A 48,678-nucleotide genomic window follows, 5' to 3' on the forward strand; every position below is an offset into this window, starting at 1 on the left:
GGCGAGGTCGCGGACGCGATCCGCGCCGTCTGAACGCGCACCGGCCCGGTGCCGGCGCGCGCTTCCGGCACTACATCTGCTGGGTCTGGGCGCCGCTGTCGGGCCGGGCCGGCCCGAGATTCGGCTCCTCGCCCATCGGCTCGTTCTGGACGACGGTGAAGGTGCCCTTGCCGTCGAGGGAGGGGCCGCTGGTCCAGCGCCCGGCCGGCGGGGCGGAGCCGTCGCGGGTGGTGGCGAAGAAGTTGTAGTTGAACTTCTCGTGCTCCGCGCTCTGCGGGAAGCTGTTGGGGATCGGCAGGTTGCCCTCGTTGCCGCCGAGTTCCTCCACAACCGCCAGCCATTGCTGCTGGTGCATGGTGTCGCGCGCGATGAGGAAGTGCAGCATGTCCTTCATGCCGGCGTCGTGCGCGGCGTTGAACAGGCGCACCGCCAGCACCCGGCCCGTCGCCTCGGCCGCGACGTTGCAGTACATGTCCGCCGCGAGATTCCCGCTGGCATAGACGTGGCTCATGTCGAAGGGCACCCCGTCGCAATTGACGGGCAGGGCGGCCATGCCGGTGGAGAGCACGTGCCGGTGCAGCATGCCCTCGATGGCGTGGCGCGGGTTTCCGCCGCCCATGACGGCCCCGACGACGCCGTCGGCGGCCCCTTCCTCCTGCAGCTTCGTCGGGGCGTTCTCGAGGTTCAGCGCCACGGCGGTGGCCAGCATCTCGATATGACCGACCTCTTCGGTGGCGGTGTTCAGCAGCATGTCGCGGTACTTCGTCGTCGGCCCGCGCGCGCCCCAGCCCTGGAAGAAGTACTGCATGCAGACGCGGATCTCGCCCTCGATGCCGCCGATCGCCTGCTGCAGCATGCGCGCGAAGATCGGGTCCGGGCTGTCGACCTTGACCGGATATTGGAGGCGCTTATCATAGTATAACATGCGTTAATCTCGCTATGCTCGAACGAAAAGAGCCCACACGTCATGGAGACGTTGGTGCGAATGGCCTTGGATCGGACGGTGTTGCCTCCGAATATCAGGGGAACGGAGAAATTCACCTGTTGTTCATTTTCTCGAAGGTGGCAATTTATCGCCGAGGCCCGACCTCTAGCCTCGCAGAACTCAACCGCACGATCCGGGTTGACCGACACCGCCGGAGCCCCGGCGGACGCGTTCGGGGAGGCGAGGTGTGGGTGAGTGGCGTGCGTATCCCGGGGCGCTGGGTGAAACCTGCCTGCACCTGTGTGTCGACATGCAGCGCCTGTTCCGGGAGGAGACGGACTGGCACACGCCCTGGCTGGCGCGGGTGCTGCCGCGGGTGGAGCGCCTCGTGGCGGCGCACCCCGCCCGGACGATCCTCACCCGCTTCATCCCGGCGCAGCATCCCGGCGAGGGGCGGGGCACGTGGAGCGGCTATTCCCGGCGCTGGGCCTCGATGACGCTCGACCGGCTGGAACCGGGTCTGCTCGATCCCGTGCCCGAACTCGCGCGCTTCGTGCCGCCGGCCGAGACCTTCGACAAGGCGGTCTATTCGCCGTGGCTCGGCACCGACCTCGATGAACGTCTGCGGGCGCGCGGGATCGACACCCTGGTGGTGACGGGGGGGCGAGACCGAGGTCTGCGTGCTGGCGACCGTGCTCGGCGCCGTCGATCTCGGCTACCGGGTCTTTCTCGTCACCGACGCCCTGTGCAGTTCCTGCGACGCGGCCCACGACGCGCTGCTGACCATGTATCGCCGCCGCTACGGCCAGGAGGGCCACACGGTGACCGCCGAGGAGGTGCTCCTCGCCTGGACCTGATCAGGCGGACCGCGCCAGCAGGCGGCCGCCGGCGAGGCCGTTGGCCACGATGACGAGACCCACCACGACGAGGTGCAGGAGGAGATCGCTCGCCGTGGCGTCATGCGGGTGGAACGGCACCAGAAGCGCGGCGGCGGCGGCCGCCGCCGAGAGGCCCGCGAGCGCCGCCGTGAGGTTGGGGCGCAACGGACAGGCCCGTCGCAGCATCAGCACGAGCCCAAGGGAGAGGGGCATCGAGACCGCGAGCAGGAACACGAGGCATCCGCCGGCTTCGGCCCGTTCGGTGCCCGGCGCCACCCAGTCGCGCAGGCAGCCCATGCCGCTCGCCCCGATCCAGAGGGCGGCCGGCCCCAGGGGCAGCAGCGCCCAGCTCGGCGAGCGCCCGGGTACGCTGGTCTGGAAGGCGGCGAGCGCCGCCGTGAGGGCGGTGAGCACGGCGCCGAGGGCGGCGTAGCGCAGGTCGGGGATCGCCATGCGGATGCGCAGGGCGTCGAGGTCGGCGAACGGCAGCAGCGCGAGACCGAGGCCCATGGCCGCCGCGCACCAAGCGAGCGCCCGGAGGGAAGGCGCGCGCAGGCGTCGAACCGGCCGCAGGCCGCCCGAAAGGCTCTCGACCAGCCGGTCGTGCGGGGAGGTGTGGGCACCGTCAGACATCGCGTGTTCCTCCGTCGCGCCGACCGGGCCCGGCCTCCGAACCGCCCCCTGCTTCGGGTTCCGATCCGAGCGTCCGGCGCAGGGCCTTCAACGCCCGGTGCAGGTTCACCTTGAGGGCGCCCTTGCTGCGCCCCGTGAGGTGCGCGGTCTCGTCGAGGCTCCGCTCGCGCAGGGCCAGATGCTCCACCGCCTGGCGCTGCCCCTCGGGCAGGGCCGCCACGGCCCGCGCGAGGATGCGTGCCCGGTCGCGGGCCTCGAGGCCCTGGCCGGGCGCCGGCCCGTCGTCGGCCCGGGCCTCGTAGGCGATGGGGTCGTGAACCTCGCGGGGACGCCGGCCGGCCCGGCGCATCCCGTCGATGGCCCGACGCTGGGTGATGGCGCGCAGCCAGGGCAGGAAGGGCCGCGCCGGATCGTAGGTCGCCCGCGCCCGGTGGATCGTCAGCAGCACGTCCTGCACCACGTCGTCCACCGCCTCGGGCCGCACGCCCTGTGCCCGCGCCATCCCGGCCACCACCGGCAGGCAGGCGCGCAGCAGGCGGCGATAGGCTTGCGCGTCGCCCGCCTGCGCCGCCGCCATGGCGTCCGAGAGCGACCGGTCGAGGGTCATCCGACCCTCCGTCGAGGGGCGGATCGCGCCGCGCCACCCGGGCTCGCTCCCCGAGCGCGGCGCGATGGGGCCGTGTCCGGCCGAGAGCACAAAGGCCACCGTGCGGGCTCCCTGGTGCGAGGGGGCGGACCCCTCGTTCCAGGAGCATTCGTCCGGTCGGCCGCCAGGGTTACGGTGCGTGCGTGCGGGCCCTTCGGAAAGCCCCGTCTCATCCGGCGAGGCTGAAGCGGTCGACGTCGCGCAGGAGTTCGAGGAATGCGCGGGCGCCGTGATCGAGGGCGATGGCGCCGGCCTCCGCCGTGCCGAGGCGGGCATCGCCGATGGCCCCCGCTGGGTTGAGGTCTTCCGCCTTCCAGGCGAAGGCGGCGGGCCGGCCGGCCCGCAGATGCGTGAAGGTCCGGGTCATCGCCGCCGTGCGGGGGGTGAAATCCGCGATTTGCCCGAGCCGGACGAGGTCGGGACGCAGGGCCAGCATCAGGGCGGTCTCGATACCGCCGCCATGGATGCCGTGCCGGATCTCGTCCTCCGGAAACAGGCCATCGGGATAGCCGAAGCGGCTCCAGGCGGTGGTCACCGCCACCATGGCGTGGCGCCCGCGCAAATCGCCCGCGACGAGGTCGATGAGACCGCTGTTGCCGCCATGCGACGTGACGAGGACGAGCTTCCCGCAGCCCGCCCGATGGACGGCGTCGCCGAGGCCGGTCCAGGCCGCCAGAGCGGTCGCGGTGGAGAGCGTCAGGGTGCCGGGGAAACCGTCGTGCTCGTCGGACTTGCCGACCGCTTGGACGGGCAGGAGCAGGACGTCGAGGTCGTCGGCGGGGAGTGCGGCGAGGCGGGCGAGGTAGCCCTCGGCGATGAGGGTGTCGGTGGCGAGCGGCAGGTGCGGCCCGTGCTGCTCGATGGCCGCGACGGGCAGCACCGCGATGGCGCGCCGCATGTCGCGGGTCCGGAACGCATCCGTCGTCAACTCGGCCCAGTGGTGGATCGGCATCCCGGCGCTCCTGCGGCGGTCGCCCCGCCAGCGTCACCCTGGGTGCCACGGAAACCGTCCCCGATCCACATGGCCCCAGAGAAACCGGCCGGCGGGAGGGGGCCTCGAAACGCGAATGGCTGGAGCGCATCGACGCCCCGGCCATCCGTTGGAAACGAGGGAACGTCGCTCAGCCCGCGCGGCGCAGCAGCCAGCCGGCGCCGAAGGCAGCCACGGCCACCAGCAACAGGGTGGTTCCCTTGTTCTCGTCGGCCCGGTTGGCGACGGCGCGCCCCCGCCGCACGGCCTCGTCCTGGTAGGCCCGGCCCCGCTCCTGCAGGTCTCCCGCGAAGGCACGGCCCCGGTGGCGCGCCTCGTCCACGAGGTGCTCGCCGTCGCGCTGCAGGTCGTCGGCGGCATCGCGCGCCCGGCCGTAGGCATATTGCACGGCGCCGGCGGCCTGCTCGAAGGCACCCTCCGCCTGCGGTCGCACCCGTCCGGTCACGGCACCGAGGGCGGATTGCCCACGGCCCTTGATGTTGCGAAGCCCGCCCTCGATCTGGTCCCTGTTCATTGTCGTCATTCCTTGGGTTGCGCGCCCGCGTCGTGGAATCCGGTTCCATTGCCCTGGATCCGCGCCGTCTCGGGACGCTCGGTTCTGGCGGCGGGTCGGACCCGCCGTCGCGTCATGATCCGCGCCGCGCGATCCGTGAGATCGCGGGCGCATCGGTCGAACGGTCAGATCTTCTTGCGATCAGATCTTCTTGCGATCAGATCTTCTTGACGGCGTCGGCCGCGCTCTGGGCCGCGCCCTTGATGCCGTCCTTGGCGTCGCCGACGGTCTTCTGGGCTTCGCCCTTCAGCTCCTGGGCCTTGCCCTCGGCCTGCAGCTTCTCGTTGCCGGTGGCCGAACCGATGCCCTGCTTGATGTTGCCGACAGCCTCGTTGGCCAGACCCTTGATCTTGTCCGTCGTGCTGCTCATCAAACTCTCCGTGAAGCTGGTATCCCGCCCAAGGTCCGGTCGCGGAATGCAACCGGGCGTCGTCGGCCAAGCTGAACGGTGCAGCCGGCCGATTGTTCCATTTCCGACATTGCGGCCACCGGACCGAAGCGCATGTCCCATCCGAGGCGGCGTATTGCAGGCCGAGCTTTGCTGCGCTGCAAGAAGAGCGTCAGCGACGTCAGGTCGAAGACCAGCATTTCAAATTTTTTAGACCGACAACCCAAAAATTTTGCAGCTATCGCCAAGGCTTAGGCGAGTCCCTGCGGCTTGAATTCAAAATAATTGCCGATAGAACCGGAGGCCATAAACAAGACTTGAGCCGAGGAAGACGCCCATGACTGCGCGCATCGCTGCGCCTGCCGCCCCCGGGACGACGGCGCTCGCGTCCGCCGGGGTGGATTCGCCCCCGCTCGGTCGCTGGGGACAGCTCTTTCTCGGCGTCCTCTGCATGTCGATGATCGCCAACCTGCAATATGGCTGGACGCTGTTCGTCGATCCAATCCAGCAGAAGTTCGGCTGGGAGCGCACCGCGATCCAGTGGGCGTTCACGATCTTCGTGGTGATGGAAACCTGGCTCGTGCCGATCGAGGGCTGGTTCGTGGACCGGTACGGCCCGCGCCTGGTCACGATCTTCGGCGGCGCCCTCTGCGCGCTGGGCTGGGTCCTGAACTCCTACGCCGACAGCCTGACGGCGCTCTACGTGGCCGCCGCGATCAGCGGCATCGGCGCGGGCGCGGTCTACGGCACCTGCGTCGGCAACGCCCTGAAGTGGTTCCCCGACCGGCGCGGCTTCGCGGCCGGCCTCACCGCCGCCGGCTTCGGCGCCGGCTCGGCCCTGACCGTGATCCCGATCGCCAACATGATCCGGGATTCCGGCTACCAGCACACCTTCCTCGTCTTCGGCCTCGGCCAGGGCCTGATCGTCATGCTGGCCGCCCTGCTCCTCGTCTCGCCGAGCGCCGCCTTCAAGGACCGCATGCTGGCGGGTCGCACGGCCCTCGTGAACATCGTCACGCGCCGCCAGTATTCCACCGCCGAGATGGTGCGCACGCCCGTCTTCTGGCTGCTCTACCTCATGTTCGTGATGATGGCGGCCGGCGGCCTGATGGCGGCGGCCTCCCTCGCCCCCATCGCCAAGGACTTCAAGGTCGCGGGCGTGGACGTTTCGCTCATGGGCATCACCCTGCCGGCGCTGACCTTCGCGCTGACCATCGACCGGGTGCTCAACGGCGTGACGCGGCCCTTCTTCGGCTGGGTCTCGGACAAGATCGGCCGCGAGAACACCATGGTCATCGCCTTCATGATCGAGGGGGCCGGCATCCTGGCGCTCGGCATGTTCGCCCACATCCCGATGGCCTTCGTGCTGCTCACGGGCCTCGTGTTCTTCGCCTGGGGCGAGATCTACTCGCTGTTCCCCGCCACCTGCAGCGACACCTACGGTGACAAGAACGCGGCCGCCAACGCGGGCCTCCTCTACACCGCCAAGGGCACGGCCGCCCTGCTGCTGCCGATCCTCCTCACCATCCAGGCCAAGACCGGCACCTGGCAGACGGTGTTCTACGCCGCCTCCGGGATGGCCTTCCTGGCGGGCTTCCTCGCGCTCTTCGTTCTGAAGCCGATGCGCGCCCGGTTCATCGCCCGGAGCTGACCGACATGGCCCGCTGGCTTCGCTACATCCACGACGGCCGGGACGGCTTCGGCCGCCTCGACGGAGAGACCATCGCCGTCCACGCGGGCGACCTCTTCGCCGATCCGGTGCCCACGGGCGAGACGTTGCCCCTCTCAGAGGTCACCCTCGACCTGCCGTGCCGGCCCTCGAAGTACATCGCCCTGTGGAACAACTTCCATGCGGCGGCGGAGAAGCAGGGCCTGACCCGGCCCGAGACGCCCCTGTACTTCGTGAAGCCCGCGAGCTGCTATCTGCCGAGCGGGCAGACCGTCACGGCGCCCGAGGGCGTCGGTCGGCTCCTGTTCGAGGGGGAACTCGGGATCGTGATCGGAAAGCGCGGCCGCGACCTCACCCCCGAGGCGGCGGGCGCGCACATCTTCGGCTACACCTGCGTCAACGACGTCACGGCTCTCGAGGCGCTCAAGGCCGATCCGAGCTTCGTCCACTGGACCCGGTCCAAGGGCTTCGACGGTTTCGGGCCCTTCGGTCCGGTGATCGCCACCGACATCGATCCCGAGGCACTGGACGTGGCCGTGCGCGTCAACGGGCGCGAGCGCCAGCGCTATCCGCTCGCCGACATGATGCTGAAGCCCGCCGAACTCGTGGCCCTGCTCTCCCGGGGCATGACGTTGGAGCCCGGCGACCTCATCGCCTGCGGAACCTCCGTGGGGGCGGGCCCGATCCCCAAGGGGGCGACGGTCGAGGTGGAAATCGCCGGCATCGGCGTCTTGTCGAACGGATTTTCGTGAGCCCTCCGCCCGTCAACGAACCGGACGCGACCCGAACCGCTTCAGGGACACCAGCAAGGACACCAGTATGAGCATCGCGATCGTCGGCGCCGGCGCCATCGGAGGATTTCTCGGCGTGCGCCTCGCCCATGCGGGCGAGGACGTCACCTTCATCGCCCGCGGCGCCAACCTCGACGCCATCCAGCGGAACGGCATGCGCCTGATCGAGGAGAACGGCTCCGAGATCCACGTGACCAACCTCAAGGCCACCAAGTCGATGGCCGAGGCGGGGCCGCACGACATCGTGCTCCTCACCGTGAAGGCGCACCAGGTCGGGCCGATCGCGGCCGACCTCCACCACCTCGTCGGCCCCGAGACCATCGTGGTGACGATGCAGAACGGCATTCCGTGGTGGTACTTTTCCGGTGGCCACGGCGGTGATCTCACCGGCACGCATCTCGAGACCGCCGATCCGGGCGGGCTCATCGCCAAGCACCTCGACCCGAAGCACGTCATCGGCTCGGTGGTCTACCCGGCCGCCGTCCTCACCGAGCCCGGAATCGTCCAGGTGGTGGAAGGCCATCGCTTCGGTCTCGGCGAACTCGACGGTTCGATGTCCCCGCGCGTCCAGGCCCTGGCCCAGACCCTGATCAAGGCGGGCTTCCGCGCGCCGGTGACCAGCGACATCCGGGCGGAGATCTGGCTCAAGCTCTGGGGCAACCTCAGCTTCAACCCGATCTCGGCGCTCAGCCACGCGACACTGGTGGACATCTGCCAGTTCCCCGAGACCCGGACGCTCGCCGCCGACATGATGCGGGAGGCGCAAGACATCGCGAACCGCCTCGGCGTCACCTTCAAGCTCGGCATCGAGCGGCGCATCGCGGGCGCCGAGAAGGTCGGCGCGCACAAGACCTCGATGCTGCAGGACGTGGAGGCCGGGCGGCCCATCGAACTCGAGGCCCTGGTCGGCTCGATCATCGAGCTCGGGCGCCTCACCGACACCCCGACCCCGCATATCGGCACCGTCTACGCCCTGATGCGCCTCCTCTCCCAGAGCCTGGAGCGGGCGCAGGGGCGCCTCTCCATCACGCCGGCCTGAGCCCCAACATTCGAGGACGATGACCATGGCCGAGACTTCACCGCCCATTCCCGCCGCCACCACCCTCCACGCCCTGATCCAGGCCGGCGCCGACGACGCCACCGCCCTGTCGAGCCCCGGCGGCGTGCCGCTGACCTTCGGCCAGCTCCGCGCGCTCACCGAACGGACCATCGCGGACCTGAACGCGCAGGGCATCGGCCGGGGCGACCGGGTCGCCATCGTCCTCGACAACGGGCCGGAAATGGCGGCGGCCTTCATCGCTATCGCGGCGGGCACCACCTCGGCGCCGCTGAACCCGAGCTACAAGGCCGACGAGTTCACGTTCTACCTCACCGACCTCAACGCCAAGCTGCTCGTGGTCGCGGAAGGCTCGGAGAGCCCGGCGGTCGCGGTCGCCGAACGCCTCGGCGTGCCGGTGGTGCGCCTGGTGCCGACCCCGGAGGCGGGGGCCGGCAGCTTCACCCTGTCCTTCAACGGGGCCGGTGCGGCGCCCGCCCGGAACGGCGGCCCGGCGCACGCCGACGACATCGGCCTCGTGCTGCACACCTCGGGCACCACCTCGCGCCCCAAGATCGTGCCCCTGAAGCAGTCGAATGTCTGCGCCTCGGCGCGCAACATCCGCAACACCCTGGCCTTCACGGCGCAGGATCGCGGCCTCAACATCATGCCGCTGTTTCACATCCACGGGCTCATCGCCGGCATCCTGGCCCCGCTCTCTGGGGGCGGTCAGGTCTCCTGCACGCCGGGCTTCAACGCCCTGAAGTTCTTCGGCTGGATGAGCGAAGTCCGCCCGACCTGGTACACGGCGGTGCCGACCATGCATCAGGCGATCCTGGGGCGGGCCACCCGCAACCGGGAGATCATCGAGGCCAACCCCTTGCGCTTCATCCGCTCCTCGTCCTCCTCCATGCCCCCGCAGGTAATGAAGGAGATCGAGGCGGCGTTCGGAGCGCCCTTGATCGAGGCCTACGGCATGACGGAGGCCTCCCACCAGATGGCCTCCAACCCGCTGCCGCCGCGCCCGCACTACGCTGGCTCGGTCGGTCTGGCGGCGGGCCCCGAGATCGCCATCGTGGACGAGGACGGCGAACCCCTGCCCGCCGGCGAGACTGGCGAGATCGTCATCCGCGGCGACAACGTGATGTCGGGCTACGAGAACAACGACAAGGCCAATGCCGAGGCCTTCACCCGGCAGGGCTGGTTCCGCACCGGCGACCAGGGCACGCTCTCGCCCGAGGGCTACCTCGCGATCACCGGGCGCCTCAAGGAGATCATCAACCGGGGGGGCGAGAAGATCTCGCCGCGCGAGGTCGACGAGATCCTCATGGACCACCCGGCGGTGTCGCAATGCGTCACCTTCGCGATGCCGCACGACAAGCTCGGCGAGGACGTCTGCGCGGCCATCGTCCTGCGCGAGGGTCAGCACCTGGCCGAGAAAGAGCTGCGCAGCTTCGCCTCGGAGCGGCTCGCCGCCTTCAAGGTGCCGGCCAAGATCATGATCCTCGACGAGATCCCCAAGGGCGCCACCGGCAAGCTCCAGCGGATCGGCCTGGCGCAGAAGCTCGGGCTGGTGTGATCGGGTAAACTGCCGCGACAGGCCCCCTTTCCATCCACGAAAGAGGGCCTGTCGCGCGCGATCATGCCGGCGCGATCCGCGAAGCCCTCACGCCTGCGGCGGGATCACCAGCGAGAAATGCGCGCCCTGGACGTCCGGGGCGACGCGCAGGCTCCCGCCGAGCTGGCGGGCGAGGCTGTTGATGATGCGCATGCCGAGGCTGGCGCTGCGGGCGGCGGTGGGATCGAACCCCTCCGGCAGTCCGGCGCCGTCATCCGCGACACCGACGACGAGGCCGCCCGCGTCGTCGGGCCGGGCCTCGACGCGGATCTCGCCCTCACCCTCGCCGTAGGCGTACTTGATGGCGTTGGTGACGAGTTCGTTGACGAAGAGCCCGAGCGGGATCGCGAGGTCGGCGGGGATGTCCATCCGGGTTGCCCGACAGACGAGGCGATGGCGCGGGGCGCTCTCCCGCAGCTTGGCGCAGAGCGCCTCGAGAAAGCCCGCGACGTCGATCGCCTCCAGGCTCGGCTGGCGCCAGAGCTGGTCGTGGACCTGGGCCACCGCTTCGACCCGCGTGCGGGCATCCGCAAGGGCATTCTTCACGTCGGCGTTGTCCGAGCCCCGGGCCTGGAGCCCGAGGAAGCCCGCCACCACCGCCAGGCTGTTCTTCACCCGGTGGCTCATCTCGCGCGACAGCAATTCCTGTCGCTCCAAGGCCGCCTTCAGCCGCGCCTCGGCCCGCTGACGCTCGATGGCGCCGCCGACGAGGTTGGCAAAGCCCTGCATGAAAGCGATGTCGGCCTCCTCGAACTGGCCCTCGCGGGTGTCGTCCACCTCCAGCACGCCGTAATTGCCGTCGCGGTTGGCGATCAGCACGTTGATCGCCCGGCGGATGCCGTGGTCGGCCATGAGCTTCGGGGTGCGAAAGCGCGTCTCGTTCTCGAGGTGGTTCGAGATCACGGGGCGGCCGGTCTTGAGGGCGTAGCCAGCGGGTGAGGCGAGGTCGGCGCCGATGATCGTGGTGCCCACCGTATCCGCCGCCCAGCCGATTCCCGCGCAGACGAGGAGGCAATCCTGGTGCGGCTTGTATTCGAGCGCCTTGCAGAACTCGGCCTCCATGCCCTCGGCACAGAGTTCGGTGGCGCGCTGGAGCAGGGGCAGCAACTCGGTGGCGCGCAGGGCCTCCACCCCGAAATCGGAGAGGATCGCCTGCTGCCGGAGGCGGATCGCCAGGGCCTTCGGCGCGAGGTCGGTCATCGCAACGCTACGCTTCTCGGGTTCGGCGGCGGCCCGTTCGCCCGCCGCACTCGCCCCTTTTGCGACAGCCCACGCGCCGGTCGCAAGTCCCTGCGGCCAGGGTTGAGCGAGGTTTGATGCGCCCGCCCCGCGCTCAGATCTCGATCTCGGTGCCGACTTCCACGAGCTGGCGCGTCGGCACGCAGAAATGGGCGCCCGTGCGCTCGGCGTTGCGCAGCAGGAAGGCGTAGATCTCCTCCCGCCAGGTGGCCATGCCGCGATGGTCGCTCTTCGGAATGATGGTCTCGTGGCCGATGAAGATCGTGAGATCGTCCAGGCATTCCGGCGGCAGGCGCTGGGACTCCACCGCGCAGCGCAGGCCGTCCGGCACAGAGGCGTCCTCCATGAAGCCGTAGCGCAGGATCACCCGGGTGATGTCCGGCGTGATCGTGATGACCTCGGCGCGCCGCTCGCGCGGCACCGTGGGTTCCTCCTCGTAGCGTGCGGTGACGATGAGGATGCGCTTGTGCAGCGCGTGGCTGCGGGCGACGAAGCGCGACAGGTGCAGCGGAACGGCACTGGTGGCCGAGGACAGGAAGGCGGCGTTGCCCGGCAGGACGATCGGCGGATCGCGCCGGAGCTGGGCCAGGAATTCATCCTCCGGCTGGCGCAGGGAGACCCGCGCCGCTTCCACGAGTTCGTTGCCCTTGCGCCAGGTCAGCATCAGGAACGCGACGAGACCGGCGAGCAGCAGCGGAAACCAGCCGCCCTCCAGCAGCTTCACGCTGTTGGCGCCGAGGAACACCAGGTCGATGGCCAGGAAGAAGCCGTTGACCGCCAGGACCGCCACCGGGTTGTAGCCCCATTTCAGCGCCACCAGGGCGGCGAGGAGGGTGGTGATCGCCATCAGTGAGGCCACCGCGATGCCGTAGGCGCCGGCCAGGGCATCCGACGAGCCGAAGATCACCACCGCGCTCAAGGTGGCGGCGGCGAGCAGCCAGTTCACCATCGGCACGTAGATCTGCCCGCGCTCGTGCCGGGCGGTGTGGACCACCCGCATCGGCGGCAGGAAGCCGAGCTGGATCGATTGCTGGGTCAGCGAGAAGGCGCCCGAGATGATCGATTGCGAGGCGATGACGGTGGCGAGCGTCGCCAACCCGATCAGCGGGTAATGCGCCCAGTCGGGGCTTAGGCGGTAGAACGGGTTCTCGATGGCGTCGGGCTCGACCAGCAGCAGCGCGCCCTGTCCGAAGTAATGGATCACCAGGGCGGGCAGCACGAGGCCGAACCATGAGGCGCGGATCGGCCCAGCCCCGAAATGCCCCAGATCGGCATACATCGCTTCGCCGCCGGTGACCGCGAGGAAGGCGGCACCCAGCATGGCGAAGCTGACGTGCCAGCCCGCATGGGTCAGGAATTCGACGGCCCTCAGCGGGTTGAGCGCGGCCAGGATCTGCGGCGCGTGCCAGATGCCACCGAGACCCAGCAGCGCCAGCACGACGAACCAGACGAGCATCACCGGCCCGAAGATGCGTCCGATGAAGGCGACGCCTCGGCTCTGGACGAGGAACAGCCCGACCAGGATCGCGATGGTGATCGGCACCACGAAGCGCGACAGGGCGGGCGCCTCGACCTTCAGGCCCTCCACGGCGCTGAGCACCGAGATAGCCGGCGTGATGGCGCCGTCGCCGTAGAGGAGTGCCGCGCCGATCAGGCCGACCACGAGGAGTACGCCGGTCCAGGAGCCGGGCTTGGCATGGCGGGCGCCGAGCAGCGCCAGCATCGCCACGATGCCGCCCTCGCCGCGATTGTCGGCGCGCAGGATCAGGACCGCGTACTTGATCGACACGATGAGGATCAGCGACCACAGGATCAGCGACACAGCCCCCGTGACCGCGATGGAGGTCGGGGGCGCACCCGCGCTGGCGGCGCGCACGGCTTCCTTGAAAGCGTAGAGCGGGGAGGTGCCGATATCGCCGTAGACGATGCCGAGCGCCCCCAGCATCACCGCGGGGCGCAAGGCCCCATGCTGGGTTTGGGATTCCTCGTCGGCCACGTGCGCGCTCTCCGGCAACGGCGATGATTCGCTTCTCTCGCAGGCGAGGTAGGCCGCGCGACCTTGACCGTCCAGGGGTGGGCCGCGCATCCCGTCCGAAGGACGAGCCGATCCGTCAAAGAAGGTCCGCGAGGGTCTCCGGGCACGCGCCGTCCCGTGCGATCACGTGGGCCGGTGTCCCCCCGTGCCGGACGATCGCGGCGGCGACGGTCTCGGGCGGCGTCGGGGCCTTCGGGCTCTCGCAGACGACGATGCCGAGGAGCGGAACGCCATGCGCCCGCAGGGTCTCGATCGCGGTGAGCGCGTGACTGATCGCGCCGAGATAGGAGCCCGAGACGAGGAGAGCCGGCAGGCCGAGCGCCTCGAGCCAGTCGAGGCCGGTGGCCTCCGGGGTGACCGGGCTCATCAGGCCGCCGACGCCCTCGATCAGCAGCGTGGCGCCGGGGGGCGTCGCGGCGATCTCCGCGCGGCACCAGCCGACGAGATCGCACAGGGCCAGGGATCGCCCCTCGCGCGCCGCGGCGAGATCGGGACTCAAGGGAGCGGCGAAGCGCCAGGGCGAGCAGGCCGCGACCGTGGCGGACGTCACCGGCAGGCCCTGTGCGGCGAGGAGCCGGGCGGTGTCGCTCTCGGCGAATCCGGGGTCGCCGAGGGCGGGCACGCCGCTCGCCAGGGGCTTCAGGGTGCGCACGGCCCGACCCGCGTCCCGCAGGCGCCGCGTCAGGGCGGCGGTGACGTAGGTCTTGCCGATCTCGGTGCCCGCCCCGGCGACGAAGATGGCGCTGGAGCGGCTCACGTCGCGACGCGGCTCACTTCTCCACAAACGCCTTCTCGATGACGTAGTGGCCGGCCTCGCCGTGATTGCCCTCCTCGTAGCCGCCCTCGGTGAGGAGCTGGCGCGTGTCGCGGATCATGTCCGGCGAGCCGCAGAGCATGAAGCGGTCGTTCTCGATGGACATCGGCGGCAGACCGATATCCTCGAACAGCTTGCCCGAGGTCATGAGGTCGGTGATGCGGCCGCGGTTGCGGAAGGGCTCGCGGGTGACGGTGGGGTAATAGATCAGGCCGGCGCTGATGACCTCGCCGAGGAACTCGTGGTTGGGCAGGTCCTGCGTGATGGTCTCGCCATAGGCGAGTTCCTGTACCTGCCGGCAGCCATGGACGAGCACGACCTTCTCGAAGCGATCGTAGGTCTCCGGATCCTTGATGATCGACATGAACGGCGCGAGCCCCGTGCCGGTACCGAGCAGGTAGAGGTGCTTGCCCGCCATCAGGTTGTCGAGCACCAGGGTGCCGGTGGGCTTCTTGCCGATGATGATCGGGTCACCGACCTTGAGGTGCTGCAGCTTCGAGGTGAGGGGCCCGTTCGGCACCTTGATCGAGAAGAACTCCAGTTCCTCCTCGTAATTGGCGGAGACGACGCTGTAGGCGCGCAGCAGCGGACGGCCCTCGACCTCGAGGCCCATCATCACGAACTCGCCGTTGCGGAAGCGGAAGGCGGGGTCACGGGTGGTGCGAAAGGAGAACAGCGTGTCCGTCCAGTGATGGACGCTGAGCACACGCTCCTCGTTGAACTTACTCATCGACGCAGGCTTCCCCGAATCCGGATCATTTTGCCGCCTTTTCGCAGGTGCAGCACCCCGGTTCAAGCCACGCTGATGTCCCAGCGGCCGTGTCGTCCGCGCAGGGCAAAGAAGCCTGCGCGCCCTGCGCTGTCCCAGCGAGATCACCCGAAATCAGACCTAGGTTCGAGAAACCGCCATTTTTCAACCTGAGGATGATTTTTGGCTGGAAAAACCAATATATCTAAGCTTACGGTAGCGTCCGGTGGCGCCGCAGACGTGGATCCTGCGGAACTGCAAATCATCATTCATCGAACGACCTGGAGGGGATCATGGCGATCAACCTGTCGATTCCGCTTGCGTGGACGAAGGCCGGTGCGGACGAACTGAACATGCTTCAGTGCCTCCAGGGCAACATCCTCAAAGGGCATGGCCGGCGTTTCACCGCGAACCTGTTCTTCCGGTTGGACCCCGCCAAAACCCTGCGCTCCCGCCGGATGCTGCGCGATCTCGCCAACTTCCACATCTCCAGCGCCTATCGCCAACTCCTCGACGCGCAACGCTTCAAGGAAACCGGGCAAGGGGCCGGTCCGTTCGTGCATCTGGCCCTCGCGGCCAAGGGCTATCAGGCGCTCGGGCTCGCCTCCTCCGCCCCGACCGACCCGGATTTCCGGGCCGGCATGAAGGCACCGGCCAGCCTCGCCGCGCTCCACGACCCCGCCGTCTCGGATTGGGAGCCCCCGTTCCAGCAGGAGATCCACGGCGTCGTCCTCGCCGCCGAGGAGACCGCGAGCCTTCTCGGCGCCCTTGCCCTGTCGTTGCGGGAACTGGTCGAGGATGGCGGCGGCACGGTGGCCTTCGTTCAGCACGGCGCGAGCCTGTTCAACGCCGCAGGCGAGGGCATCGAGCATTTCGGCTATGTCGACGGGCGCAGCCAGCCGTTGCTCCTGCAGGAGGATATCGACACGGAGACGGCCGAGGCCGGTTCCTCGCGCTGGAACCCCGCCTTCCCCCCTGGCGACCGCCCTGGTGAAGGATCCGGGCACGACCGATGCGGTGAGCTTTGGAAGCTACTTCGTGTTCCGAAAGCTCGAACAGGCGGTCAGGGCCTTCAAGACCCGCGAGCAGGCGATCGCGGATCGCCTCGGGCTGGCCGGGCCGGAGCGTGAACGCGCGGGCGCGATGATCGTCGGGCGCTTCGAGGACGGAACGCCCGTGACCCTGTCGCGCACGGCGCGCAGCGCCGCCCCGCCGAACAACTTCAACTACACGAACGATCCGGGTACGCGCTGTCCCCTGCACGGGCACATCCGCAAGACCAACCCGCGCGGCAGCGGCGGCGCCGAGCCGGAAATGGCCGAGCGCGCCCACCTGATGGTGCGTCGGGGCATTCCCTTCGAGGACGTCAAGCGCGCCGTCCTGCCCTCCGAACTGCCGGATGCCGACACCATGGCGGCGTTCCTGGAGAAGGTCGCGCCCCTCCTGCCGGAGCGCGGCGTCGGCCTGCTGTTCATGGCGTACAACCACTCGATCGGAGAACAATTCCGGTTCACCCAGCAGATCTGGGCCAACAACACGAACTTCCCGACCAAACCCGTCGGCGCGCACGGCCTCGATCCGGTCATCGGACAGGGCGCGAACAGGCCGGGCGAGCAGAAGCTCCCCAAGGCCTGGGACGATGCCACGGCGGGGACGCTCGACACCGAGCCGTTCGGCGGGTTCGTGGCGATGAAGGGCGGCGAGTACTTCTTCTCGCCGAGCCTGACCTTCCTGCTGAACCTGTAGCGGCCCCGACCGATCCGGCCGGGGGCCGCTCAGAGCGGCTTCAAGCCGGCCTCGATCTCGGCGCGACGGCCCTCCAGGAACGGCGGCAGGGCGAGGCGCTCGCCCAGCGTCTCCATCGGCTCGTCCGTGGCGAAGCCGGGCCCGTCGGTGGCGATCTCGAACAGGATGCCGTTGGGCTCGCGGAAGTAGAGGCTCTGGAAGTAGTAGCGGTCCACCGGCCCGCTCGTGGGCATGCGGCGCTGCTTCAGGCGATCGGCCCAGGCCTCGTAATCCGCATCCGGGATGCGGAAGGCGACATGGTGCACGCCGCCCGCGCCCTGGCGCGCGGGGGCGGCGTTCGGGTCGGCCAGGAGGTGGAGTTCGGCGGCGGGACCACCCGCGCCCATGCGGTAGACGCGGATTTCGCCTTCGGGCAGCGCGTAATTCCGGTCGTGGCTCATGCCGAGCACCTGCGTGAGCACGGCCTCCGTGCGGCCGATCTCGGCGACGCTGAGCCGGATCGGGCCGAGGCCGCGGATCTGGTGCTCGACCGGGACCGGGCTCTGCGCCCATGGGTGGGCCTCGCCGATTCCGCCGTCGTCGACCAGCATCAGGCGCTGGCCCTCGCCATCTTCGAAATCGAGGGTCAGGCGCCCGTCGCACTCCGCCGGCACGGCGTGGGTCACGCCCTGGCGTGCGAAGTGTTCGCGCCACCACGCGATGGCCGCGAGGCCGGACACCCGCAGGCCCGTGCGGCTGATGCTGTTGGTGCCGCGCCGCTCGCGCGGCGCCGGCCAGTCGAAGAAGGTCATGTCCGTGCCGGGGGAGGCGAGGCCGTCGGCATAGAACAAGTGGTAGGCGGACACGTCGTCCTGGTTCACCGTCTTCTTCACCAGCCGCAGGCCGAGGATGCGCGTGTAGAAGGCCAGATTGTCGGCGGCCTGCGCGGTGATGGCGGTGAGGTGGTGAATTCCGGTGAGCTGCATCGCGGATGTCCCTGGTGTCGTTGGCCCCCGAGCCTCAGATGAGGTCGCGGCTCGGAATGACAAAGCGGTGCGCGCCCCTGGCCTCCCATCGCCTCCGCGATAGCTGGTGCTCCGACGCGACCTCGGGACTGGAACCCGCCCGATGCCGCACGTCCTCTACATGGAAGCGTCCCCGCGCAAGCCGCGTTCCGCCTCGATCGAGGTGGCGAAGGCCTTCCTCGACGCCTGATGTTCGACGAACCCTGGGGGCAGCGTCGACACTCTCGATGTCTGCAGCACGCCGCTGCCTGACTTCGACGGCGAGGTCATGGTGGGTAAGTACGCGACGCTGGCCGGTGAAGCCTTGAGCCCGGAGCAGGAGGAGGCTTGGCGCACGATCCAGGCACTGGCCGACCGCTTCCTCAAGGCCGACCTGCTGCGGTTCGCGGTGCCGCTATGGAACAACACCGTTCTCGACGGGCTCAAGCACCTGTTCGATCTGGTGTCGCGGAGGGACGCGCGCAGGCGTCGTCCCTCTGATCGGACGAGTGGATCTGAGATCGGGCCGAGCCCGCAGCCGCGCGCCGCTCTCCACACCCCTCAGAAGGCGCCGGCGAGCAGCCCCAGGCCGGCGGCGGCGAAGGCGGCCCCCGCTACCCGGAGGGCCGGCCGGTCGGCGGTGCGGTTCGAACGTCCCGCAATGAGCCCCAGACCGAGGCCGGCGGCGTGCAGCAGGGCGGTGGCGGCGACGAAGCCGAGGCCGTAAGCCAGACCGTACGCCGCATCCGGCATCTCGGCGCCGTGGGCATGTCCGTGGAACACCGCGAAGGCGCCGACGAGGAGCATGGCGCCCGCGACGGGCAGCGGCGTGCGGAGGGCCAGGACGGCACCGAGCACCATCACGGAGAGCGCGATCCCGACCTCGACGAAGGGCAGGGCGATCCCGGCCGTGCCGAGCGCACCGCCCACGATCATCATGGACAGGAAGGAAAACGGTACGAGAACCCGGGCCCGACCGCCGATGCGAGCCGCGACGAGACCGACGGCCACCATGGCGAGCACGTGGTCGAGGCCGCTGAAGGGATGCAGGAAGCCTTGCGAGAACCCGCCCGCCGCCTCGTGGCCGGGATGCGCCAGGGCCGGCGTCGCGGTGAGTCCCAGTGTCGCCACGAGGGCAAGGCGGGCTGGCAGGGAGGCGAGGCGTATCGTCATGCGGACAAATCCCGACAGGTCACGTGAGCGGCGCGGTATCGTCGGCGCCCCGAGGCTAACTAGCAACCGCCATGCCCGCGCACAGTCCTGAAATCCGCCGCGACCCGCGGCGGTTCGCCGGTCGGTGTCAGAAATCCGTCGGGCGCCCGGCGGCCACCACCAGCATCCGGCCGTCCGCGAAGGTGCGGGCGCCGGCGCGGCGGATGTCGGCCTGGGTCACCTCGGCGACGAAGTCGTTGCGCCGCGCGATGTAGTCCATGCCGAGGCCCTCGAAGGCGATCTGTACGAGCTGGTGCGCGATCTTGGTCGAGGTGTCGAAGCCGAGGGCATAGGAACCGGTGAGATAGTCCTTGGCCTTCTGCAGCTCCTCGTCCGAGGGCCCCTCGGTGATGAGGCGGCCGATCTCCTCGCCGATCACCGATAGAGCCTCGCCCACGCGCTCGTTCTTGGTGGCGGTGTAGCCCCAAGTCATCGAGGCGGCACGGTGGCTGACCAGGGAGGTCCCCACCGAGTAGGCGAGGCCGCGCTTCTCGCGCACTTCCTGGAACAGTCGGGAGGTGAAGGAGCCGCCGCCGAGGATGTGGTTGAGCACGTAGGCCGGGATGAAGTCGGGGTCGCGCCAGGCCACGCCGTTCATGCCGAAGCGGATCACCGATTGCGGCACGTCGAGATCGACCACGTGGCGTTGGCCGAGGTTCTGCACCCGGGTCTGGGGCACGGCCTTGAGTGGCGCGGCCAAGTCGAGGCGGCCGAAGGCCCGGTCGAGGGCATCGGCGAGGCGGGCGGCGTCGATGGCGCCCACCGCCGCGACCTTCACAGCCCCGCGCCCGATGATCCGGCGGTGCATCGCCACGAGGTCGTCCCGGGTGATCGCCGCGATGCTCTCCGGCGTGCCCGAGGACGGGCGGGCATAGGGATGGCCCGCATAGGCCTCGGCGAAGAAGCGGCGCGAGGCCATCACGCCGGGATCGTTCTGCTGGTAGCGCAGCCCGGCGAGCGTCTGAGCCCGCACGCGCTCGATGGCGTCGGGGTCGAGCCGGGGCTTGGCCAGGGCCAGGGCCAGGAGGTCGATGGCCTCGTCGGCGTGCTTGACCAGCATCTTGAGCGAGCCGCCAAGCGCATCGGCGCCGGCATGGAAGGAGAGCTCGATGGCGCGGGCCGCGAGGCGCTCCTGGAAGGCGTCGGAGGGGAGGTCGCCGGCGCCCTCGTCGAGGAGGCGGGCGAGCATCTGGGCGACACCGGCCTTGCCCTCCGGGTCCTGCGCCGCGCCGCCTTCGAACGTGAAGGCGAGCGCGATCAGCGGCACCACCGGGGATTCGACGTGCCACGCCTCGATGCCGGCGGCGGTCGCGACGGGCACGGCCTGGGTGGGCGATGTCGCGGAGCGGGTGGCGGTATCGACCAGATGGGTGGTGGCCACGGTCATGGAAACCTCATGCTGTGCGGGGCGCGGCGGCGAGCGCCGCAGCCTCCGGGAAGGGGGGTCGGCCGAGGCCCCGAAGGGTCTCAGGCCGCGTCGGCCTCGCGGGCCTTGGTCAGGTAGCCGGTGACGGACCGGGACGGCGTCAGGTAGCGCTCGGCCACCGCCGCGAGGCGCGCCTTGGTCACGCCCTCGATGTCGGAGGGCCAGCGGCGAACCTCCTCGATCGATTCGCCGATGGCCAGGGCCGAGCCGTAGATGCGGGCGAGCGAGGACTGGCTGTCGGAGGAATAGACCGTCTCGGCCACGAGCCGGGTCTTGGCGCGCTCGATTGCCTCCGGCTCCAGGGCCTCGGAGGGGACGCGGCGCAGGACGCGGTCGACCTCCTCCTCCAGCTTCTCCAGGCTCACACCCTCGGCCGGGATCGCGTAGACCGAGAAGCGGGTGTCGTCGATGGCCGAGCCCATGTACCAGGCGCCGGCATTCACCGCGACGCCGAGCTCCATCACCAGCTTGCGGTAGAGGTAGGAGGTCGAGCCGCCACCCATCACCTCGGCGAGCAGTTCGAGGGCGTGGCACTCGCCGTCGCGCGCGGTGATGCAGGACGGGGTCAGGTAGAGCCGCTGCAGGGTGGGCTGCTCGACCTTCGGGTCGGCGACCGCGAGGCGGCGCAGCGCCTTCGGCTCCGGCTCCTTGGCACGTAGGCGCACGGGCCGGGTGCCCTGCGGGGTGACGCGGCCATAGGTGTCGTCGGCCATACGGCGGACGTCGTCGGGCGTCACGTCGCCGGCCACCACCAGGATGGCGTTCTCGGGCGTGTAGAAGCGCTTGTAGTAGTCGAGGGCGTGGGTGCGGTTCAGCTCCTCGATCTCGTGCATCCAGCCGATGATCGGCGTGCCATAGGGATGATGCACGAAGAGCGAGGCGGCCATCGCCTCGGAGAGCTGCGCCGAAGGGTCGGTCTCGACCCGCATGCGGCGCTCTTCCAGCACTACGTCGCGCTCGGGCGCCACCACCGCGTCGTCGAGGACGAGGCCGGTCATGCGATCGGCCTCGAATTCCATCATGGTCTTGAGGTGGTCGCGGGCCACGCGCTGGAAATAGGCGGTGTAGTCGTAGGAGGTGAACGCGTTCTCCTGGCCGCCGAGGCCCGAGACGGCCTTGGAGAAGGCGCCGATCGGATGCTGCTCCGTGCCCTTGAACATCAGGTGCTCGAGGAAGTGGGCAATGCCCGACTGGCCGAGCGGATCATCGGCCGAGCCGTTGCGGTACCAGACCATATGGGTGACGACGGGCGCACGGTGATCGGGAACGACGACGACGTCGAGGCCATTGTCGAGCGCGAAGGCACTGACCTCGGGGCCACCCGCCTCGGAGCGACCGAAGGGCGCGGCTTCCGCCCGGCCCGCGCTGGCAAAGCCGCGCGACGGTCCAAAGAGTGGGACGTCCTTCCTGAACAGGTGCATCAAAGCTGATCCTTCCGCGTCCGGCTCGTCGCGAAGCCGTCCGTCATGTTGGCATTGCGCCTCTCCCGCGCCACCGGGTGGCATCTCAAGGGAGCTAGGGCGCCGGTCCTCGATGGCGACCGGTGCCCGCGCGGCACCGGGCCGGACCCTGGGTTCAGTTCGCCGAGCGCGCGCGCAGATACGCGCCTGGATCGGATTCCTCACGCTCGCGCGAGGGGTTGTTGATGGGGTCGCCGTTGGACTTGGCGATCTTGCGCGGCGGCTTGCGGTAGCCGGTCGGCGGATCGGTGAGCACGTCGCGGTCCGGCTCGACCGCGGAAGGCTCCGCGACCTCGGCGGAGCGCAGGCCGAAGGGGTTGGACCAGAACGAGTTCCGGTCGTCGTTCTCGCCCTCGGGACGCCCCGGCTCGGTGCGGGCCTGCGCGCCCTCCCGGCGGCCGCCGCGCATCTCGTCGATGGACAGGGTCATGTTGTTGTCGTTCATCCGGCCCTGCGCACCGCGCACGATGGGCTTCTTCAGGTCCGCGCGCTCACGCTCGCGCTGGACGATCTCGGGGTCCTTGGGCCACTGGGCCGAGGCCTCCGGCTGGCGCGGGGCCGGCAGGGCCTTGCCGTCGAGCTTGGGCGGCATCACCAGGGGCGCCCGCTCGCGATAGTTGATCGTTGGCTTCTCCGGCTCGATCAGGCCGATATTGCTGAGGGCGTCGCGCATGAACACGCCCTGCTGCGCCTGTGCGCCCCCGGCGGCCAGTACGCCCGCCACCACCATCAGCAAACCGCGATGCCCGATCATGCTATCCCCGCTCTCCGCCCGGTGGGTCGGCCCTGCTCGTTCGGGCCCGGATGGTCGCCTTGTGCCGCGCTCCTGATCCGACCGATCTGGCCTGATCCCGGTTTCAGGCGATCGTATGGCGCCTTGACCGCACTGCACCAGCCTCGGCCGCACAACGATCCCCGGTGTGGTTTACGGATCACAGACGTGTCCGAAGTGCCGGGACGTCCTCAAAGGCCGGAACCGGTGCCTTTCGGTGTCGGCCGGAGGCTGTCGAGGATCAGGCCGATCACACCCGCGACGATGGCCGCATCGGCGATGTTGAACACGTACCAGGACCATCCGCCCCAGTGCAGATGCACGAAATCGAACACGGCCCCGTAGGCGGCCCGGTCGATGGCGTTGCCGAGGGCGCCGCCCGCCACCAGCCCAAGGCTAAGGCCGAGCAGGCGCGATTCGGCCCGCCGCATCCAGGCCGACAGGGCCAGTGCCGCGAGGCAGGACACCGCCACCAGAACCCAGCGGCCGAGGCCGCCTTCCTGCTGGAACATCCCGTACGAGACGCCCCGGTTCCAGACGACAAGGAAGTCGGCGAAGGGCGCGAGGCGCCAGGGCTGCGTCAGCACCAGGTCGGTGCCGAAATACAGCCCGAGCTTCGTGACCTGATCGACGAGAAGGGTGACGACGAGCGCCGCGAGGCCGAGGCGGAAGGGGGCGGTACCCCTTCGCGCCGTCGTGATCGGGTGTGCGCCGTCGGTGGCCGAAACGCGCGTCACGCGGCGTCCGCAGCGCCCTGGGCCGCGTCCCACTCGCGCAGGGCTCTGGCGTCGCGCGGCGTCACGTCCGGATAATCCGGGTCGCTGCCGACCTCGGGGGTGACCCGCCAGGAGCGGGCGCATTTGCGGCCCTCGGCCAGCGCGGACACCACGGCGACGCCGCGCACGTCCTCGAGGCGGAAGGCCTCCGCCGGGCCCTCGCCGTCCACGATGCGGATGGCGGAGGTGATGCAGATATCGGCGAAGTCGACACCCTCGACGGCGGCGCGCAGCTCGTCATCGGCGATGAAGACGGTGGGCGCCGCCTCGAGGCTCGCGCCGATGCGTTTGGCCGTGCGCTCGATCTCCAGGGCGCCCGTGACGACCCGGCGCACCCGACGGATCTTCTGCCAGCGGGCGGCCAGAGCTTCGTCGCGCCAGGAGGCGGGCGTCTCCGGCAGGGTCTGGAGATGGACCGAACCGGTCTCCGACGGGTAGCGGTCGAGCCAGGCTTCCTCGGCAGTGAAGGCCAGCACGGGTGCCAGCCAGATCGTGATCCGCCGGAACGTCTCGTCGATGATCTGGAGGGCGGCCCGGCGCACCGGCGACGAAGCCGGGTCGCAGTAGAGCACGTCCTTGCGCACGTCGAAGTAGAAGGCCGAGAGGTCGCCGGTCATGAAGCCGTTGAGGAGCGCCACCACCCGCTTGGTGTCGAAGCTGGCATAGGCCTCGCGGATCTCGCCATCGAGTTCGGCCAGGCGATGGCGGATCAGCCGTTCCAGTTCCGGAAGGTCTGCCTGCGCGATCTCGGTGCCCGGCTCGAAATGTGCGAGCGAGCCCAGCATCCAGCGGATCGAGTTGCGCAGCTTGCGGTAGGTCTCCGCGAAGGTCTTGATGATCTCCGGGCCGATGCGCAGGTCGTCGGCGTAGTCGGAAGCCGCCACCCAGAGGCGCAGGATGTCGGCACCGGAATCCTTGATGACGTTCTGCGGGGCGACGACGTTGCCCTTCGACTTCGACATCTTCAGGCCCTTCGGGTCGAGGACGAACCCGTGGGTGAGGACGATGTCGTAGGGCGCCCGGCCCCGGGTGCCGGCGGATTCCAGGAGCGAGGACTGGAACCAGCCACGATGCTGGTCGGAGCCCTCGAGATACATCACCGTGTCGCTGCCCCCGTCGCGGCGGCGCTTGACGCCGGAAAGCCCCGGGAACTGCTCCGGGTCATCGAGCACGAAAGCGTGGGTCGAGCCGGAATCGAACCAGACGTCGAGGACGTCCGTGACCTTTTCGTATTCCGCCGGATCGTAGTCGGGGGCGAGGAAGCGGGCCCCGTCCGCATCCGTGAACCAAGCGTCGGCGCCCTCCGCCTGAAAGGCCGCCGCGATACGGGCGTTGACGGCCTCGTCGCGAAGAACCTCGTGGGTGCCGCGCTTGACGAAGACGGTGATGGGCACGCCCCAGGCGCGCTGGCGCGAGACCACCCAATCGGGGCGGTTGCCGACCATGCCGTTGATGCGGTTTTTTCCTTGTGGCGGCACCCACTGCGTTTCCTCGATGGACCGCAGGGCGACATCGCGCAGGGTACGGCCGTCCAGGGTTTCGACGGGCTTGTCCATCCCGATGAACCATTGCGGCGTGTTGCGGAAGATGACCGGCTTCTTCGAGCGCCAGGAATGCGGATAGCTGTGCTTGAGCGTGCCGCGCGCCACGAGGGTGCCGGCCTCTATCAGCGCCGCGACGACCGCCTTGTTGGCGTCGCCCTTCTCGCCCTTGTGGTTGAGGACGAGTTTTCCCGTGAAACCGGGAGCCTCCTCGGTCAGCGCCCCATCCGCATCCACGGTGTAGGGGATGCGGGTCTCGATGCCGCGTGCGGCGAGCGCCCGGCCGTTGGCGGTCCAGACCTCGAAATCCTCGCGTCCGTGGCCTGGGGCCGTGTGGACGAAACCGGTGCCGGCCTCGTCGGTGACGTGTTCGCCGTCGAGGAGCGGAACGGCGAAATCGTAACCCGGCACATGGCCGGCGAGGGGATGCGCCAGGGTCAGGCCGGCGAGGTCCACCGCCGCGACGTCGCGAAGGCGCTCGAAGCCTTCGACCCGCGCGGCCGCGAAGACCGAAGCCGCGAGGGTATCGGCGAGGATGTAGCTGTCGCCGACCTTGGCCCAGTTCTCGTCCGCCGCCGCGGTGACGCGGTAGAGGCCGTAGGCGACGCGTTTCGAATAGGCCACGGCGCGGTTGCCTGGCATGGTCCAGGGCGTCGTGGTCCAGATCACCACCCGGGCATCGGCTAGGTCCCCGGATGCTCCGGCGGTCGGCCGGAAGGCCGCGAAGATAGTGTCGCTGACGTGGTCCTCGTACTCGACCTCCGCCTCGGCGAGCGCGGTCTTCTCCACCACCGACCACATCACCGGCTTCGAGCCGCGATAAAGCTGGCCCGTCATCGCGAAGGTCATGAGTTCGCGGGCGATGGCGGCTTCCGCCGGAAACGACATGGTGACGTAGGGGTGATCCCAGTCGCCGGTGACGCCGAGGCGCTTGAACTCGGCGCGCTGCACGTCGAGCCAGTGGCCAGCGAAGGTCCGGCATTCCTGGCGGAACTCGATGACCGGCACGTCGTCCTTGCTGCGGCCCTTGGCGCGATACTGCTCCTCGATCTTCCACTCGATGGGCAGGCCGTGGCAGTCCCAGCCCGGCACGTAGTTGGCGTCGTAGCCGAGGGTCCCCTGCGCCCGAACGATGACGTCCTTCAGGATCTTGTTCAGCGCGGTGCCGATGTGGATGTTGCCATTGGCGTAGGGAGGGCCGTCATGCAGCACGAATTTCGGCCGACCGGCGGCCTGCACGCGGATCTGGCGATAGAGGTCGGTGGCGGCCCAGCGCTCCAGCAGCAGCGGCTCGCGCACGGGCAGGCCGGCCCGCATCGGGAACTCGGTCCGGGGCAGGAACAGGGTCTTCGAATAGTCGCGGGTCGGCGCGGGGGCGGTCTGGTCGCTCATGGGAATTCTGCAAGGTCTTTGGCGCGGGTCGTGTGAGGCGGTCGGTGACGCGGCACCGGGCCAGCGGAACGGAGGCGAGTCCTCGCCCTCCCGGCCTTCGCATCGGTCCGCCGCGGCGGCCCTCAGGCGCAGGCCGGGCTCATAATTCGCGTTATCGACGGGGCCGGCAGGCCGGCCCAAGTCCGATGATCACCATGAGCGCGCATGCGGCGGCTTCTAGGCGGATTTCGCCACACTGGCCACCGGTATTGCAGAACGCGGTCCGCCAGGAGGCGACCCCGGACTCGGTGAACGCCGCGCCTGCGCACACCACCGCGATTTTTTCGATGTCACCTTTTTCAAGCTCGGCCGTTGTCACGCACGCGTTCGGGACCTTCGCCGATGGGGGGAGTGGGCCGAAACGCGGCGTCAATGGGAGACACGACCATGAGAAAAGCTCTGCTCGCCGCCAGCCTCGTCCTGTCCGCCTTCGCCCTCTCGGGCGCGGCCGAAGCGCAGGGCCTGCCCGGCGGCATCCGCCGCGGAGCGGCCGAGGGTGACCGGGTCGCCGGACCCGTGGGTGGTATCGTGGGCGGCGCCGTCGGCGGCGCGGTGGGTACGGTGAACGGAGCGCTCGGCATCGATCCGGGCCGTCGCGCCTACCGCACCCGCATGAAGTCGCGCCGTCATCATCACCGTCACCGCTAAATCGGCCGCTCTGTCACCGGGCGGCGTTCCTGGGCCAACAGGTAGAGCCCGGAGCCGATGACGATGGACGCGCCGATCAGCGTCCATCGGTTCGGCACATCGCCGAACACGAGGTAGCCGAGCATCAGCGACCAGAGCAGCTGGGTGTAGATGAAGGGTGCCAATACGCTCGCCGGCGCGCGGGCATGGGCCAGGACCAGCAGCCAGTGCCCCGCCGTGCCGAACAGGCCGACGCCGATCAGCAGCGCCCAGGTGCTCCCCGCGGTCGGCGTCGTCCAGATCCAGGGCAGGAGCGGGCTCATCACGGCCAGTCCCGCGAGGCCTGAGTAGAACACCGTGGTGGCGGTGGAATCGACGCCCGCGAGCTTGCGCGTGGTCAGCACGTAGAACGCGTAGCACAGCATGTTGCCGATGCTGAGGAGCACCGCCGGCTGGAAGGCTCCGACGCCCGGGCGCACGATGACGAGCACGCCGAGGAAGCCGATCCCCACCGCCACGAGCCGGCGCGGCGACGACCATTCGCCGAGGAGCGGCCCGGCGAGCAGCGCCACCATCAGCGGCGTGGCGAACTGGATCGACAGGGTCTCGGCGAGTTGGAGCTTGCGCAGGGCCAGGAAGTTCAGCGCGGTGGAGCCGAACAGGAGCAGGGAGCGCAGGATCTGAAGCGCGAGCCGGTTGGTCCGCGCGACGCCCGGCGTCCGCACCGGATTGAGCACCATCAGCACCAGCGTGACGTTCACCGCGTAGCGCATGAAGGTCGAGAGCAGCGGGTCGACGCCGTGGTGCGCGAGGGTCTTGGCCGAGGCGTCGAGGCAGGCGAAGAACGCCAGCGTTCCGCACATCAGCGCGATGCCGGCCAGGCGCCGGTTCGGCGCCGGTGCGCCCCCTGAATCTCCCATCTCGACATGATTCCGGTTGCGGGCGCATCACCCGTGCGGGTTGCGTGGCGGGCGAAGCTTTAGAGCAGCGCGTCCCTGTGGACATCAGCGCCGGGGGCAGGGGAGACCCGATGCGAGCGATGCGCGCCTGTTCGCGATGGCTTTTCCCGGCCGCCTCAAGACGCGGGAACCTTTGGATGCCGCCCGCTGCATCCACCTCTTGTTATTCTCTGTGCCGGATACCCGAGTCGAAGGATTTCGGCGGAGGGCCGAAGATGGCGAGATGGATCCCATCGCTGGCGGTCGTCGGAGTGGTCAGCCTGATGGCCGTGCCGGGGCCCGGACTCTGGGGGCTCCTGATTGCCTTGGCCTGTTCGTTCGGGATCGTGGTGTCGGCGATCCTGTGGCTGCTCGACCGGATGGTCACGCGCCTTGCGCTCGGCTGGGACAGAAACAGCACCCGCCGCCCGCGCCGTCGCGTGCGTCCGGGTTCCGGGGTGATCCAGGAGGCGGGAACACAACCGAAACCCGCTCCCGCCGCTGGGCCAGCGATCCCATCGCCGATCCAGGAACGGGCGAGGCTCGCGGCCCTTCGCCGCGAGGCGCGCAGGCTCGAGCCGTTACGCCTGCGCTGAGGGGCGGGAGCTGGTCCGACCCCGCGAGCGTTCTATGGAACGTCCGGGACCGCCAGGGTTTCGGGCTCGTCCTCGTCCATCTCGGAATCGCCCTCGACCTCGTGGCCGGTGACGCCGGAGACGTCCGCGAGGTTGCGGGCCGCCTTGCGCAGCAGCTTGCGAAGGCGCCGCTTCTCCTTGCCGTCGAACCCGCCGAGGAGTTCGGCCTCGACGTCGTCCCAGATCCCCTCGATGGCGGCGGCCTTGGCGAGGCCCGTCTCGGTGAGGCGGACGCGCACGATGCGGCCGTCCCCGGCCTCGGCCCGGCGCTCGACGAAGCCGAGCGCCGCCAGCCGCGAGATGGTCTTCGAGGCGGTGGGCGGGCGCACCCTCAGGGTCGCGGCGAGGTCGCCCATCGTCATGGTGCCGGCCGCTGCCAACGCCTGCACCACCTGTTCCTGGCCGGCGAAGAGGTCGAGGGCGGCCAGCCGGTCGCCGACGCGGGAGCGGTGCAGGCGCGCGGCCTGGACCAGGGCCCAGCCGACGCTCTTCGAGCCAGGCGGACGCAGGCGCTTATCGGACTTCGCCATCTCGGACTTCGCCATGCTCCGCTCGGATTCCCGGTCGCCCTTCACCGCCTCGGCGCGCGGGGAGATCGCGGCGTGGGCCGAGCTCTCTCCAGCCAACCCCCCGCCGGGTTCGGCCCCGATGCGCTCGTCCGCGGCCCGCATGGTACGTCCTCTTCGAGATGATAGCGGGCAGGGCGCGCGCCCGCGCCGGTGATTCCGAACGCATCCACCGGCAAAGGGGCACCGCCGTTCCAGGGGGGACATGGCCCGCGCATGTGAAGCTGAGATGACAGGAGCCGATCGGGACGCGCTTCGCGCCGGGACGGAAGCCCCAAGGGTTTGCGGGAACGGATGGCGCGCCGTCGGCTGCCGCCTGGACGAAGCGGAACCCCTCGACTAAGCCTTGGCGTATTCGGCGCGGTGCTTCGCGAGGCGGCGCTGACACGCCTTCGAGTCCGGCTCGGAGCCCTGACCGGACCTGGCTCCGGGATCCGCGGGATCTTCGAAGGCGCACGAGATCCGCACAGACCTCAGGACCCCCATGAAGGCAGTCATCCTCGCAGGCGGTCTCGGCACGCGCCTCTCCGAGGAGACGGTGACGCGTCCCAAGCCCATGCTGGAAATCGGCGGCCGCCCGATCCTCTGGCACATCATGCAGATCTTCGCCGCCCACGGGGTGCGCGAGTTCGTGATCTGCCTCGGCTACAAGGGCTACGTCATCAAGGAGTTCTTCCTGAACTACCGGCTGCACCTCTCCGACGTCACGGTCGATGTCGGGCGCGGCCATGTCGACTTCCACCGCAGCACCGCCGAGGATTGGCGTGTCTCTCTCATCGAGACCGGCGAGACCACGATGACGGGCGGGCGCCTGAAGCGGGTGCGCGACTATCTCGGCGACGACGATTTCTTCATGACCTACGGCGACGGCGTCGCCGACGTGGACCTGACCGCGCTCGCCGCCTTCCACCGTTCGCACGGCAAGCTCGCCACCCTCACGGCGGTGACCCCGCCCGGCCGCTTCGGCGCCCTCGAGCTCCGGAACGGCGCCGTGCGCAGCTTCCGCGAGAAGCCGGCGGGGGACGGGGCGACGATCAACGGCGGGTTCTTCGTGCTTTCGCCGCGCGTCCTCGACCGGATCGAGGGGGATTCCACGGTCTGGGAGGCCGAGCCCCTGGAGGGCCTCGCCCGCGAGGGCCAGCTCGCGGCCTTCGTGCATTCCGGCTTCTGGCAGGCCATGGATACCTTGCGCGACAAGAACCACCTCGAAGCCCTCTGGGCGAGCGAGGCACCGCCCTGGAAGTGCTGGTAGTCTCGAAGACCCGCGACGCCACCGGAGATCATCGCAAGCGTGCAGCCCTCGCCTTACCCCCTGCCGCGCACCCGCGACCCGAATCCCGATCCCGCCTTCTGGGCCGGGCGGCGGGTGCTCGTGACCGGGCATACCGGCTTCAAGGGCGGCTGGCTCTGCCTCTGGCTGCAGCGCCTCGGCGCGTGGGTCAGCGGTCTGGCGCTGGCGCCCGAGGGCAGCCCGAACCTGTTCGAGGCGGCCGGAATCGGGGCGGGGATCGACTCGCACCTCGCCGATATTCGCGATGCGGGCGCCGTACGCGCGGGCCTCACCGCCACTGCTCCCGAGATCGTCATCCACATGGCGGCGCAGGCCCTGGTGCGGGCCTCCTATCGCGATCCGCTGGCCACCTACGCCACCAACGTCATGGGCACCGCCCACGTGCTGGAAGCCGTGCGGGCGGCGCCCTCCGTGCGCGCCGTGGTGGTGGTGACGAGCGACAAGGCCTACGAGAACCGCGAATGGCCCTACGGCTACCGCGAGACCGAGGCGCTCGGCGGACACGACCCCTACAGCAGCTCCAAGGCCTGCGCCGAACTCGTGGCCAGCGCCTATCGGGCCTCGTTCCTGGCCGAGCGGGATTGCCGGGTCGCCACGGCGCGAGCGGGCAACGTCATCGGCGGCGGCGACTGGTCCGAAGATCGGCTGGTCCCCGACATCGTCCGGGCCTTCGCGCGGGGCGAGTCCGTGGAGATCCGGGCGCCGCATGCCACGCGGCCCTGGCAGCATGTGCTCGAACCCTTGAGCGGCTACCTGCGCCTCGCCGAATGCCTGTCGGGGGAAGACGGCGCCCGCTACGCCGAGGCCTGGAATTTCGGGCCCGCCGACGAGGATTGCCGGCCGGTCGCCCATATCGTGGACGAACTCGCACAGGCCTGGGGGGCGGATGCGCTGTGGCACCTCTCGGCGACGATCCACCCGCACGAGGCGACCTTCCTCAAGGTCGATGCGGCGAAGGCCCGGGCTCATCTCGGCTGGGACCGGCGCCTGCGCCTCGACGCGGCGCTGGCCTGGACCGCCGCCTGGCACCGGGCGCAAGCGGGCGGGGCGTCCGCTCGTGACCTCACCCTGGCGCAGATCGCCGCCTATGAGAGGCTCGGAGCATGACGGAGGTGAACGCGAACCACCCGACCGGCCTTCGGCCCTGCCGCGCCTGCGGGGCGCCCCTGCACCGGAGCGTGGCCGATCTCGGCCTGTCGCCGCTCGCCAACGCCTACGTGCCGGCGGAGCGCGCCAATCGGGGCGAGATGTTCCACCCACTCCACGCCTATGTCTGCGACGCCTGCTATCTGGTGCAGCTGGAGGCCTTCGAGACCCCTGAAGCGATCTTCTCGGACTACGCCTACTTCTCGGGCTTTTCCGCAGGCTGGCTCGCCCACGCGGAGGCCTATGTGGCGGCCATGCAGGCCCGCTTCTCGCTGGGGCCCGACAGCAAGGTCGTGGAGGTGGCGAGCAACGACGGCTACCTGCTGCAATACGCCGTGGCCCGCGGGCTTCCCGCCCTCGGTGTCGAGCCAGCCGCCAACGTGGCGGCGGTCGCGCGTGCACGCGGGGTTCCGACCGAGATCGCGTTCTTCGGGTCCAAAACCGCCGCCCGTCTTCGCGACGAAGGCCACGCGGCCGACCTGATGACCGCCAACAACGTGCTCGCCCACGTGCCCGACATCCACGATTTCGTGGAGGGGTTCCGCGTGCTCCTGAAGCCGGAGGGCGTCGCCACCTTCGAGTTCCCACACCTCCTGCGGATGATCGAGCAGCGCCAGTTCGACACGATCTACCACGAGCACTTCTCGTATCTCTCCCTCGGCGTCGTCGCGCCGATCCTGGAGGCTCATGGACTGCGGGTGTTCGACGTGGAGGCGTGGCCGACCCATGGCGGCTCGCTCCGCGTCTTCGTCTGTCACGCAGCGGCCACGCAATCCGGGACGCCGGCGGTGGCGCGGGTCCTGGCGGAGGAGCGGGCCGGCGGCCTGTTCGACCCGCAAGGCTATGCCGCCTTCGCCGAGGACGTGGTCGCCATCAAGTGCGCCACACTCCGCTTTCTCGCGGATCTGCGCCTGGCGGGACGGACGGTCTGTGCCTATGGGGCGGCGGCCAAGGGCAATACCTTCCTCAATTACTGTGGGATCGGACCCGAACTGGTGCGCGCGGTGGCGGATCGCTCGCCGCACAAGCAGGGCACGCGGCTCCCCGGCAGCCGCATCCCGGTGGTCTCGCCCGAAGCTCTGCTGGCGCTTCGGCCGGACTACCTCCTCATCCTGCCCTGGAACCTGAAGGACGAGATCGCCTCCGAGATGGCGGCCATCCGCGATTGGGGCGGGCGCTTCGTCACGGCCATCCCACGCCTGGACGCGTTCTGATCCCATGCGCTTCGAGGCCCTGCCGCTTGCCGGCGCCTTCCGCGTCAGCCCAGAGCCCCAAGCCGACGCGCGCGGGTTCTTCGCCCGCACCGCCTGCATGGAGGATTTCGCCGCGCAGGGGCTCATCGGCGCCTTCGTGCAGTCGAGCATCTCCTACAATGCCCGGCGCGGCACCGTGCGCGGCCTGCACTTCTCGATCGATCCGCATGCCGAGACGAAGCTCGTGCGCTGCACCGCCGGGGCGATCCACGACGTCATCGTCGACCTGCGGCCTGAATCCACGACCTATCTGCAGGCCTATGCAGCAGATCTCAGCGCCGAGAATCGCCACGCCCTCTACATCCCGGCCGGATTCGCCCACGGTTTCCAGGCGCTGAGCGACGGGGCCGAGGTGCTCTACATGATCGACCGGGCCTACGTGGCGGCCGGCGCGCGGGGCCTGCGCTGGAACGACCCCGCCCTCGACGTGACCTGGCCCGAACCCGTCACGGTGATCGCCGAACGCGACCTCGCCTACCCGGACTGGGTCGCGTGACCGGCCGCATCCTCGTCACGGGCGCCACCGGATTCGTCGGCCGCCACGTACTGCCGGCCCTGCGGGCACGCGGCTTCGAAGTTCATGGGGTCGGACGCGGTCCACAGGCGGATGTGACGCTCCACGAAGCCGACCTGCTGGTGCCGGAAGCCCGTCGCGCGCTCGTCGAAACGATTCGCCCGACCCACCTGCTGCACCTCGCTTGGGAGGCCGAGCCCGGCCGATACTGGACCTCGCCGGCCAACCTCGACTGGGTGGCGGCGAGCCTCGACCTCGCGCGGCTCTTCGCGGAGCAGGGCGGACGACGGTTCGTCGGCGCCGGCACCTGCGCCGAGTACGAATGGGGGTCGGCCCGCCTCGACGAGGCGGCGACGCCCTGCCGGCCGGCGACCCTCTACGGGGCGGCCAAGGACGGCACCCGGCGCATCCTTGCCGCCTATGCCGATACCCATGCGTTCAGCCTCGCCTGGGCGCGACTGTTCTATCTCTACGGTCCCGGGGAGCGGCGCGGGCGCCTCGTCCCGGATGCGATCCATGCCCTGACGACCGGCAGCGTGTTCCCGACCTCGACCGGCCACCAGCGCCGCGACTTCCTCCATGTCGCGGATGCCGCCGGGGCGCTGGCCGCGCTCGCAGCCAGTGACGTGGCCGGGCCGGTCAATATCGGCTCGGGCGCGGCCATCCCGGTGCGCCGGATCCTCGACGGCCTCGCCGCGCGGATCGGAGGCGCCGATCGCCTCGCTTACGGTGCTCGGCCTTCAGGCCCAGCGGAGCCGCCGGTGATCGAGGCCGAGACACGCATCCTGACCGCCGAGATCGGCTTCCGTCCGACGTTCGACCTTGAGCGCGGGCTCGACGATACGGTCGCGTGGTGGCGCACGCATGGCCCTGCTGCAAGCTGAGGTTTTGCAAGCGCCCGAGACCTCAGTGCCTCAGCAGGGCAGAAGTCCTCGCAATTGCGAGAGGATGTCCTCACCGGTGCAGGGCCGCGCGATGAACTTGGCGCCCGGCGGCATCCGCTCGGGGTCGGGGGACGCCCGGCCCGACACGATGACGATCGGCAATGTCGGCCGGGCCGCCGATACGGCGCTGGCGAGTTCGAAACCGTTGGTCTTGCCGGACAATTCGACGTCGGTGACGAGGCCGCGGATATCCGGCCGGGAATGGAGGATGCCGAGCGCCCGCTCGGCGGAGGCGCATTGCACGGTCTCGTAGCCGCCATTTTCGAGCACGTCGCCGAGGTCCATGATCGTCAGGGCCTCGTCCTCGACCAGAAGAATCACCGGCCGATCGTCGTTCGCGTTCGTCGCCTCATCCACCACGATGCACCCTCCAGCCTGTTGGGCGGCGGGCCCCCGCCCGAAAACCGTGACCGTGTCGCCGCGCGCAAAGCCGAAGGCTCCCCGTGGGGCGGTCACGGGCGCGAGGCCAGCGCCACTCAAGCCCAACGAGCGACAGGGGCGCAGGTTGCAAGCCGCCTTGAGGGTGAGGCCGGGATCTCAGGCGGCCATTTCGGTGACCACCACCCGCATCGCATCGAGGAGATGCGCGAGGTCCGTATCCCCGATGGTGAGGGCCGGTGTCAGGTAGGCGATGTCGCCGAAGGGCCGGACCCATGTGCCGCGGGCCAGGAACCGGCGCTTCAGGTCGGCGAGGTCCGGCGCCTGCCGAAACTGCACCGCGCCGATCGCGCCCATCACGCGGATGTCGGCCACATGGGCCAGACCGCGCAGGGGCTCCAGGCCCTCCGCCAGGGTGGCCGCGATGGCGTGGGCCTGGTCGAGGCGCGGCTCGCGCTCGAACAGGTCGAGGCTCGCATTGGCCGCCGCGCAGGCGAGTGGGTTCGCCATGAAGGTCGGCCCGTGCATCAGGGCGGCGGCGGGATCGTCGGAGAGGAAGCTCTCGAACACCGCCCGCGTGGCGATGGTGGCGGCCAGCGCCATCGTGCCCCCCGTGAGCGCCTTCGACAGGCACAGGATGTCGGGCACGATGCCGGCCTGCTCGCAGGCGAACAGGGTTCCGGTGCGGCCGAACCCGGTGAAAATCTCGTCGGCGATGAGGGGCAGTCCGTGGCGCTTGGCCAGCCGGGCCACCGTCGCCAGCACTTCGGGCGGGTGCATGCGCATGCCGCCGGCTCCCTGCACGAGAGGTTCGACGATCACCGCCGCCAGGGTCTCGCGTTCGGCCGCCATGCGGGCGTCCAGCGCCGCCGTCTCGGCCGCCGTCCGGGGCAGGTCGCAGAAGACCTGGGCCGGCAGGTAGGCGCCGAAGCGCCGGTGCATGCCCTCGTCCGGGTCACAGACCGACATCGCCCCGAGGGTGTCGCCGTGGTAGCCCTCGCGGAAAGCCAGGATGCGGGTGCGGCCGGTCACCCCCCGGTTGAGCCACATCTGCACCGCCATCTTCAGGGCGACCTCTACGGCCACCGATCCGGAATCGGTGAAGAACACGTGGTCGAGGTCGCCCGGCAGCTGGGCGGCGAGACGCGCGGCGAGGCGTTCGGCCGGCGCATGCGTCAGGCCTCCGAACATCACGTGCGGCATCGCCTCCAACTGAGCGGCGACGGCGGCGCGGATATGGGGATGATTGTAGCCGTGCGCGGCCGTCCACCACGAAGCGATGCCGTCGATCAGCTCGCGCCCATCCGCGAGCACGATCCGCGAGCCATGCGTGCGCTGCGCCTCCAACGGCGGGGCCGCCCCCCGCATCTGCGTATAGGGCCGCCAGAGATGGTCGGTGCGCGGGCTGTCCATGGACTGAGGGGATGGGAGTGCCGGGGCGCCCGGTCAAGGTCGGCGGAGCGATGCCGGAGCGCTGTACGGCGGTAGGGACCACCTTTGGGGCCGGCCTGGCATTGTGCGGAAGCGACCGCCGGGCCAGATCATAGAAATTCGATCTCTGACTTATAGTTACAATGGCTGTGTATTCGTCCGTATCATCAGGCTTATACGGCTCGATCATCGCATTGGACAAATTCTAATCTTCTCACAAGATCTTGCGATCTACGCCACCGCGCATTACGGCGAAGCTTCTGCTCCGTCCGAGACCCGATATGCCCCGCGCGTCCCGTCGCCCCCGATCTCCCCTCAGCGGCCGACATCGCCGGCTGGCGGGTGGCGCGCTCTGGCTTCTCTCCGGCGGCGCGTCCCTCGCTCAGGAGGCGGCAACGTCCGGCGTCACCCTCGACGAGCTCAGCGTCGCGGGTCTCGGCAACGGCCTCGCCACCATCGGCTACCAGCCCAAGCGCACGACCTTCGGGGCCGGGGCCGACACCGCGATCCTCGATACGCCCGCCAACATCGCCGTGGTCTCGGCCCAGGTGCTGCGCGACCAGCGCGTGCTCTCGCTCGACGAGGCCCTGCGCAACGTCAGCGGCATCGCCCAGACCAACAGCGTCGGCGGCACGCAGGAGGCGGTGGTGCGGCGCGGCTTCGGCACCTTCCGCGACGATTCGATCCTGCGAGACGGCCGCCGCACGGTGCTGCAGCAGAATTTCAGCTACGACATCGAGCGCGTCGAGGTGCTCAAAGGCCCCGCCTCGCTCCTCTACGGCATCACCGATCCGGGCGGGCTCATCAACCTCGTCTCGAAGCGCCCCGAGTTCACGCCGCACGGCTCGCTCAACCTCACGAGCACCAGCTTCGGCGGCGGCCTCGTGCAGGGCGACCTTACCGGTCCGGTGGAGGGCACCAATCTCGCCTACCGAATGGTGGCCGATGTCCAGAGCACCGATTACTGGCGCAATTTCGGGCATTTCAGCCGGCAGGTCGTGGCGCCCTCGCTCACCTGGAAGGGCGACGACACCACCGTCACGGTGGGCTACGAATTCTCGCATTACCGGGTGCCCTACGACCGCGGCACGATCTTCGACCCGCGCACCGGTCGCCCCCTCGCGGTGCCACGCGACCGCCGCTTCGACGAGCGGTCGAGCCGGCACGAGGCCACCAGCCATCTCGCCACCCTCGACGTCGACCACCGCTTCGACAACGATTGGCGCCTGCACTTCGGCTACAGCTACTCGCAGCTCGGCTACGACGAGGACCAGATCCGCCCGGTCACCTTCTTGCCTACGACGGGCCTCCTGACGCGCCGGGCCGACGGCACCCGCAACGCCGATTTCAGCGCCCATGTCGCCCGCCTCGACCTGACGGGCAGCTTCGACACCTTCGGCCTGCGCCACGACCTGCTGGCGGGCGTGACCTACGAAGACATCAGCTACAACCGGCCGGACATCATCCGGGGGCCGAACCGGACTGGGTTCAACCCGTTCGCGCCGGTCTACGGCAATCTCGCCACGGTGCCGGTGATTTCGGTGCCCGACAGCAACCTGCGCGAGCGGCTGTCCAACACCAGCCTCTACCTGCAGGATTCGCTGCACCTGACCGACCAGTGGATCCTGGTGGCGGGCGTCAGCGCCCAGATCTTCGACCAGTTCGCCAGCAAGGGCACCCCGGCGGTGACCTATGTCGACATCGACGGGGTGCGGGCGCTGCCGCGCGTCGGTCTCGTCTACAAGCTGGCTCCCAACCTCTCGCTCTACGGAAGCTATTCGCAGTCGTTCAAGCCGAACTCGTCCTTCGCCAACGTCGTCGTCTCGCTGCCGCCGGAGGAGGGCGAGGCGTTCGAGGTCGGCGTGAAGGCGGATGTGGCCGCCGGGCTCACGGTGACGGGCGCGATGTTCGACATCGACAAGTCGAACGTCGTCGTCACGCAGGTGATCAACGGCCTCACCGTGGCGAGCACAGCCGGCAAGGTTCGCTCGCGCGGGTTCGAACTCGACATCGCCGGCCAGATCCTGCCCGATTGGGCGGTGATCGCCAGCTACGCATTCACCCAGGCGCAGGTCACCGACGATCCGGTACTGGCGGGCAAACAATTGCTCAACACGCCGCGCGTCACCGCCTCGGCCTTCCTCACCCATCAGTTCGGCGCCGTCGCGGAGGCCGCGGAGTTCGGTTCCACGCGCCTCGGCCCGGGCTTCCTTGAGGCGGGCTTCGGCGCGCGCTATGTCGGCGCCCGGCCAGGGGATGCCACCAACACCTTCAAGCTGCCCGAATACGTCGTCTGCGATGCGTTCCTCGCCTACAACACCCAGGTGAATGGCTTGCCGACCACCCTTCAGCTCAACCTCAAGAACCTGTTCGACCGGACCTATTATCCGTCCTCGGGCGGCAGCAACCTGCTGGTGGCCGTAGGTGAACCCTTCCAGGCCCTCGTCACCGCGCGGGTGGCGTGGTGAAGCGCCTGCGCGCCGTCCTGTTCCAGCTCCATTGGCTCCTGGGGCTCGGCGCCGGCCTCGTCCTGTCGGTGGCGGGGGTGACGGGCGCGCTCCTGAGCTACGAGAACGCCATCGGCGAGGCCTTCGATGCGGACCTGATCCAGGTTGCCGCGCACGCCGAGGACACGCTCTCCCCAGACGCGCTTCTCGCCCGCTTCCGGGCCCAGCGGTCCGACATCGTCGCGAACCTGACCCTCTCGTCCGAGCCCGGCACGGCAGCGACGGTGCGCCTCGGGCGCGACCCCGCCACGGGCCAGCGCCCGCCCTCGCTCTACCTCGACCCCCATGACGGCACGGTGCGGGGCGCGGCGCGAACGGAAGAGGTCTTCTCCACCATCCGGCGCCTGCACCGCTGGCTGCTCCTGCCGGGAGACGGCAAGGGTTGGGGCCGGACCCTGACGGGCGCCAGCGTGTTCGCGCTCCTCGTGCTTCTCTGCACCGGGCTTTATCTGCGCTGGCCGAAGGTGATGTCCTGGCGGATCTGGCTGAAGCCGAACCTCCGGCAATGGGGCCGCCCGACCTACTGGTCGCTGCATTCGGTCGCCGGCACCTGGGTCCTGCCGGTCTATCTCGTCATCGCGCTCAGCGGCCTGTGGTGGTCCTATGACGGGTTTCGCGAGGTCGCCAACACCCTCCTGACCGGCGGCGAGACCACCGGCAGGGTCGCGGATGCCAAGCCGGCGGCTCAGGAGACAAGACCCGCGGCGGCCCAGGAGAACAAGGCGGGTGGCCGGAAGGACGCCGCGACGCGGGCCGAGGGCGCGACCCGGCCTGGACGTCGCGAGGAGGGCCTGGCTGGCCCCGGCGCGCCGTCCCTCGACACGGCCTGGGCGGCCTTCCGAGCGGCCGACGCCGGCCAGTTTACCCGCGCCACCCTGATGCTGCCGGCGGGCTTTGCCGGCCCCGTGCGCATCCGCTCCGAGAACCGGAACGGCTGGCGCGACGACACCCGGATCGAGGCCGCGACCGGGCGCATCCTCGCACGCGAGGTCGGCGCGGAGCGGCCCCTCGGCGCGCGCATCGCCGCCAACATGCTCGACGTGCACAGCGGGCGCATCTTCGGCGTGCTCGGGCCGCCGGTGTTCCTCGTGGCAGCGCTGCTGATGCCGCTCTTCCTGGTCACCGGGTTGCTGCTCTATCTCGGGCGCCGCGCCGCCACGGCCCGGCGGCGGGCAGCGCCCGCTGGCCCGCGGGCCGTGACGCCCGTGCGCTTGACCCCCTGAGCGGTTTTCGACAGGTTCCGCCGCCACAGAACCACGACCCGGCCCGTGCCGCGTCCGGCACCCGCAACTCCCGAGCTCCGATGTCGCCAGGCGACGAACCCGCCGTCCCGCCCGCCGCATCCCCGCAGGCGCCGGCCTTCACGATCTGCCGCGCGGACGAGGCGGTGCCGCCGGCCATCGCCGGGGCCATCGCGGCGATCGGGAATTTCGACGGGGTGCATCTCGGCCACCGCGCGCTGATCGCGGCGGTGCGCGAGACCGCGCGTGGCGCCGGCCGGCCGGCGGTGGCGCTCACCTTCGAGCCGCATCCGCGCGCCTATTTCGCGCCCCACCTCCCCATGTTCCGCCTGACCGACGCAAGCGCCAAGGAGGTCGTCTTCGCCCATCTCGGCCTCGACGGGCTGATCGTGCGCCGCTTCGACGCGACGCTGGCGGGCACCGGCGCGCGGGACTTCGTCGAGGGATTGCTGGTGCGCGATCTCGGCGTCTCGGGCGTCGTCATCGGCCACGACTTCCACTTCGGCCGGGGCCGCGAGGGCACGCCGGCGGTGCTCGCCGACCTCTGCGCGCAGGCGGGCCTGATCTGCCGCATCATTCCCCCCGTCGCCCTGGCGGCGGATGCCGAGCCGGTCTCGTCGAGCGCGATCCGGGCGGCCCTCGCGGAGGGCGCGGTGGCGCGGGCCAATGCGCTGCTGGGCTACCGCTGGTTCGTGTCCGGCGAGGTCCGCCACGGCGACAAGCGCGGGCGCACCCTCGGCTACCCCACCGCCAACGTGGCGCTCGCCGATTGCGGCCTCGCCCACGGCATCTACGCGGTGCGGGTGCGCCTGCCCGGCGGGCGCATCCGGGACGGGGTCGCGAGCTACGGCCGGCGCCCGACCTTCGACGACGGCGCGCCGCTCCTCGAGGTCAATCTGTTCGACTTCTCCGGGGACCTCTACGGCCAGGGCATCGCGGTGGAGTTCCTGGCCTATATCCGGGGCGAGGAGCGCTTCGACGGGGCCGAGGCCCTGATCGCCCGGATGCATCTCGATGCGGCCGAAGCCCGCCGGATCATCGCGGGAGACCCCGTCCCCTCGATGTTCGACGCCTGAAGACGCGTCTCAATCCTCGTCGTCGTCCTCTGTCTCCGGCGTGCGGTTGGGCCAGGTCACGATGCGGTCGAGGAGTTCGTCGGCGCTGAACTCCTCCTCGTTGCCCGAGACACGTCCGCGCACGGAGATGCCGGCCTCGTGCACGCTGGCGGCGCGGCCGGAGACGAGGGGGTGCCAGGCGTAGAGGTCACGGCCCTCGCGGATCAGCCGGTAGGCGCAGGTCGGGGGCAGCCACGGGATCGTGCGCACGGCCTCGGGGGTCAGGCGCACGCAGTCGGGCACCCGCTTCTGGCGCCTCGGATAGTCGCGGCAGCGGCAGCCATGGCCGTCGAGCAGGGTGCAGCCGACATCTGTGTGGTAGACCTCCGCCGTGTCCTCGTCCTCGAGCTTGAGGAGGCAGCAGCGGCCGCAGCCGTCGCACAGGCTCTCCCACTCGGCCGGGGACATCGCCTCCAGGCTCTTCGTGCGCCAGAACGGCGCGCGGGCGGGGCCGGTATCGGGGGGCGGGGTGTCTGAAAGGGCCGGCGGCGTCGGGGAACGCGCGGCCGAGCGGTCCCGCATCGGGAACACCTTGGGCTGGGAGCGGCGAAAAATCAGGGTGATCCGCCCCTGTGCCGCAACGCGGAGCCGGGAGCAAGCGTTGCAACTGCGGGCGCGTCGAAAAGTCAAGTCGGCCGCGCCACCGGCGCGCCCCAATCCGGCGTCAAGGTTAAGAACAGATGACGGCGTGCGGCGGCGGGACGCTTGCCGTACGCTTCGCATTCTCATCCAACGAAACCTCGCGGCGAAACGCGGGGCTTGGTAGGATCGTCGGGTTCGGCGCCGTGCCGGCTCCGGCTGCTCAAGGACTGGAACACAGGTGCGCCTGCCCAACGCGACCGCGATCACCACGCGCATCAAGCACGCCGCCCTGGCCTTCGATGCCTGGGTGAATGCGAGCCTGTACGATGGCGGCCGTTCGGCCGGAGAGACCTACGAGCGCTTCCAGGAGCGCATGAACGCCTTTTCCGTGCGCGGCTGGAAACGCGTCGCCCTGGACCTGACCAGCGAGGCGGTGACGCTCGGCACCGGCGGCGCCGTGGTGATGCTGGCGTTGGCCCAATCGGCCTTCAACCTGACCAGCGACAACTGGCTGAAGGCCCAGGACCTCGCCGTGACCTTCCTCGACCGCTACGGCACCGAGGTCGGCCGGCGCGGGATCAAGCACGATGATTCGCTCAAGCTCGACGACTTTCCCGACATCATGATCAAGGCCCTGGTCTCGACGGAGGACCGGCGCTTCTACGAGCACTGGGGCATCGACCCGATCGGCACGGCCCGCGCCCTGGTCTCGAACTCGCGGGGCGGCGGCAACACCCAGGGCGGCTCGTCCATCACGCAGCAGCTCGCCAAGAACCTGTTCCTCACGAACGAGCGCTCGCTGGAGCGCAAGGTCAACGAGGCCTTCCTGGCGCTCTGGCTGGAGAGCCACCTCAGCAAGAACGAGATCCTCAAGCTCTACCTCGACCGAGCCTATATGGGCGGCGGCACCTTCGGCGCCGTGGCGGCGGCGGATTATTATTTCGGCAAGCCGTTGAAGGACATCAGCCTCGCTGAGGCCGCGATGCTGGCCGGCCTGTTCAAGGCCCCGACGAAATACGCGCCGCACGTGAACCTGCCGGCGGCCCGCGCCCGCGCGGCCGACGTGCTGCACAACATGGTGGAGGCCGGCTTCGTCACCGAAGGCCAGATCCAGACCGCTCTGCGCAACCCCGCCACCCCGGTGACCCGCACCCGCGACATCACGGCCGACTACTACCTCGACTGGGCGTTCGGCGAGATCAAGCAGATGGCCGATGCGGGCCGCTTCCGCAGCGACCGCGTGCTCACGGTGAAGACCCCCCTCGACCTCACCATCCAGCGCAAGGCCGACGAGGTCGTGCAGGGCACCCTGCGCCGCCTCGGCGAGCAGTACGAGGTGGACGAGGCCGCCATGGTGATCCTCGATCCGGACGGTGCGCTTCGCGCCATGGTCGGCGGCGCCGATTACGGCGAGAGCCAGTTCAACCGCGCCACCGATGCGCTGCGCCAGCCCGGGTCGTCGTTCAAGCCATACGTCTACGCCGCCGGTCTCGCATCCGGGCTGTACCGCCCCGATACCCGGGTGGTCGACCGGCCGGTCTGCATCGGCAACTGGTGCCCGCAGAATTACGGGCGCTCGTTCTCCGGCGCCACGACGCTGACCGTGGCGGTCGCCAAATCCATCAACACCATCCCGATCCAGGTCTCGATCGCGCTCGGCAAGGCCATGGGCATCTCCCACGAGGCCCGGGCCGCGGCCGCCGGGCGCAAGAAGATCATCGAGATGGCGCACGCCATGGGCATCACCACGCAGCTGACGGATTCCGTCTCGCTGCCCATCGGCTCGGCCGAGGTGAACGTCATCGACCAGGCGGCCGGCTACGCGGTGTTCGCCAATGGCGGTCGCAAGGCCAAGCCCTACGCCGCGATGGAGGTGAAGAACTCCTCCGGTGAGGTGATCTACCGCCACGCCGACGAACGGGTGGAGCAAGTGCTCTCGACCCAGGTGGTCGCCGACATGAACTTCATGCTGACCAAGGTGGTCGAGGAGGGCACCGGCAAGCGGGCGGCGCTGGAAGGCATCAAGGTCGCGGGCAAGTCCGGCACCACGAACGCCTATCGCGACGCCTGGTTCGTCGGCTACACGGGCAATTACGTGGGCGCCGTCTGGTTCGGCAACGACGACCACACCTCCACGAACAAGATGACCGGCGGCTCGCTCCCCGCCATGACCTGGCACGACGTGATGGAGGTCGCCCACCAGGGTATCGAGCTCAAGCCCATGCCGGGTCTGAAGGACCCGGGGCGTGCAGTGGCGCAGGCGAGCCCGACCGCCGCGCCCGTCAACGCGGCGGCGAGTGCCGCCGGCAAGCTGTCGCGTCGCTCCTTCGAGGTCATCGGCAGCATGAACGGCCTGTTCCGGCAGGTCGAGAAGGCTGCGGAGAAGGCGCCCGAGAAATCCTCCGGCCTCCGGCCGCTGCGTGCACCGGGCGCCGTCGCGGACGGGACGCGTCAAGCCGACGGCCGCATCGGCATCCCGTAACCCGCACGCCTGTAACCACCCACCATGCGCATGACATTGGCCGAGACGGTCGCGCGGTTGCGCCCGGCCCAGACCCGAACGCCATCCCCCGAATCCCGGAGTGCCGATGGCTCACGGCCCCGCTCCGGCCGGGGCCTGGCGGCAGCCCTGCGCGGCGGGGTCCGGCGCGCCTCCACCGTTACCCTCGTCCTCTACGCCCTGGCGCTTGGCGTCGGGATCGGGCTCGCCACCGCCGATTACGCCACCCGGGGCGGCTATCCCTTCGGGGGCGTGCGCGTCGCTGCCTGGACGGCGTGGCCGAAGGTCGGCTCGCCCGGGGCGGACCCCTATGCCCGCGCGGTCAATGCCCGCCGGGGCGAAATACCCCTGACGATCGGCGAGGGCATGCTGCTCACCGCCGACCGTGACGATTCCGGCCGGGCCCTCGACGCCGCCTGCACCTACGCGGTGGCCGGCGTGACGCCGCCCGCCCGGGCCTGGACGCTGACCGTGGCCGGGCATGGCGCTTCGGATCCGGCACGTCCTCCGATGCGCACGGGCTTCACCGCCACCGAGATCCTGCGCGAGACCGACGGACGCTTCGTGATCGCGCTCTCGCCCGAAGTGCAGCCGGGCAACTGGCTGCCGATGCCGCCCGCGCGGGGCGCCGTGCGCCTGGCGCTGCGCCTCTACGACACCCCGGTGGCGGCGAGCGCGGGCAATCTCGACCGCTCGGCCGTGCCGGCGATCACCCGGACGGGATGCGCCGCATGAGCCCGCGCGGCCGCTTTCTCGTGGCGACCCTGTCGGGCCTGGTGCTGGCCGGGCTCGTGCACGTCGTCGTCGTCCTGCTGATTCCCCGCCTGTCGGAGACCGACGCCTTGCCGCGGGCGCGGACGGAGGAGGCTCTCGACCATCCGGTGCCGGTCAAGTCCGTCGCCGGCGGCGAGGTCACGGCCACCGCCGAGGCCTGGCTGCCCGTTCCCGACCCGTCGGTCGCTGTCGGTCTCTGCGCCTACGATCTGGCGGACGGCCCGATGCGCGTCTCCGCCCGGACAGGCCCGCTGATGATGTCGCTGGCGGTGCATGGGCGCCGTGGCGCCTTCTATGCGGTGACAGACCAGGCGGCGGTACGCGGCGCCCTCGATCTCGTGGTGCTCACCCGCGCCCAGTACGACGAGGCGCTCGCCAACGCCGACGAGGACGAGGTCAGCCACGATGTCCGCATCGTGGCGCCGGATTCCAAGGGATACGTGGTGGTGCGGGTGATCGCGGCGCTGCCGAGCCAGCGTCCGGCCGCCGATGCAGCGGTCCAGGCGGTCTCCTGCACCGTCGACAGCCCGGCCGAGGATTCCAAGCCGGGCGGCTGACCCGCGGGCTCGATCGTTAGTATTTCGCCACGATGGGCTTCGACGCGGCGGCCACCTCGACCTCCGGCACGAGCCCGCAGCGCGCTTCAGCCTCCGGCGGCACCAATGGGTCGAGGATGGGCCGGCGGCCGTCGAGGGCCGCCAGCGTGCGCTCCACCGTCACCGCCTCCGGGCCCGGGACCTCGATGAGGAGATGCTCCAGGGCATAGCGGTAGCGCCCCGAGCGCAGGCCGGTCTCGAGGCGGACCCAGGCGATCAGGCACCGGTTCTCCGCCACCCGCATGGCGGCGTGACGGATGTCGTGGTCGTCCAGCGCCTTGACGAAGGGCAGGCTGCGCAGGCGCAGGGCATCGGCCTCCTTGACCCGTGCCGCCAGGGCGGCGAATTGCGGGATCAGGCGGGCATCCGCGCCGATATCCTCCGACAGCCGGCGATAACGCGAGACCGGCGAGCGGAAGGCCCCGTCCATCAGCGTATCGTGGTAGGCGGCGGGATCGGATGAGCGCCAGTTCGGCGGCAGCAGGCGGCTGCGGGTCAGGTTGGCCAGCAGGTCGGTGAAGGCGTCGCGCCCGGCCGACGGCATCAGGAAGCGCCACGCTCGGTCGCGCAGGGTCCGTTCGTCGTCCGTGAGGGGAAAGTCCGAGGCCGGTTCCTCGCGCTCGCGCGCGGCCAGGGTCCCGGTGGTCTCCACGAGGCTGTTCCAGGCGCTCGCCTTCGGGCGCCCGAAATCGCCTTCCTGCGCGCATCCGGCGAGCAGCACCAGCAGGGCGACGGGAAACAGGCGAGCGGGCGCGGCGGAGCGGCTGGGTCTGCAGATCGGCGACATCCCTTCGGACCCGCGGCTCGCGATCAGGACCGGCGGCGCAGACGCGGCGCGGCGATGTCCGGCTCGGGCATGCGTTCATAGCGGACGCCCGTGAACAGCAGGATCGCGCCGCGCGGGGCCTGCTCGTCCTGGCGCCGGAACCGGCGGCCGGCGGTGGGAAACGTCACGACGGTGTTCGTCGGACGATCAGGGAGGCGCTCGATGCCTCCCAATTGTAGCGACCTGTCGGGGCTCATCGGCTCTTTTCCGATCCCATGCATCATGTGGGGCGACCCGTCATCGGGGTTCGCCACCCCCGCCTCCGGGCCGTATCGGCGTCGCGGGGGAGCCGCCGGAGATCAGCACGGCGTGGTTAACGGAATGTTGCTGCGCGTGTCCCACGTTGGGCTGCACGGGGCGGGACGATGCGCTCCGCTCGCCCGTGTCTTTCGCATCACGCGAGATTTTCCGCATCACTTCGGCGGCTCTGGGCGGTGGCGCATGATTTGCATTCAGTTTTATCGCCCATGGCGGGCATTTCCTCCCTTGCACTCGGCCCCGCTCGCCCGGCGAGCGGGGCTTTTTTGCAATCCCGTGTGCGGATCGTGGGCGCCTCGTCCGCAGGACCAGCGGGAACACCTGGCCGAGCCAACGCTTGCTAAGGGCGGGGTACGCCCGATATGCCGATGGCCTTCGAGCGGGGGCTTCACGCTACGCCCCGACACCCATTCCATCCCCCATCGTTCCATTCCGAATGAAGGACGCCGCAGCATGCGCGTGTTGACCGCACGATCCACTCGCCCGGCCCTGGGCCTCCGCACCGCCCTGAAGGTCGCGCCTTTCGCCCTGCTGGTGCTGGCCGCAACCCCCGTCCAGGCCCAGCGCGAGGACCAGGGCCTTCAACTGGGTTGCGCGAACGACTATTTCCGCCTCTGTGCCGGTGTCGATCCCAACAGCCAGGACGCCGAGCGCTGCATGGACCGCAACCGCTCGCGCCTCTCGCCGGAATGCCGGAACGCCATCGGCGACTACGACCGGCGGACCGGCGGCAAGTCGCAGAAATAGGCCCAGCGCGGGGATCCGACCACGGGGTTCGGCGCCCCACGCTGGTCGGGGCCGGTTCGAGGACGGAGAGTTGAAAGCATGGCCCTGACCGTCGCGGTGCAGATGGACCCGATCCAGGCGATCCGGATCGCCGGGGACACCACGTTCGCCCTGCTGCTCGAGGCACAGGCGCGCGGGCACCGACTCCTGCACTACACGCCCGATCGCCTGTCGATGCAGGGCAACACCGTGACGGCACGTGTCGAGACCCTGAGCGTGCAGGATGTCGAGGGCGCGCACGCAACACTCGGTGCGCCCGAGCGCATCGACCTGTCGGGCGTCGACGTGGTCCTGATGCGCCAGGACCCACCCTTCGACATGGCTTACATCACCGCCACCCACATGCTGGAGCGCATCCATCCGCGCACCCTGGTGGTGAACAACCCGTCCGAGGTGCGCAACGCGCCCGAGAAGCTGTTCGTCCTCGACTTCCCCGAACTGATGCCGCCCACGCTCATCACCCGCGACAAGGCGGAGATCGAGGCCTTCCGGGCCGAGCACGGCGCCATCGTGATGAAGCCCCTCCACGGCCACGGCGGCGCGGCGGTGTTCCGGGTGCTGCCGGAGGACGCGAATTTCGGCTCGATGTTCGACCTGTTCTCGGTGACGTTCCGCGAGCAGTGGGTGGTGCAGCGTTTCCTGCCGCGCATCACCGAGGGCGACAAGCGCATCATCCTCGTCGACGGCGAGCCCATGGGCGCCATCAACCGGGTTCCGGCCCTCAACGACATCCGCTCCAACATGGTGCGGGGCGGGGCGGCGGCGGCTTCCGATCTCACGGAGCGCGAGCGCGCCATCTGCGCCACCATCGGCCCCGAACTCCGTCGGCGTGGCCTCATCCTCGTCGGCATCGACGTCATCGACGGCAACCTCACCGAGATCAACGTCACCTCGCCCACCGGCATCCGGGCGATCAAGCGCCTCGGCGGACCGGACCTCGCGATCACGGTGTGGGATGCGATCGAGGGGCGGCTCGGGGCGGTGGGCTGACCCGCTTTCGAGCCGAGGGGTGAGCGCCGTGACAGACTGGCAGGCGCTTCAGGTGGCCGGGATCTCAGGTGGCATGGCGCTGGCCTGCCTCATCGCCATGACAATCGCCTCCCCGATCTTCGAGGGTCATACAAGGGCCGGTGCCGCCCGTGAGGCGCCGGATGCCAGCAAGGTTCAGGATCGCCACCGGACGGCCTGACTTGATCGTGTCGTGACACGAGCCTGATCCATCACAGCACGCGCCGGACGCTGGAGCTTCCATTCGCTCAGGTCTCACCCCGCGGCGTCGCGTTCATCTCGGCCCAGTCGAATTCCTCCTCAAGCACGTAATAGGCGTCGTCTCCGATATCGCCGGAGCGGCGCAGGGCCAGCACCCGGTCGCGGGCGGCCTCGATGGCACGGCGGCGGGCCGCATCGGCCGGGAGTGCTTCCGCCGCAAAGCCCGTGTCACGGGACTTGGCCTGTTCCA

At 69.9% G+C, this 48,678-nt stretch carries 48 protein-coding genes and 3 pseudogenes (1 of these 51 only partly in view); 26 read left to right on the top strand and 25 right to left on the bottom strand.

Features of this window, described 5'->3' with window-relative positions:
* Window positions 1–33 carry the end of an alpha/beta hydrolase gene (locus tag JWQ05_RS02805; protein ID WP_299654114.1) on the top strand. Its footprint begins 843 nt before the window's first position, so the window shows 33 of its 876 coding nt (coding positions 844–876); its start codon lies off the left edge, out of view; its stop codon occupies window positions 31–33.
* Window positions 34–70: 37 nt separating this feature from the next.
* On the opposite strand, the gene JWQ05_RS02810 is transcribed toward JWQ05_RS02805, so the two are convergent.
* The gene (locus JWQ05_RS02810; protein ID WP_299654117.1) at window positions 71–925 is read right to left on the bottom strand and encodes a manganese catalase family protein; all 855 of its coding nucleotides are present in this window, start codon (window positions 923–925) and stop codon (window positions 71–73) included.
* Between the two features lie 310 nt (window positions 926–1,235).
* On the opposite strand from JWQ05_RS02810, the pseudogene JWQ05_RS02815 reads away from it, so the two are divergent.
* Window positions 1,236–1,782 (top strand): annotated as a pseudogene (locus JWQ05_RS02815) (isochorismatase family cysteine hydrolase).
* On the opposite strand, the gene JWQ05_RS02820 reads toward JWQ05_RS02815, so the two are convergent.
* The 5 genes from JWQ05_RS02820 to JWQ05_RS02840 form a co-directional block, all read right to left on the bottom strand.
* Window positions 1,783–2,436 carry an NrsF family protein gene (locus JWQ05_RS02820; RefSeq protein ID WP_299654120.1) on the bottom strand — a complete coding sequence of 218 codons (654 nt, stop codon included), beginning with the start codon at window positions 2,434–2,436 and terminating at the stop codon, window positions 1,783–1,785.
* Entirely contained in the window at window positions 2,429–3,043 is a 615-nt protein-coding gene (locus JWQ05_RS02825; RefSeq protein ID WP_299654123.1) for a sigma-70 family RNA polymerase sigma factor, read from the bottom strand. The genes JWQ05_RS02820 and JWQ05_RS02825 overlap by 8 nt, the downstream gene beginning before the upstream one ends.
* A gap of 208 nt (window positions 3,044–3,251) precedes the next feature.
* The gene (locus tag JWQ05_RS02830; RefSeq protein WP_299654126.1) at window positions 3,252–4,034 is read right to left on the bottom strand and encodes a creatininase family protein; all 783 of its coding nucleotides are present in this window, start codon (window positions 4,032–4,034) and stop codon (window positions 3,252–3,254) included.
* Between the two features lie 169 nt (window positions 4,035–4,203).
* Window positions 4,204–4,587, bottom strand: coding sequence for a CsbD family protein (locus JWQ05_RS02835; protein WP_299654130.1), 384 nt, complete (start codon window positions 4,585–4,587; stop codon window positions 4,204–4,206).
* A 196-nt stretch (window positions 4,588–4,783) separates the two neighbouring features.
* Window positions 4,784–4,996, bottom strand: a complete 213-nt coding sequence (locus tag JWQ05_RS02840) for a CsbD family protein (protein WP_055946396.1) — start codon at window positions 4,994–4,996, stop codon at window positions 4,784–4,786.
* A 355-nt stretch (window positions 4,997–5,351) separates the two neighbouring features.
* On the opposite strand from JWQ05_RS02840, the gene oxlT reads away from it, so the two are divergent.
* The 4 genes from oxlT to JWQ05_RS02860 all read left to right on the top strand — a co-directional run bounded on the left by oxlT (window position 5,352) and on the right by JWQ05_RS02860 (window position 10,089).
* A complete protein-coding gene (gene oxlT / locus JWQ05_RS02845) occupies window positions 5,352–6,665 on the top strand; it encodes an oxalate/formate MFS antiporter (protein WP_299654145.1) in 1,314 nt (437 codons plus the stop codon).
* A 5-nt stretch (window positions 6,666–6,670) separates the two neighbouring features.
* Window positions 6,671–7,435 (top strand): fumarylacetoacetate hydrolase family protein, encoded by a 765-nt coding sequence (locus tag JWQ05_RS02850; protein ID WP_299654148.1) that lies wholly within the window; start codon window positions 6,671–6,673, stop codon window positions 7,433–7,435.
* A 67-nt stretch (window positions 7,436–7,502) separates the two neighbouring features.
* Entirely contained in the window at window positions 7,503–8,513 is a 1,011-nt protein-coding gene (locus JWQ05_RS02855) for a 2-dehydropantoate 2-reductase (protein WP_299654151.1), read from the top strand.
* 19 nt (window positions 8,514–8,532) lie between these two features.
* Window positions 8,533–10,089: an acyl--CoA ligase gene (locus JWQ05_RS02860; RefSeq protein WP_299654154.1), complete on the top strand. Its 1,557-nt coding sequence runs from the start codon at window positions 8,533–8,535 to the stop codon at window positions 10,087–10,089.
* 87 nt (window positions 10,090–10,176) lie between these two features.
* Here JWQ05_RS02860 and JWQ05_RS02865 read toward each other — a convergent pair whose 3' ends face one another.
* From JWQ05_RS02865 to JWQ05_RS02880, 4 genes are all read right to left on the bottom strand, one after another.
* Window positions 10,177–11,328: a histidine kinase dimerization/phosphoacceptor domain -containing protein gene (locus tag JWQ05_RS02865; protein WP_299654158.1), complete on the bottom strand. Its 1,152-nt coding sequence runs from the start codon at window positions 11,326–11,328 to the stop codon at window positions 10,177–10,179.
* Window positions 11,329–11,461: 133 nt separating this feature from the next.
* A complete protein-coding gene (locus tag JWQ05_RS02870; protein ID WP_299654274.1) occupies window positions 11,462–13,312 on the bottom strand; it encodes a potassium transporter Kup in 1,851 nt (616 codons plus the stop codon).
* A gap of 166 nt (window positions 13,313–13,478) precedes the next feature.
* Window positions 13,479–14,159, bottom strand: coding sequence for a dethiobiotin synthase (bioD, locus tag JWQ05_RS02875; RefSeq protein ID WP_299654162.1), 681 nt, complete (start codon window positions 14,157–14,159; stop codon window positions 13,479–13,481).
* 13 nt (window positions 14,160–14,172) lie between these two features.
* Entirely contained in the window at window positions 14,173–14,946 is a 774-nt protein-coding gene (locus JWQ05_RS02880; protein ID WP_299654166.1) for a ferredoxin--NADP reductase, read from the bottom strand.
* Between the two features lie 311 nt (window positions 14,947–15,257).
* Here JWQ05_RS02880 and JWQ05_RS02885 point away from each other — a divergent pair, with 311 nt between their 5' ends.
* Both JWQ05_RS02885 and JWQ05_RS02890 read left to right on the top strand, forming a co-directional pair.
* Entirely contained in the window at window positions 15,258–16,094 is an 837-nt protein-coding gene (locus JWQ05_RS02885) for a hypothetical protein (protein ID WP_299654169.1), read from the top strand.
* On the top strand, window positions 16,003–16,710 hold the full coding sequence (locus tag JWQ05_RS02890) for a hypothetical protein (protein ID WP_299654172.1): 708 nt from the start codon (window positions 16,003–16,005) through the stop codon (window positions 16,708–16,710). Before JWQ05_RS02885 ends, JWQ05_RS02890 begins: the two co-directional genes overlap by 92 nt.
* Window positions 16,711–16,739: 29 nt before the next feature.
* Here the strand turns inward: JWQ05_RS02890 and JWQ05_RS02895 are convergent, their stop codons facing one another.
* Window positions 16,740–17,675: a ring-cleaving dioxygenase gene (locus JWQ05_RS02895; RefSeq protein WP_299654175.1), complete on the bottom strand. Its 936-nt coding sequence runs from the start codon at window positions 17,673–17,675 to the stop codon at window positions 16,740–16,742.
* A gap of 106 nt (window positions 17,676–17,781) precedes the next feature.
* Between JWQ05_RS02895 and JWQ05_RS02900 the strand changes: the two genes are divergently transcribed.
* Window positions 17,782–17,904 (top strand): hypothetical protein, encoded by a 123-nt coding sequence (locus JWQ05_RS02900; RefSeq protein ID WP_299654178.1) that lies wholly within the window; start codon window positions 17,782–17,784, stop codon window positions 17,902–17,904.
* Window positions 17,905–17,925: 21 nt separating this feature from the next.
* A pseudogene (locus tag JWQ05_RS02905) lies at window positions 17,926–18,156 on the top strand (NAD(P)H-dependent oxidoreductase); the annotation flags it as partial.
* A 98-nt stretch (window positions 18,157–18,254) separates the two neighbouring features.
* On the opposite strand, the gene JWQ05_RS02910 reads toward JWQ05_RS02905, so the two are convergent.
* The 6 genes from JWQ05_RS02910 to ileS all read right to left on the bottom strand — a co-directional run bounded on the left by JWQ05_RS02910 (window position 18,255) and on the right by ileS (window position 26,272).
* Complete coding sequence (locus JWQ05_RS02910) at window positions 18,255–18,866, bottom strand: HupE/UreJ family protein (protein WP_299654181.1); 612 nt, start codon at window positions 18,864–18,866, stop codon at window positions 18,255–18,257.
* A gap of 127 nt (window positions 18,867–18,993) precedes the next feature.
* On the bottom strand, window positions 18,994–20,292 hold the full coding sequence (locus tag JWQ05_RS02915) for a pitrilysin family protein (protein WP_299654184.1): 1,299 nt from the start codon (window positions 20,290–20,292) through the stop codon (window positions 18,994–18,996).
* An 80-nt stretch (window positions 20,293–20,372) separates the two neighbouring features.
* Window positions 20,373–21,752, bottom strand: coding sequence for a pitrilysin family protein (locus JWQ05_RS02920; RefSeq protein WP_299654187.1), 1,380 nt, complete (start codon window positions 21,750–21,752; stop codon window positions 20,373–20,375).
* 154 nt (window positions 21,753–21,906) lie between these two features.
* The gene (locus JWQ05_RS02925) at window positions 21,907–22,545 is read right to left on the bottom strand and encodes a hypothetical protein (RefSeq protein WP_299654190.1); all 639 of its coding nucleotides are present in this window, start codon (window positions 22,543–22,545) and stop codon (window positions 21,907–21,909) included.
* A gap of 209 nt (window positions 22,546–22,754) precedes the next feature.
* Window positions 22,755–23,264, bottom strand: a complete 510-nt coding sequence (gene lspA / locus JWQ05_RS02930; protein ID WP_299654277.1) for a signal peptidase II — start codon at window positions 23,262–23,264, stop codon at window positions 22,755–22,757.
* A 32-nt stretch (window positions 23,265–23,296) separates the two neighbouring features.
* Window positions 23,297–26,272, bottom strand: coding sequence for an isoleucine--tRNA ligase (ileS, locus tag JWQ05_RS02935; protein ID WP_299654193.1), 2,976 nt, complete (start codon window positions 26,270–26,272; stop codon window positions 23,297–23,299).
* 426 nt (window positions 26,273–26,698) lie between these two features.
* On the opposite strand from ileS, the gene JWQ05_RS02940 reads away from it, so the two are divergent.
* Window positions 26,699–26,959 (top strand): hypothetical protein, encoded by a 261-nt coding sequence (locus JWQ05_RS02940; protein ID WP_299654196.1) that lies wholly within the window; start codon window positions 26,699–26,701, stop codon window positions 26,957–26,959.
* Here JWQ05_RS02940 and JWQ05_RS02945 read toward each other — a convergent pair.
* Window positions 26,956–27,858 carry a DMT family transporter gene (locus JWQ05_RS02945; protein WP_299654199.1) on the bottom strand — a complete coding sequence of 301 codons (903 nt, stop codon included), beginning with the start codon at window positions 27,856–27,858 and terminating at the stop codon, window positions 26,956–26,958. The two genes, JWQ05_RS02940 and JWQ05_RS02945, sit on opposite strands and share 4 nt — an antisense overlap.
* Before the next feature lie 176 nt (window positions 27,859–28,034).
* Between JWQ05_RS02945 and JWQ05_RS02950 the strand changes: the two genes are divergently transcribed.
* Window positions 28,035–28,472 (top strand): hypothetical protein, encoded by a 438-nt coding sequence (locus JWQ05_RS02950; protein ID WP_299654202.1) that lies wholly within the window; start codon window positions 28,035–28,037, stop codon window positions 28,470–28,472.
* Between the two features lie 32 nt (window positions 28,473–28,504).
* On the opposite strand, the gene JWQ05_RS02955 is transcribed toward JWQ05_RS02950, so the two are convergent.
* Window positions 28,505–29,056 carry a MarR family winged helix-turn-helix transcriptional regulator gene (locus JWQ05_RS02955; protein ID WP_299654280.1) on the bottom strand — a complete coding sequence of 184 codons (552 nt, stop codon included), beginning with the start codon at window positions 29,054–29,056 and terminating at the stop codon, window positions 28,505–28,507.
* A gap of 505 nt (window positions 29,057–29,561) precedes the next feature.
* Here JWQ05_RS02955 and rfbF point away from each other — a divergent pair.
* Genes rfbF through JWQ05_RS02980 form a run of 5 tightly spaced genes read left to right on the top strand, consistent with a single transcriptional unit; the run spans window position 29,562 to window position 34,165 of the window.
* Complete coding sequence (gene rfbF / locus JWQ05_RS02960) at window positions 29,562–30,329, top strand: glucose-1-phosphate cytidylyltransferase (protein ID WP_299654205.1); 768 nt, start codon at window positions 29,562–29,564, stop codon at window positions 30,327–30,329.
* Between the two features lie 39 nt (window positions 30,330–30,368).
* Window positions 30,369–31,475 carry a CDP-glucose 4,6-dehydratase gene (gene rfbG / locus JWQ05_RS02965; protein ID WP_299654207.1) on the top strand — a complete coding sequence of 369 codons (1,107 nt, stop codon included), beginning with the start codon at window positions 30,369–30,371 and terminating at the stop codon, window positions 31,473–31,475.
* Window positions 31,472–32,728: a class I SAM-dependent methyltransferase gene (locus JWQ05_RS02970; protein WP_299654210.1), complete on the top strand. Its 1,257-nt coding sequence runs from the start codon at window positions 31,472–31,474 to the stop codon at window positions 32,726–32,728. The genes rfbG and JWQ05_RS02970 overlap by 4 nt, the downstream gene beginning before the upstream one ends.
* Before the next feature lie 4 nt (window positions 32,729–32,732).
* On the top strand, window positions 32,733–33,263 hold the full coding sequence (locus JWQ05_RS02975; protein ID WP_299654213.1) for a dTDP-4-dehydrorhamnose 3,5-epimerase family protein: 531 nt from the start codon (window positions 32,733–32,735) through the stop codon (window positions 33,261–33,263).
* Entirely contained in the window at window positions 33,260–34,165 is a 906-nt protein-coding gene (locus JWQ05_RS02980; RefSeq protein WP_299654215.1) for an NAD(P)-dependent oxidoreductase, read from the top strand. Before JWQ05_RS02975 ends, JWQ05_RS02980 begins: the two co-directional genes overlap by 4 nt.
* A 30-nt stretch (window positions 34,166–34,195) precedes the next feature.
* On the opposite strand, the gene JWQ05_RS02985 is transcribed toward JWQ05_RS02980, so the two are convergent.
* Both JWQ05_RS02985 and JWQ05_RS02990 read right to left on the bottom strand, forming a co-directional pair.
* Window positions 34,196–34,582 (bottom strand): response regulator, encoded by a 387-nt coding sequence (locus JWQ05_RS02985; RefSeq protein ID WP_299654218.1) that lies wholly within the window; start codon window positions 34,580–34,582, stop codon window positions 34,196–34,198.
* Window positions 34,583–34,762: 180 nt separating this feature from the next.
* Window positions 34,763–36,016, bottom strand: coding sequence for an adenosylmethionine--8-amino-7-oxononanoate transaminase (locus JWQ05_RS02990; protein WP_299654221.1), 1,254 nt, complete (start codon window positions 36,014–36,016; stop codon window positions 34,763–34,765).
* Window positions 36,017–36,315: 299 nt separating this feature from the next.
* Between JWQ05_RS02990 and JWQ05_RS02995 the strand changes: the two genes are divergently transcribed.
* The 3 genes from JWQ05_RS02995 to JWQ05_RS03005 all read left to right on the top strand — a co-directional run bounded on the left by JWQ05_RS02995 (window position 36,316) and on the right by JWQ05_RS03005 (window position 40,858).
* The gene (locus tag JWQ05_RS02995) at window positions 36,316–38,502 is read left to right on the top strand and encodes a TonB-dependent siderophore receptor (protein ID WP_299654224.1); all 2,187 of its coding nucleotides are present in this window, start codon (window positions 36,316–36,318) and stop codon (window positions 38,500–38,502) included.
* Window positions 38,499–39,764 (top strand): PepSY domain-containing protein, encoded by a 1,266-nt coding sequence (locus JWQ05_RS03000; protein ID WP_299654227.1) that lies wholly within the window; start codon window positions 38,499–38,501, stop codon window positions 39,762–39,764. Before JWQ05_RS02995 ends, JWQ05_RS03000 begins: the two co-directional genes overlap by 4 nt.
* 80 nt (window positions 39,765–39,844) lie before the next feature.
* Window positions 39,845–40,858 (top strand): bifunctional riboflavin kinase/FAD synthetase, encoded by a 1,014-nt coding sequence (locus JWQ05_RS03005; protein WP_299654230.1) that lies wholly within the window; start codon window positions 39,845–39,847, stop codon window positions 40,856–40,858.
* 9 nt (window positions 40,859–40,867) lie between these two features.
* Here the strand turns inward: JWQ05_RS03005 and JWQ05_RS03010 are convergent, their stop codons facing one another.
* Window positions 40,868–41,419 (bottom strand): YcgN family cysteine cluster protein, encoded by a 552-nt coding sequence (locus JWQ05_RS03010; protein ID WP_299654233.1) that lies wholly within the window; start codon window positions 41,417–41,419, stop codon window positions 40,868–40,870.
* Window positions 41,420–41,717: 298 nt separating this feature from the next.
* Between JWQ05_RS03010 and JWQ05_RS03015 the strand changes: the two genes are divergently transcribed.
* The 3 genes from JWQ05_RS03015 to JWQ05_RS03025 are packed head-to-tail and all read left to right on the top strand — an operon-like array spanning window position 41,718 to window position 45,310.
* The gene (locus tag JWQ05_RS03015) at window positions 41,718–43,961 is read left to right on the top strand and encodes a transglycosylase domain-containing protein (protein ID WP_299654236.1); all 2,244 of its coding nucleotides are present in this window, start codon (window positions 41,718–41,720) and stop codon (window positions 43,959–43,961) included.
* 24 nt (window positions 43,962–43,985) lie between these two features.
* A complete protein-coding gene (locus JWQ05_RS03020) occupies window positions 43,986–44,714 on the top strand; it encodes a DUF1214 domain-containing protein (RefSeq protein WP_299654239.1) in 729 nt (242 codons plus the stop codon).
* The gene (locus tag JWQ05_RS03025) at window positions 44,711–45,310 is read left to right on the top strand and encodes a hypothetical protein (RefSeq protein WP_299654241.1); all 600 of its coding nucleotides are present in this window, start codon (window positions 44,711–44,713) and stop codon (window positions 45,308–45,310) included. The genes JWQ05_RS03020 and JWQ05_RS03025 overlap by 4 nt, the downstream gene beginning before the upstream one ends.
* A 16-nt stretch (window positions 45,311–45,326) precedes the next feature.
* On the opposite strand, the gene JWQ05_RS03030 is transcribed toward JWQ05_RS03025, so the two are convergent.
* Both JWQ05_RS03030 and JWQ05_RS03035 read right to left on the bottom strand, forming a co-directional pair.
* Complete coding sequence (locus tag JWQ05_RS03030; protein WP_299654244.1) at window positions 45,327–46,136, bottom strand: hypothetical protein; 810 nt, start codon at window positions 46,134–46,136, stop codon at window positions 45,327–45,329.
* Window positions 46,137–46,159: 23 nt separating this feature from the next.
* Window positions 46,160–46,429, bottom strand: coding sequence for a hypothetical protein (locus JWQ05_RS03035; protein WP_299654247.1), 270 nt, complete (start codon window positions 46,427–46,429; stop codon window positions 46,160–46,162).
* Between the two features lie 457 nt (window positions 46,430–46,886).
* Here JWQ05_RS03035 and JWQ05_RS03040 point away from each other — a divergent pair, with 457 nt between their 5' ends.
* From JWQ05_RS03040 to JWQ05_RS03050, 3 genes are all read left to right on the top strand, one after another.
* A complete protein-coding gene (locus tag JWQ05_RS03040; RefSeq protein ID WP_299654250.1) occupies window positions 46,887–47,180 on the top strand; it encodes a hypothetical protein in 294 nt (97 codons plus the stop codon).
* Between the two features lie 78 nt (window positions 47,181–47,258).
* On the top strand, window positions 47,259–48,209 hold the full coding sequence (gshB, locus tag JWQ05_RS03045) for a glutathione synthase (RefSeq protein ID WP_299654253.1): 951 nt from the start codon (window positions 47,259–47,261) through the stop codon (window positions 48,207–48,209).
* A 19-nt stretch (window positions 48,210–48,228) separates the two neighbouring features.
* Window positions 48,229–48,408, top strand: a complete 180-nt coding sequence (locus tag JWQ05_RS03050) for a hypothetical protein (protein WP_299654256.1) — start codon at window positions 48,229–48,231, stop codon at window positions 48,406–48,408.
* A gap of 67 nt (window positions 48,409–48,475) precedes the next feature.
* Here the strand turns inward: JWQ05_RS03050 and JWQ05_RS03055 are convergent.
* Window positions 48,476–48,678 (bottom strand): annotated as a pseudogene (locus JWQ05_RS03055) (sodium:proton antiporter); the annotation flags it as partial.

This window comes from Methylobacterium sp., from assembly GCF_028290105.1.
Lineage (GTDB): Bacteria > Pseudomonadota > Alphaproteobacteria > Rhizobiales > Beijerinckiaceae > Methylobacterium.

Excerpts from the sequence above, each read along its gene's own strand:
- JWQ05_RS02860 (WP_299654154.1), top strand. The coding sequence starts at position 8,533 with ATGACCATGGCCGAGACTTCACCGCCCATTCCCGCCGCCACCACCCTC.
- JWQ05_RS03010 (WP_299654233.1), bottom strand. The coding sequence starts at position 41,419 with ATGCGGGACCGCTCGGCCGCGCGTTCCCCGACGCCGCCGGCCCTTTCA.
- oxlT (WP_299654145.1), top strand. The coding sequence starts at position 5,352 with ATGACTGCGCGCATCGCTGCGCCTGCCGCCCCCGGGACGACGGCGCTC.
- JWQ05_RS02940 (WP_299654196.1), top strand. The coding sequence starts at position 26,699 with ATGAGAAAAGCTCTGCTCGCCGCCAGCCTCGTCCTGTCCGCCTTCGCC.
- JWQ05_RS02865 (WP_299654158.1), bottom strand. The coding sequence starts at position 11,328 with ATGACCGACCTCGCGCCGAAGGCCCTGGCGATCCGCCTCCGGCAGCAG.
- JWQ05_RS02925 (WP_299654190.1), bottom strand. The coding sequence starts at position 22,545 with ATGATCGGGCATCGCGGTTTGCTGATGGTGGTGGCGGGCGTACTGGCC.
- JWQ05_RS03005 (WP_299654230.1), top strand. The coding sequence starts at position 39,845 with ATGTCGCCAGGCGACGAACCCGCCGTCCCGCCCGCCGCATCCCCGCAG.
- JWQ05_RS02830 (WP_299654126.1), bottom strand. The coding sequence starts at position 4,034 with ATGCCGATCCACCACTGGGCCGAGTTGACGACGGATGCGTTCCGGACC.
- rfbF (WP_299654205.1), top strand. The coding sequence starts at position 29,562 with ATGAAGGCAGTCATCCTCGCAGGCGGTCTCGGCACGCGCCTCTCCGAG.
- JWQ05_RS02995 (WP_299654224.1), top strand. The coding sequence starts at position 36,316 with ATGCCCCGCGCGTCCCGTCGCCCCCGATCTCCCCTCAGCGGCCGACAT.
- ileS (WP_299654193.1), bottom strand. The coding sequence starts at position 26,272 with ATGAGCGACCAGACCGCCCCCGCGCCGACCCGCGACTATTCGAAGACC.
- JWQ05_RS02970 (WP_299654210.1), top strand. The coding sequence starts at position 31,472 with ATGACGGAGGTGAACGCGAACCACCCGACCGGCCTTCGGCCCTGCCGC.
- JWQ05_RS03040 (WP_299654250.1), top strand. The coding sequence starts at position 46,887 with ATGCGCGTGTTGACCGCACGATCCACTCGCCCGGCCCTGGGCCTCCGC.
- JWQ05_RS02885 (WP_299654169.1), top strand. The coding sequence starts at position 15,258 with ATGGCGATCAACCTGTCGATTCCGCTTGCGTGGACGAAGGCCGGTGCG.
- JWQ05_RS02880 (WP_299654166.1), bottom strand. The coding sequence starts at position 14,946 with ATGAGTAAGTTCAACGAGGAGCGTGTGCTCAGCGTCCATCACTGGACG.
- JWQ05_RS02955 (WP_299654280.1), bottom strand. The coding sequence starts at position 29,056 with ATGGCGAAGTCCGAGATGGCGAAGTCCGATAAGCGCCTGCGTCCGCCT.
- JWQ05_RS02910 (WP_299654181.1), bottom strand. The coding sequence starts at position 18,866 with ATGACGATACGCCTCGCCTCCCTGCCAGCCCGCCTTGCCCTCGTGGCG.
- JWQ05_RS02820 (WP_299654120.1), bottom strand. The coding sequence starts at position 2,436 with ATGTCTGACGGTGCCCACACCTCCCCGCACGACCGGCTGGTCGAGAGC.
- JWQ05_RS02850 (WP_299654148.1), top strand. The coding sequence starts at position 6,671 with ATGGCCCGCTGGCTTCGCTACATCCACGACGGCCGGGACGGCTTCGGC.
- JWQ05_RS02975 (WP_299654213.1), top strand. The coding sequence starts at position 32,733 with ATGCGCTTCGAGGCCCTGCCGCTTGCCGGCGCCTTCCGCGTCAGCCCA.
- JWQ05_RS02950 (WP_299654202.1), top strand. The coding sequence starts at position 28,035 with ATGCCGCCCGCTGCATCCACCTCTTGTTATTCTCTGTGCCGGATACCC.
- JWQ05_RS02840 (WP_055946396.1), bottom strand. The coding sequence starts at position 4,996 with ATGAGCAGCACGACGGACAAGATCAAGGGTCTGGCCAACGAGGCTGTC.
- JWQ05_RS02920 (WP_299654187.1), bottom strand. The coding sequence starts at position 21,752 with ATGCACCTGTTCAGGAAGGACGTCCCACTCTTTGGACCGTCGCGCGGC.
- JWQ05_RS02810 (WP_299654117.1), bottom strand. The coding sequence starts at position 925 with ATGTTATACTATGATAAGCGCCTCCAATATCCGGTCAAGGTCGACAGC.
- JWQ05_RS03030 (WP_299654244.1), bottom strand. The coding sequence starts at position 46,136 with ATGTCGCCGATCTGCAGACCCAGCCGCTCCGCCGCGCCCGCTCGCCTG.
- JWQ05_RS02855 (WP_299654151.1), top strand. The coding sequence starts at position 7,503 with ATGAGCATCGCGATCGTCGGCGCCGGCGCCATCGGAGGATTTCTCGGC.
- JWQ05_RS03020 (WP_299654239.1), top strand. The coding sequence starts at position 43,986 with ATGCGCATGACATTGGCCGAGACGGTCGCGCGGTTGCGCCCGGCCCAG.
- JWQ05_RS02835 (WP_299654130.1), bottom strand. The coding sequence starts at position 4,587 with ATGAACAGGGACCAGATCGAGGGCGGGCTTCGCAACATCAAGGGCCGT.
- JWQ05_RS03025 (WP_299654241.1), top strand. The coding sequence starts at position 44,711 with ATGAGCCCGCGCGGCCGCTTTCTCGTGGCGACCCTGTCGGGCCTGGTG.
- JWQ05_RS02870 (WP_299654274.1), bottom strand. The coding sequence starts at position 13,312 with ATGCTGGGGGCGCTCGGCATCGTCTACGGCGATATCGGCACCTCCCCG.
- gshB (WP_299654253.1), top strand. The coding sequence starts at position 47,259 with ATGGCCCTGACCGTCGCGGTGCAGATGGACCCGATCCAGGCGATCCGG.
- JWQ05_RS02990 (WP_299654221.1), bottom strand. The coding sequence starts at position 36,016 with ATGGACAGCCCGCGCACCGACCATCTCTGGCGGCCCTATACGCAGATG.
- JWQ05_RS02895 (WP_299654175.1), bottom strand. The coding sequence starts at position 17,675 with ATGCAGCTCACCGGAATTCACCACCTCACCGCCATCACCGCGCAGGCC.
- JWQ05_RS02915 (WP_299654184.1), bottom strand. The coding sequence starts at position 20,292 with ATGACCGTGGCCACCACCCATCTGGTCGATACCGCCACCCGCTCCGCG.
- JWQ05_RS02825 (WP_299654123.1), bottom strand. The coding sequence starts at position 3,043 with ATGACCCTCGACCGGTCGCTCTCGGACGCCATGGCGGCGGCGCAGGCG.
- JWQ05_RS02945 (WP_299654199.1), bottom strand. The coding sequence starts at position 27,858 with ATGGGAGATTCAGGGGGCGCACCGGCGCCGAACCGGCGCCTGGCCGGC.